Below are 57,671 nucleotides of genomic sequence, written 5' to 3' on the forward strand. Positions count from 1 at the left end.
AATTAATAGGAGTTTTTATCAATTATTTCTATCAATAATCAGACTTTGTTATAAATTATCACAAAGTATTTTAAATCAATAATTACTTTACCTTGTGATAATCTTCCACTCTTATTAAGAGTTAGTAAATCCAATAAATTTCCCGCTTTAAATTCATTTAATCCACATAATAGGTATATACATTATTTTATTTCTGTTTTTTCATCTCTTCCATTTCTTATTGCCATGTAGCACCAAAACCACCTGATGGCGTATTCCAACGGTCTTCTTGTCGTTTAATGCGTTATGAGACACTACTCTTCTTTTAAAATAGCGTAATAATATTCATCCCACCATTCATTCCCATGTGGTATACACTTTCTAAAATAGCCTTCTCTTCTCATTCCAATCTTCTCCATCACTCGATATGATGGGATATTTTGTGGCTGACATGTAGCTATAATCCTATGTAATTTCATTTCCTTAAAGCCATATTTTAATGTAGCTTGTGCTGCTTCAGAAGCATATCCTTTATTGAAGTATTTTGGATTGAACACCCAGCCAATCTCATAAGTATGCTCACCAAAATATTTATGAAAAACAATATGGCCAATCAGGATATCTTCATCTATTAATATCACAGGAAAGTTCTTAGCGTTATTACCAATGTTTTCATTCACAAAGTTTCTTGTATCTTCTTCAGTAAAAACCCCTTCAGGTATGTATTTCATAACATTGATATCTGATGTATACTCATGGACAGCTTGCCAATCTTTGAACTCAAATTTCCGTATTAATATTCTTTCTGCTTTTACAAACATGTACTTTTCCCCCTCAAAAAATTGTAATTATATTTTAAATCCATATATAACCCTTAAAACAAAAAGAACCTGTAGGAATCTCTACAAGTTCTTTTTAGTTTCAGATGAATATACGGGGCAAACAAACTATCTTACAGATTCATCATAGAAACTACAGGGGTAATGCTTTGACAAATACATTATATAACAAATATTAACATCCACAGATTTTAATTTTGAAAATTATGTGAATTAAGAACAATAGTTACTTTTTTCTTAACTATTATTAATTTCATTTACTACTAACTTCTTTTTACTTAAATAAACTGCTCGATCTGATATTTTTGCAACTTCTTGTGAATGCGTAACAACAATTACACATTTATTCTCTTGATGGGCGAGCTCCTGAAACAGCTCAATAATCTCTTTCGCTGTTTCTCCATCAAGGTTTCCTGTTGGTTCATCAGCGATTAGTAAATCGACATTACAAGATAGCGCTCGAGCAATTGCTACACGTTGTTGTTGCCCGCCACTTAATTGCAAGACATTTCGTTTCGCTTCTACTTCTGTGAGTCCTACCTTCTCTAATAATTCTAATGCTCTTGCTTTTTTATTTTGTACCTTCACACCTGTAATTTCCATTGCCGTTAATACATTCTGAAGAGCAGTCATATAGGTAATCAAATTATAAGATTGGAAAATTACAGATACATGTTGATTACGGTATCGATCCAAGCCAATTTTTCTAATATCCTTGCCGTTATACAGTACATAACCATTTTTAGGTATATCCAGCCCACAACCTAAGCTAAGAGTTGTAGTTTTACCAGATCCAGATGGCCCTAAAATCGTGTAGAAATGCCCTTTTTGAAAAGAAAAATTCACATTATCTAGTATCGTTACTTTTTTTCCGTTACTTTCATAATAATAATCTAAGTTTTTAAATTGTAAAATTGTCTCCATATCGAGCCTCCTTATTCATCTTTTAAAAGAATTTGTTTTGGATTTAAGCGTAGGATAGATAATGCCGGAAGAAGCGTTGCTAATATAGCAATAGTCAGTCCAATTCCCCCCATTTTCCCTAAATCCTCTCCTGTTACACTTACATCAATTTTATCAATTGGATCTTCATTTTGGTTTTGTGGAGTACCACCAGCCCCAACCATCATTACACTACCATTTTGTGAATTGTCTTTTTCTTCGCTTGCTGTAGCAATTTCACTCGAAAGTAAGTTATCCCCTACGAATTGAGAAACTTTAGCTCCTGTTGTTAGGGATAATCCAAATGCTAAAATAGCAATACATGCTACTTCTACTACGAACTGCGCCATCAGTTTCCATTTTTTCTCTCCAATAGATAATAAAATCCCCATTTCCTTACGACGTGCTTTAATCGATAACATAATGATTAATCCTAAAATAATCGCACCTGCAATAGATACCATATAGATAATCATTTGAGACGTAGAAGCGATATTTTCTATAGGGCCAATCATTTGCTTGTACAATGAATCATGTGCATCTAACTTAAAATAATTAAAATCAATATCAGATTTTTTTGCTTCTTTTTTAAATGCATCAATGTACTGTGGATCGTTCAATAAGTACACGACCTGAATACTACTCATACCTTCATCTGTTTCTAATTTCTTTAAAGTAGAGTGAGGCATATATAGTTTATTAGCTGGATTCATCATAGGAGGGGGATTTTGACCCATTGGTTGCTCATTCGTTTCATAAATACCAATAATTTCAACTTCAAGAGTTTCCTTCTTATCCCCTGATTGAATTTTAACCTTGTCTCCCACTTTCAAATTATTTTGTTCCGCTAATCGTTTTTCCATTAAAGTTACATTCTGATCTTGCATCTTTTCTGTAATTGGTTTCCCATCAATGATTTTACTTTTTCCATTTTTAAAACTTTCTTGTAATAAAGTCTTGCGAACTCCTTCTATCATAAGAGAAGTATTCATATCTATTTCTGAACCTGAACCTGATCCTCCAACCATTGCAACGCTACCTTTTCCTTTTCCTTCATCTTCTCCTTCTGAAGCTCCTACTAATTTAAATCCATCCGCAATTCCGAAATTATGGGTTATATAATTATAGTCTTTAACATATTTGGACTTCGCTAATTGATCTGTTTCTTTTGTATTGAGCTGCGGCGGATTAGGCGCTTCTCCAGTTTCCCTTGCTTGTTTTCCTAATTTATCAAAATCAAGACCTAAAGTAACATCAGCACCCAGTTTTTTTCTTGCTGAATCAGCAGCTTTTTTTGATGCATTCTGGATTGCAAATCCTGCCAGCACTAAGTTTGTAACAATCAGAAAGACCGCCATCAAAATTAATGATGTTCCTATTCTTTTTTTCATACTGAGAATTGCGCGTTTTATAAAATTCATTTTTCCTAACCTCCTTGATAGTTGTTATTCTAAATACACTATCTGGAGTTTATATGAAGATATTCAGTAGATTATCTAAAGATATTAGGGCTTATCTGGAGTGCATATGTAGTGATTCGTTAATATAGTCAAGAAAAACTGGAACACAAATTAAAATACGTAATCGATTTTGAAAATTGGTAGAGAGCCAGTTCATTAATGTGGAGTGAGGACGAATGGAATGATCGTACATATAAAACTAGTAAAATAGAAAAAGCCACCAAAAGGTGGCTTTTAAGTGGTACGTGTTTGTTCCATTAATTTCACGGTTTTTGTTAGTTTTTCACCATTTCGATAAATTGTTACTTTAATTGTATCCCCCAATTTTTTCTTTTCATATAAATATTTACGAAATTGAACGACATTTTCTGTTTTTTGTCCATCTAATGCAATCACAACATCGTATTGTTGTAATCCACCTTTTTCTGCTGGTGATTGGTTTGAGATATTCCCCAATACTGCACCATTCGATATCTCTTTTGGTAATTTTAATTGATTGCGTGCAGAATCTGTCATTTTCTCCACATCTAATAACTGTACACCCATCATCGGACGCTTAACTGTTCCATCTTTCTCAAGAGACTCTAGGATCGTTTGGGCTATATGAATCGGAATTGCAAATCCAATTCCTTCAACAGCTTGTTGTGCAATTTTACTCGAATTAATTCCAATGACTTCACCCCGTTCATTAAACAAAGCTCCTCCACTATTCCCAGGATTAATAGCTGCATCTGTTTGAATTACCTGTGCTTGCCAATCAACTTGTTGATTTCCGAGGGTACTAACAGGTATTTCTCGTTCCTTGCTACTAATAATCCCCTTTGTTACACTACCTTCTAGCCCCAATGGATTCCCAATGGCTATTACCGTTTCCCCTGTACGAATTTTTTCTGAGTCTCCAAGTGTTGCGACTCTTTTTACATCTGCCCCGTCAATTTCTAATACCGCTAAATCTAATAATGGATCTGTCCCTACTACTTTAGCGGGAACCTTTTTACCATTATTCAATTTCACTTCTACTTTATTCGCACCGTCTATCACATGATTATTTGTAACAATGAAAGCCTTATCGCCGTTTTTTTTATATATGACCCCCGATCCCGAACCAGCTTCTTCTGATTGATCTTGCGTATTAAATGAATCTGCATTTTGTTTATAGTTAATGACACCTACGACAACTTCTTTTGCAGATTCAATCATATTTTGAGGATTGCTCACATCTTCTGCTTTGTAAGAGATCGGCGTAGCCTGATTTACTTCGTTATGCTTAGGAGATTGACCTGCACTTCCTTTGATTTCATTTATATAAGGGGTGGTCAATCCAATGGTAATTGCACCAATCACTGCACCAATTATTCCTGTGAAAAAATACCCTGTTTTTTTATAGGCTTTATTCCTATTGCTTTCTGTTTGATTTGTATCATAGTGTCCCATTGTGAACATCCCTTTCTCCTTTAATTTACAATTGAATATTTTTATCTTGATATTTGAAATACGATGTATGAATGTAATATTTAAGAATCACCATTTCAAAAAAAGAAAATTTTACCTTTGGTCATGGTTTAAACATAAATCAACTGTTTTTTCGTAGAGGTAACATTATATTTGAAATTTCCTATGAATATATGTATGACGATATTCAAACCCACTTTGAGCTTATCTCTAAAAAAAGAGCCTATTCGGCTCTCAACAAATAGGGTATTCAATGTACAAAATAGCATGCGTGTTTATACAGGTGTTTTGCAAAAAGTGGAAACAAGGGACAATAAACATCCATTAGCTTATTTATTCTTTTGTTATAAACTTAGATCCTAGCATTCTCGTGAGAATGGATGGTAATAGGTTTGTGTGTAAATAAGAAGGAAGGGATAAAATTTGATAGATTGTGTAAATCGTCAACATCATGTATCATTCCTTTCTATTTGGTACATGTATCATACAAACTTAATCTGTATTCTATATGGAGTTAATCTAGAGTTATAGTAAAGATTTTCAGTATCTAGTTATTGAATACAAAAATAGGGAGAATCAATTTGATCCTCCCTATTTTTGTTCACTAGACTTATCTAGCTTTCTTTTATTTACACTTGTGTATTTATTTAAGCACGGTGCTGATTTCAATTTTTGTTTTTCCTCTTTGATGCGTCTATTATTCGAATGAGGGACCATCCACAGTTGTACATCTAATAAAGAAAGAATGATGTTTGCTTCCAGTGACATCTTAATTACCCCCCTCTTTCTTGTTATGTATATAACCTATCTCATGCATCTGGAGCTGATTTGAAATACATGTAGTTTTCTTGTGAAGTTTTTATAATGTTTCTAATACGTCTCCACATCAACTCCAGATTGGAAGGTTATAATGACTACAAGAGGTGATATTATGAAGAACTATCACATTCTGGTGGTAGAAGATGATCAAGAAATACAAGAATTAATCAAACAATTTTTAATGACACAACAGTATAAAGTTATAGTTGCATCAGATGGATTAGAGGGCATGAAACAATTTAATAAGCAATCCTTCGATTTAATTCTTCTAGATGTGATGATGCCAAACCTAAATGGATTTGAAGTTGCCAAAATGATTCGAAGTCAGTCAAATATACCAATTATTATGCTAACCGCACTAGAGGAAGAACACGATCAAATGAAAGGATTTGATCTTGGAATTGATGATTATATTACGAAACCTTTTTCTTTTCATGTCTTGATGAGACGAGTCGAAGCAGTGCTGAGAAGAAGCAATAATCAAAGTAAGGATAATCATTTCGTATTTAGAGAACTACATGTCGATGGCGATGCATATAAAGTATATGTAAATAGAGTTGAAGTTCCCTTAACGACAAAAGAATTTGAAATTCTGCAATTACTACTTCAAAATGAAAAAAAGGTACTTACAAGAGAAAATATCGTAGAAAAAATTTGGGGATATGAGTATGCCGGAGACACACGAATGATTGATACGCATATGAAAAACATACGAAAAAAATTAAATATACCCTATATTAAAACAGTAAAGGGCATTGGTTATAAAATCGATGAATAGGATTGTAAAAATTATGAAGATGAAGAGAATTACCTATAAACTCTTTATGACTACATCCCTCATTTTATTAGCCTTTGCAACCTTGATTTATGTAACTTTATACTTTTTTCTCCCTAAATTTTATGAGCAATACAAAACAGATCAGCTTCAAACGGGAATCGAAGAAATAATTGATAAATCTAAAGATCTTACGTTTCAAAATGCAATACCACTTGTTGATGAATACGCACAAAAAAATAATGCAGTGATCTATCTTCAAAATAATGAGGGAACACTTATTTATTCTCCTACTATTACTATTCTTCAAAGTACTATTCAAGGAAGTGCTATTCAAAGAGGTACTATTCAAAGAGATACTCAGGCAACAGGTTTTGTTAAAACAGTACCAGCAAGGAGTTTAGATAATCGTGGTAATTCATATGAGGTTAGCAAGCCAATACAATTCCAGGATGTTAACTTAACACTTGTGGTGTACGCAACTTTTCAACCAATCGATGAAGCTTCACAGGTCTTGGTACGTTTTCTACCCTATATTAGTATCATTGTACTGGTTATTGGTTTAGGAAGTGCTTATCTCTATTCAAGGTTTATTACTAAACCACTTATTTATATTAATGAAGGTGCACAAAAGATGGCAAACTTGGATTTCTCCGAAAAAATTGAGGTTCGTTCTATGGATGAATTAGGGGAATTGTCCAATAGCTTGAATGATATGTCCATCAATTTACAACAGGCAATTTTTGATTTACAAAAAGCGAATCATCAATTGAAAAGTGATATTGAAAAAGAAAGAGAAATAGAAGCAAAGCGAAGGGAATTCTTTGCTATTGTAGCTCATGAATTAAAAACTCCTCTTACTGTTATGAAAGGATACTTAGAAGGGATGATATATAATATTGGCCCTTATCAAAATCGTGACCAATATCTAAAGAGGAATTTCCAAATAATTGAAACTCTAGAACAACTGGTTCGCGAAATATTAAGCATGTCAAAATTAGAACAACATACCTTTAAACTTCAAGTGGAAGAAGTAAATCTTTCGAAATCAATAGATACAATCACAAAAAACCTCGAATTTTTTGCTTCTCAAAAAGGCATTCAAATAATAAAAGAAGTCGATTCTGACATTTTTGTTTATACGGATTATGTTCTTTTAGAAAAAGCTTGTAAAAACATCATTCATAATGCGATTATGTATTCACCTTATAATGAAAAAGTCTATATAAAGTTAACAAAGGATTCTAAACAAAACAACATCCAAATACGAGTTATCAATACAGGTGTCAAAATAAAAGAAGAAGATATACAACATATTTTCAAACCATTTTATCGAATCGAAAAGTCAAGAAATCGAAATACCGGAGGGAGTGGCTTAGGGTTATATATTGTAAAACAAATTTTCGAATCCCTTTTTATCACGTATTCTATGAGTAATACAAAACAAGGCGTACAATTTTTGATTACCATTCCATTATCCATAAAATAAATAACAAAAGATTCTCAATCTTATTTCACCTTATTGAAATAAGGTTGAAATTTTTTATATAGGATACCGTCACATCGATAAAAAGACGTTAATTTTTCCAATGATTTCTCAGAAAGAATAACGTCTTTTTTTATTTTAGAGGATATTTTGTATTGTTAGCCTGATAGCTATATTGCGTGACCCCTATTATTAGAATCCTGCATCAGAACATAACAAAAATATATACAAAAAAGAATTATTTAAAGTATAAGTTACATTCTAATATTTTATTGTTGATGACAGTATCATTTTACAGCTTATTTAGAAGGGGCATGTACATTTCGAAGAAGTTCTTCAATAAGTTTTGTTTTTTCATTTACCTTTGTGGCATATGTGAAATCACCATAACAATATGGATACCTAAAATTATTTTTATTTCCACCACAAGTGTACATCGCTGGATTTTGATCAACTTTCATCTTAGAAAACTTTTTGGCCGAATCTTCCGAGTGTTGTTTAACTTCTTGACTGGCGATAAAATCAATATACCCTGGTCCCATATTATAGCTTTGAATAATTGTCTCCATGCTAACATCTTTTTCCGTTCCATATTTGTACATTTTAGCAAAGTGTTTTACCCCTTGTTTAATGCTCAAGCTTGTCTCTTGAATTTCATTTGGCTTTAATCCCAGTGATTCAGAAGACTGCATAGGGTCGTTGCCCTCACCTCTACTCTCTTGGTACATAATTCCTAATAAAACTGCTGTTTTCTCTCCTAAATTATATTTTTCTAATTCTTTTTTCAAGGTGAGCTCATATTGCAAAACACGTTTTTCGGTTGCGAGCGCTTTATTTTGTTGAATATTGGTTTTATGATTAAGATATAGTATTCCAAGCATTGTTCCTAAACCTAAAATACTAATAAACAATAAGATAATAATTCGTATTTTACTCGTATTCTTCATATATTCCTCCTCGTATAGGAAATTCTATTTTTCAAAGGTAATTGGTTATTTATAAAATATGTAATAAACATCTATCTCCCGCTCCTTTTTAGACTTAAACATCAATACTTTAATATTTATAGTTTAATATAAAAATTTAAAGATAAGGTAAAGATAAGATAAAGATAAGATAAAGGGCATTTTTTATGTGTACATTAGTAACGTATTGATACAAACGGATATGTGGGAGAACTTGTTGTTATGAATGGGTTTAGTGATAATTGAGAGATTATCGTACAAGTTATTAATTTTGGAGGTATCATTCCAGAAGTAGATTTACCCTATCTTTTTAATATACTTTATATAGAAAAATAAGAGATAAAATATAATAAAAAACGGCTAACCCTCCACGTAAGAGAATCGGCCGTCACAAATAACTAATTATTTCATACTTATATTTTCTTTTGCTTTCGTTGGAAGCCCGTCTTTCTTCACTTCTTCCCAAGCTGTTACACCCTTTTTATCTGTGTGATATACAAGTAGGAATGCTTCTCTACGAAGATTCTTATGCGCAGTAAATTCTAACTCCTTTTCTTTATCTCCCTTATTAAAACTCGATAATGTATATTCATACTCCTTTCCCATAACCTCACCATCCATAGATTTTGAAACTCCCTCTTTTCCATCCATTTTAATTTAAACATAATATTCATCTTTACCCATACGATTGATAACACATCCAACTAAAATACTAAAAAGTATCATATATTTTTTCAAGTTGTTTACCTCTTGGATTTTTCATAACACTGTAATCTTAATCTGTTCTCTATTGAAAAGAAAAAAGCTCTGCACTATGCAGGCTTTCTTTATGATTTTACCGCTAAATTATTTATAAAACTTTCTATAGAATTCGCCTGGAATATACGGAAATAAGAAGATTGAACGTCGTAATGTTTGTCAGTAATGATAAGGATTGAAGGAAAGAATTTAGAAGTTTTTGGTTGCCAAGATTCATTATGCCATTCTTGGCTATGGAAGTATAACTCATATCTATTTATCTTATCTTGCATTATCTTTTTACTGTACACTGACTTTTGAACCTCAATAAAGAATGGCGATCTACGCCATATTGTAAAAGCATCCGGTTCCATATATTCTTTCCCATACTTTGGTTCAACTTCGAATAGCTTAGGATTTTCATAATGAACGAGTTGTTTGTATACGTCCACAATACCAAGGAAATGAGGAATTTTTTGACTCGTTTTTTTGATAGAACTGGGTTGTGGAAAATAAATGTATGGGTGCTGTAATACGTTAGCATCAACATACCCATCTCTTCTTAATCGTTTCATAACTGTATTACAACAAGTTATTGCATTCTTTAATCCTTGAAAATGTAAATAAATAATATCGTCACGAGACATACACCTAAATTGTTTCAGGTCATTCAAAATCCCTATATCTCTACTCTTCATCATCTAACACCCCAAATAAAGGCATTTCTTTTTGCAGAGGTTTTTTAGATTTTTTTTCCTCTTTAGGCATTCGATATGGCTCAATAATTTGTTTGGCTTTACATAGTGACAAGTAAGGTGCTTGCACTTTCTTTAATCCATTTCGTTTAAAAATCATTTGGCCAGATTGCTCTAAATACTCTGAACCAGGAGTACCCATGATATTACTATTAATCACACTATCACATTTAAAGCCAATTCTTACAGTCATATTAAGTTTTAACTTACCATCTAACACCTTGGCATCTGGTCGCTGCATACTAAGCATAAGAAAGACTCCAAGCGACCGCCCGACTGCTGAAATCTTTTCAATTGTAGCCATACACTCTTTTTCATCTTTAAGCATAGCCACCTCATCGATAGCAAGTAGAATATATGGTTTTTGATAATTAGGATTTATTTTGTTGTACGCATCAATATGATCCACTTCATATTCTTCCATAAGCTTTCTTCTTACTCTGATTTCCTTCCATAACTTTTGAAGCATTATTTTCATTTCGATTTCTTCCATACAAACTTCTTTTACATGCTTCACTCTACGCAAAAAATGAAATTCAGAGTTTTTTAAATCACCAAGGTACAACTGCAACTTTTCAGGAGACATAAATTGAATAAGGGTTGATAATACAACACGTACCATACTACTTTTCCCACTTCCCGTTTCCCCTGCAATTAATAAGTGTGGTGAATTGGAGTCAATCATATCGTACGCAATCATCTTTCCAAATTGGTCCCTACCGACAACAACAGGTAAACGGTAATCTTTTAATAGTGGTTTCCATTCTTTATAACAGTAATTGTACGATTTTAGCCCAGCGTTCGAACGGAAGACATGTAGGACAAATTTTTTCACATCACCTTCAATCGTAATATTTCGTCCTAATATTTGCTGGAAACAAAACCACTTCTTTTCAATCTTTTGTGGATCTAATCCGTTTGGTATGGTAAACACATATCTCACACTTTCTGCTGAGGAAGAAACAGTATGTACCTTTGGATAAATAGGTACTTTCCCCCCGCGTGTTTGATGTTCCGTATATAGACCTGCTTTTCCAAATACCTCTATAAGTTGATTCCTTAACCTTTGTGTAAGAAGCCACTTCTTAATCAGTTTCATATACTCCCCCCTAAAACATGATTACGATGCGAATAAATACATATCCAATCAAACAAACTCCACCAATTCGCATGCCGTAATAAATTCCTTCACTTACAAATTTGGCTGCGGATATATAGTCATGTCGTACCAAATATTTTTCTAACATGACCGCCCCGATTAAAACCGTTCCCATTACTCCTAATGCAATGTAAGTATTGAGTACCCGATCCGACATATGAAGGAACGCGAAAGGACTTAATGAATTGTATTTACGTATTTTCTTTTCTTTCTCTTCATTTGACCGATCCTTAAACTCACGAAAAGAAACTGTTTCCTTCCTACCACGCATTTATATTCCCCCCTTTATAAACAGAATTTAGAAGGTAGATATTACATAGCCTCATCTACTTAATACCATGGTAGTTTTACTTTGGTAGAAATCTTGATAAATACTTTGGCAATCATTCACACCTTACTTTGGTAACTTCGTAATCTTCTACATTTATAAATACCGTGTTAGCTACTTTGATACATCATATTGTAGACAGCTTGTACATTATGTAAAAAACTTTTTTCGTCTATGCGAATAGTTTTTTACATTTATGTCCACAATGTTGAAAATAGGTTCAGGAGGGATTTAAGTGTTTTGGAAATTCGGAGGTAAAAACCGAACGAAATTAGGTAATTTTTTAGATCGGAATGGCTTCACCCAAACTGATTTAGAAAAGACAGCAAAATTAAGCCGTCCTACAGTTTCAAAAGCTTGCAATGATAAAGAATACATACCTAGTCCAACTGTAATGAAAAAGATTTTAAAAGTTATCAGACAAATAAAACCCAATATTAAATCCACCGACTTTTGGGATATGTAAAAGCCTTATAACAGAACCCACATTCGCATACACCGAGAATACACGTCTTTTTTTAGGAGGTATACCGGTGTATGATTAGTCAATTTTCCAAGTCGAATTGTATTATGTTTAGACCTTCTTAGCCTTGATGCAAGCGTTTCCTGCATCAAGACGTGCTTAGATCTCTACATACTAAATTAGCTGTAATAGGAGATGTGAGTAAAAGTGACTCCATTGTTTTTGCTACAATATCAATTAATATCTTCTCACCTTTACTTACTTTGTATATTTAAAACGCTTAATCACAATCTGGGCTTCGTTGACTATCCATACCCACCACCTTCTACATAAATAGGAAGTAGTTTGTCTAACTCCTCCATATGGTAATTCTCATTGTAAATCTTTTTATTTAAATGTATAATTATATAAAAAGTTCTAAATATTTGAATCGAGTTGAAAATTATGAGAAGTTTTAGTTCATTATTGATCTCTACTATCTGTTCAATCATCCTTTTAGTTTGGAGTTCCCTTTCTTTCTATACTGGATTCACAACAGGACATACATACTACTGGGTTAACGGTATCATAGCCTTGGTTTTCCTTCTATTCTTTGTCTTAGATATGCGAGATATCATCAAGAAAAACTACAGAACATCAGGACAATAGGAGTTGATACATGTGTGGAAAAAAATTAAGAATTATAGATTAAGCTTAAAAGATTTAAAGTTCATGTTATGGTTATTCGGTATTACATGTTTTGTATACGGCTACAATTTCATTACAGGATTAGCTTTTGACCATAAATTCCAAGTCTATGATTTAGGTGGTGCTATAGCTACATTCGCCGCATTTATGGATACTAAAAATAGGATTCAAAATAAAATTTATAAGACAGCTTAAAAAGGAATCTATCGGGATTCCTTTTTTCTATGCAAAATAAAAAAGCATTCTTTTTAGATGCTCTTTGCTTATACCTTAATACAATTCTAGTGTTAAAATAGCCACACCAAATCCGATACATACCAATCTTATTAAAATGTACAATAAAAAAGCACCCCAATTTTCATGAGATGCATCTTGCTTATAAAGAATCTTGCTATCAATTAAAACAACGCGATAACAGTTCCTTCACGGTTATATCTTTGATTGGACTAACTCATAAAATGAATTCACTTTTGATGGAGTCGAAAAATTATCAAATACAATAAAATCATCACCGTAATTCATTGTTATTTTTTCGATAACAGGGATACTAGACATCTCTAAAACAATACCCTTTGTATGATTGAAGTGATTTACCTCAACGTATTCATATTCCCATTTAAGGCCTTTTCCGAACATATAGTCAGCACAAAACAATAACTTTTTATTTGTAGCAGCTAAAATTCCAGATCTACTAACATAACCAAGATTTATTGCACAATAAATTGTAAAAATTACTTCTTCATTGCTCTGTAAATATTCTTTTACTGTTTGCAAGTTCGCCTTCACTAGTAATCCTCCATATTTTTAGTATTAAATTATCAACAATATATATCTAGTTTATTATATATTCCATTTTAACACTAAAATGGAATCCTTCCAACAAAACCCCTTATATTCAAATCATCCCCAATGAAGTAGCAATCATTCGAATTGCATTTTTCTTCATATAGTAGAAATGATCATTCTTCATTGAGAGTTCTGTATAGATAAAACTATCCTTTAATTTCTCTCCATTCAATACTTGATCTAGATAATCTCCGCCTCATCATAATCTAAAACGTATTGTAAGGCCTTATAAATTTGTTTGAACTTGATATTGCTAACATGCCTTGTATTCCTTATCTCAGAAAACAGACTAATTCCCTCTTGCTGTAGCTCCACTTCATTCTCAAATCGTGCTTTTAAAGCGCGGTATTCCTTTAGAATTTTCGATTGATAAGCTTCTCAAAAGCCATTGTTCTGTTCCCTTGTCCCATTGTTATTCCTCACTTTCTATTAAAAGGATTATTTTATTAAGTTATTTTTCATTAACCAGAAAAAATTGTCCCATGCCTTTTACATCTTTCTCATGCACTGGCATTACATATATCTCTTCATTGATTAACAGCTGCAACTCTACACATTGTTTCTCTGTATTCCACCCGTAAGATGCCATAGGTACCATTTTGGGCTCTCTTTTTCCCTCCATTTCTCTCTACCCCTGAATAAAACTAAATATTCCGTCAATAATATAGATAGGCTGTTTAACAGCCGGAAATCTCTTATGTGTAACCGTACTAATTGAGACTTCCTTCAAGACTGAGCAGTTAGCTTTTGCTAGCTGCTCTTATTTTCTGAAATTGGTTACATTTCCCTGATGTTTTTAACTTAATATTACGTTACGATATAAAAGAGTAGAATATATTGAGCTGTTATACCATTACCCTAGGAAACTAGGGTTTTTATTTCTACAAAATGAAATTTTTATTGAATTGCTTATACTTTATTTCTCAACCATAACGGATGGAATTATAATGAAATGAATGATAATATATAGACATCTCAATTACGTTAGAGCTTGTTTCCTTGCAAGCTCTTTTTTATTAAAATAGCGTTTTTGTTCAAAATGATGACCTTACCCATTTGGACACATTTACCAGTATTTTTACCAAAAAATTCATGATATGGTTATTTAGTCGAGTACGTCATTACTTGACGATTGCCCTTAGAAGCCCCGCAGACAATCGGGGTTTCTTTTATTTAAAAAACGATTTTGTTCACTTTTATAGCTTACTATTCCTCATAGTTGTGTTTTTCTTCTAGGACTTTTATAAAGTTAAAGTGTCCATCGAGATAACAATCATTGATATAACCCCTAAAAATATATTTCATTAACTTCGCTTAAAGTAAAATTTTCATTTTTTCATTCAACCAAGTTCATAACATATTCTTTTCCTCTAGTAAAATAATGATTAGGTGCCCCATGCGCATTTTATCCACTGGAAATAACACCTTTTACGTACTTAACTATTAGAAACTTCATTTCTGCTACTTCTGCAATAGTAATTTTGTTCACTTTTTCGATACATTTATGAAACATTCATATGTTATCTTCAGTACGTTCTATTCTTTTTATAAAACCGTGTGAGATATACCAAAACAAGAAGCCCTAGAGCCCTAACTCTAGGGCTTCTTCATTTAAATACGGATTTTATACACTTTTATTATTTTCACAAACTTTTATATTTATTATACGTAATATATGAATTAGAATTATGATGTCTTTATGAAACATCACGTGTTTCAAATACAACATTTTTTGATGGCCTCTTATCTTTCCGTAAGGGGTCTTTTTTTATAACTATTTTGTTTGATTTCCTTACGCAACATCCTCAAATCAGGATATAATGAAGTATACAGTTACAACATTTTATTATTAGGAGGTATAATTATGTCATTCGCAGCATGGAGTATACTCTTACCAACTTTAATCGGTGCAATGTCTGGTGCGATTTTCGGTATAATTTCTTCTCGAAATAAGAGCAAGAATCCAAATTAAAAGCTTAGTAATAAGATTTAATAACTACTCTATTGGCAGCTGATTCATCCTTGAATTTTCAGCTGCCATTTTCTATTCAAATAACGCTTTGGTTAAAAATTTGTAAGTTCAGCTTGTTCAGTCGTATAACGTGTTCCTTATTAATCCCTCGTTTCTTTATAAAATTCAAATTTGATTTTACTTTACGCCCGTTGATCCGAACCCGCAAACGCCACGTTCACTAACCAATAGTTCGTCCACTTCTTCAAAATGAGCTGTTTCCACTGGCGCTATGACACCTTGAGCAATGCGAGTCCCTCTTTCAATTACATGAGCTTGCATACTTGTCTCTTTAGGGACTTCAATGTTATCAACTAGAACACCAACCTCCCCTCTAAAACGACTATCTACAGTTCCAAGAAACACGCGTAACTTTGTGTCACGCGTCATACCGCTACGTGGGCGCACCTGCACTTCGTATCCTGGTGGAATTTCGAAAGCCAATCCCGTTGGTACAACCTTTGTTTCTCCTGGCCAAATAATTGTGTCCTCTGCTGCCACCAGATCAAAACCAGCATCGAATTCCCGTGCATGCTTTGGTAAATCCACATCTTTCAATCGTTTAATTTTCACTCTTAGCTTCATTCTGTTCCGCTCCTTATAAATAGCTTTCCAATTTCCCTTTTCGATTCTTCAGCTCTTCCAAAGAATACTTTGTCTTCTGTCTTTCGCCATCCATCATGACTAGGTGGTATTCCAAATTACATATCTCATTTTCTACAGCTTTAATCTCACTTTGCACCTGCACCACCGTTTCTTTTTTCATTACTTTCCTCCCTTTGCTTTGCTAATTTACTTCGTAATCTTATATACACCGTTCTCCATTTTCATCATTCCGGTGTCTTTTTTATTAGACAAAACAATATAAATTACATTATAAATATAAAGGGATATAAGGAAGGTAAGTGAATATCATAATTAATTTTGAACCATTTAGCCCAACTATAAATGACTTAGCAATCAAGCTGGCTATGATACTGTTTATACCGTTATTTTTAGCGTTGATTGTCAAAGTGGTACTCATGAAATTTATGAAAGAATCGATTGCTGGCAGACTAGCATATCTATCTTGTTTATTTTTTATGTACTATGTATTTAAATTTGTTACAGAGTAGAAAGGCACTTTAGAGTGTTTTTTCTTTATGCTCAAAAGGACCTGCTCAATTCATGCATAAAAACATAAAGTATATTAAATCCGTTAAAATACATGCGTACACCCTTGTTTTCTCTTCTGATTAAAGGAGGATCTATTATGGGATTTGGTGGTAGTTGCGGTGAAGGCTGCGGTTTTGCTGGAGGATTTGCTTTACTCGTTGTACTCTTTATACTATTAATCATTATCGGTTGCAGTTGCTTCTGCTAAAAAACTATTGGAAAAGATACTCTCATATGGGTGTCTTTTCTTTATGCATTAAAAAACCCACCTATTTCCGTAGGCGGGTTATATGTGATTTTGCATTTGTACATTATTATATTATACCAAGAATTCTTAATCCTCAAGCTTCCCGATGGTTCAAGTCGAAGGTAGGCACCTTAGAGTGTCTTTTTTTATTTTCAAAAGGACCTGCTCAATTAATACCTAAAAACATAAGGTAAAGTGAATCCATTAAAATACATGAGTGACCTTAATTTTCCCCTCCTACTCAAAGGAGAGATTAAAATGGGCTTTGGTGGTAGTTGCGGTAGTTGTGGCGGAGGATTTGCTTTATTAGTTGTTTTATTTATTTTATTAATCATTGTTGGAGCTTCTTGCTTCTGCTAAAAAACTATCGGAAAAGGCACTCTTATATGGGTGTCTTTTCTTTATAAAATTTACATCAAATTAACTAAACTTTATAAAGAGATGTAGTAAAATATAAATTAGGTGGGAACCCAGATATATTTGTGTTGTAAGAAAAGTCTTATGTAGATTAAGTAGAGGAAGGCACCTTTGGGTGTCTTTTCTTTTGGTTATTGTTTTATTTATAAAGTGCTTGAATTCAAAAAAGACATATAATAGAACTTAATATAATAATCCTAATAAATCGATAATGTCAATGATCTTCTTATCTTCTACTCTACAATAAAGCTTTGTACCCTTGCGCTCGATAATTACCATATTACCTTTAGTTAGTTTGCGTAAATGTTGTAAAATCATAGGTTCCGAAATATGCGTCGCAGCGTTCAACTGGGAAACTGTCAAAGTCCCACTTATAATCAATTCACGTACGATTAATAAACGACTTAAACTGCCTAATAATTCTAAGATTTCAGCACCACTTTCATAATTACTAGAATTCATATTGAAATCGCCCAACATACTATTCATCTCCCTAATATTAATACAAATACTAGCTCAAATAGTTTAACATAAAAACAGGAAGTATCCTCCTAATAATTTCTATAAAAATGTAAAAATTTCAAGTTTTTGATGGTTCGAGTCGGAGGAAAGCACCATAGGTTGGCTTTTCTTTATGAATATAAGATACGGGGAAAAATAGGCCAAAGGACAGAAATGCATTCTGAAACTTCTAAACTATCTTTTTATTTACTTTCGGCATAATATAACAATATAAAGATATTTTCTATGTTATTTTATTACGTTGCAATCTTAAATTTTACATAATTGGAGGAACAAACGTGGGAAGAATCATTAAAAAAACATTGAATTACTGAAGAATTCTGTCCTCAACATTACATCAGATTTGCATCATATTTATTAATGGTGAATACATTTCACGTTCTTCTTTCAACTTTTCTATATAATTGTGAGCAGCATGAAAAACATCAAAAAATTGATTAAGAAAAAGCACTGCCAAAATCTTCAGCAATGCTTTTCTATTAAACATATCATGATAATGAAAATCTATTTTCTTTTATTTATAAGTATTGTCGGTTCATATATATTTACTTTAATTTCAAGATACGTTCTATTTCTTCCACACTCAACTTACTTGCTTTTGCAATAGTTTCAAGCGGTACACCAATTTCATACATCCCTCGAATCATCTGCATCTTACCTTGCTCAATGCCTTTTTCCATGCCCTCTTGTTCTGCATGGGCTAACTTAGCTTGTTCATCTAGAAGTAATTTCTCTCGAGCTTCATATGCTGTTCGGAAAGAAGAATCATGGCTCATATTTTCCCACTTATTTATTGCCTTTTGTAAAATTGGATCCTGATTCATCGCAATCTCCTCCAATGTTTGAGTTAAATGTTCATCTTCATGTGCTGGTAATAATAACATCCAACGAACAAATGTATTTTCCCACGGGTTTACTTTTTCTTCACGCCATTGTTTTACCAATTTTGGTATCTCTACAAAATGGATTTCAATGTCGTCACTTAATAGTTGCTGCATTTTAGGATTCCATAATTGTCCGATAGTATGAAATGCATCATCCTGAGAAAATAAAATAAAATCTAGTAAGTTAATTGTAATTGTTTTTCGAAGTGAACGATATGGCATTCCTTCTTGCATTTGGGATGTATAAAGTTTACTCCAGTAATATAAAGATCGCTTTACCATATCATGTGTATTTCGAAGCTGAATTTCAATATTTACTTGCGTTCCATTATCTAGCGTTGCTAATAGGTCTAAAATCGATAACTTATCATCTTCATAAGATTTATGGAGATGTGGATCATCTAATTGTAGTGAAGTAATAGGTGCATCTAAAGATTCCTCTAAAATTGCATTTAGGAAACCCATTAAAATTTCCTCATTTCCTTTTGTTCCAAATAACTGTTTAAAAGCAAAATCAATGCGTAAATTCACTAATTTAGTGGACATGGATTTCCTCTCCCTGTCTATATCATATCTTATTACTATTGTACATAAAAAAAGGTAGCACATGCAAACAGGCTCTTATGTTATCAGGTTGTCTAAACTTATAAAAACTTGTGATTCCGACAAAATGGTCTTTTTGATTCCACATGCGCCTCTATTTCTATATCTAATTCCTCATTTTTAACATCCTTATATAAATTCTTTAAATGCTCAATTTTTTCCAAGGCGCTTTGTTTTAAATATTCTTCGGCTCCTACTATTTTTAAATTAATATCCCCCTCATAAAACACTTTATCTTTATAACATTTCCTATAATATTACACTTTAAAGAGAAACTAAAAACTCATTTCATCATTTTTCTTTTCTGAATTCCTACTTAATATTACTAGTTTTAGTTGTTCATAGATTTTCTGTGTATCTGGTGTACTTTCAGCTTGTTTACGCTTACGTTTTACCGTCATACCATTTTCCACTATTACATCATCTTTAGTTTCTGCGACCATTTCCAGGTGTTTAAGTACCGCAATACGTTCTAATCCTTCCATTCCTTCTGACTCTTTAACTTCATCTGCATCATCAATTATTTCTCGCTTTTCTGTTTTTATAATTTTCTCTTTTTCTTTTTTTAGTTCAATTGCTGGTTTCTCTTGTGACCTGCTCTCTTTTTCTATGTTAACTTCAGAAGCTTCAATGACCTCTAAAGGTTTATTTTTAATATTTACTTTTTTATTTGCTTTTGATATAGCATTTTTCACTTTCATCGCTCTTGAAGAAGAGGATATTTGATTTAGTATTCTTCCTAACCCATAGAAACGAATTGCTTCAACTATGACACTCATTACAATTCCAAAAATCCATGAATTCAAAAAATATCCAACTAAGCCAAACGTTATAACTCCTGGTAAATATAAGCTGGCATAGGCTATTAAGTTAGGTATAGCTTTTTCTACTGCTAATTTGAAGCTATATTTAATTATTAAATATATAGTACTTAATCCCACTATTAAACCAGCCAGACTTATTAGCAAATTTTTAAAAGTTTCACCTATCATTATAATTTCCTCCCTTAATGCTTTAATTTTAATAACTCGTAGTGTTTTCACATTACAACTTAACAACTCATCGCACTCTCTTTATATAAAATCTCTAAATAATGGGACCAACTTAATTGTTTTTAAATATAAAAAAACCTTTCAGGTATATGAATATTTGCAAGCAGTTTTGCTCTACAAAATCATAGCCCCGAAAGGGTTATATTAGTAATTGATTATGAAAAGTAAGAAAAAAAGAAAGTCTTATCTATATAATATCTTTAGTTGTCTTAATTTTCAATATATAATAGTTAGTTCTCCTAATCGATAAAAACAATAAATCATAATAAAAGAAATGTTTTTATGATTTATAAACATATTTACTTTTTAACTACAACTACCAAGTTATTTTTTCTTCATATTATGTTTTTTTATTATAATATTATCAGGAAATTCTAGTATAGAAAGAAGTGTATTTGATGAAAGAAGTTGATTTTATTTTAGCTGGTGGTGGTAAAGGAGCCTATCACATAGATGTATGGAAAGCATTCAATGAATACGGTATTAGTGATAATATTTGTGCCGTTTCAGGTACATCTGTTGGAGCTTTAAATGCAGCACTTTTCTCCCAAGGTGATTACCGTATTGCAGAAACCATATGATCAAACATAGAACCCAGTCAAATTTTATCAATTGATACAAAACAATATATATCCAAAATGATAGGTAGTAACTACTTAGCAAATTCTATAATGACTCCGTTATTGAACTAGCCCCACTTTCACTTCGTTTAGAAATGAGGGATTCCTAAGTAAAGAGTTCTATCGAACTCTAATTGATTAGGCTAACCCCGCAGTCCTTGCGGTTAGAAGTCTTATCGCTTCATTCTTTAGATTGATACTTGCGTTAATATCCCTATCATGGTGTGTACAACAAGAAGGACAGTCCCATTCACGTAAGTTTAGATTTTTAACGTCTTTATTTTGATATCCACAACCAGAACATAATTGGCTGGAAGCAAATGTTTTCGATACGACAATGACTTGTTTGCCATACCATTTTGCTTTATATTCCAACATGGTTCGAAACTGTGACCAAGATACCTCACTAATTGCTTTTGCTAACTTATGATTCTTTAACATATTCGATACTTGCAAATCCTCTATACCGATAACATCGTGGTTTTTGATGATTTCAGTTGAGATTTTATCCAAGTAATCTTTTCTAGCATTTGATATATATTCATGAATTCTAGCTACCTTTACTCGTTGTTTATTCCAGCGAGAAGATCCTTTTATTCTTCTAGAAAGAACACGCTGCGCCTTCGCCAACTTCTCTTCTAATGATCGAAAAAACTTCGGATTTTTATAGGTTGTTCCATCTGACAAAATAGCGAAATCTTTTAGTCCTACATCTATTCCAATGTAAGAATGTGTTTTCGGAAGTTCTTGTACTTCTGTTTCAACTAACAATGACACAAAATATCTACCAGAAGGGTTCCGTCTAACTGTAGCATTTACAATACGCCCCTTTACTTCACGACTTTTGGCAAATCGAACAAGTCCTAGTTTTGGCAATTTAATTTTGTTTTCTATAACAGCAATGTTTTCATTTGTTTGTTTTGTGGTATAAGATTGTACGTTGTTTTTCTTTGATTTAAAGCGCGGGGCGCTGTTTTGTTTTTTGAAAAAGCGTGTATAAGCATCCGCAAGGTTGCGAACAGACGACTGAATCGCAATACTATCCACTTCTTTTAGCCAAACAAACTCTTTCTTCAAGGCAGGAAGTTTGGCAGAGCATGTACCATAGGTCAAGCCTTTTCCTGTCTCTTTGTATGCGTGATCCCATAAGGATAGGAAATGATTGAATACAAAGCGGGAACAACCAATCGTTTTGTTGATTAGAATTGCTTGTGCTTGATTTGGATAGATACGAAACTTATAGGCTTTATTGATCATCATTTCATTCACCTCCATTTCGGTATATAACCATTATACGCCAAACATATATTCGATATATAGTAAAGTAACACTTTCTGTATGTCGAACAATTAAGATGGCTTCCTACCATCCCTTGTTCGAAGCCAATTCATCTCCCACCTACTCACTGGGCTGTGCCCCTTTACGCTCCTTGAGGAAGGAGTCTTCTTGGCTAAAATGATAAAATTAGCAAAAAAAGTATCAAAAACAGGCGTTTTTTCTCGCAATGGTATGTCAGAAATTATTAATCAATATATACATATAATTTATATCTCAAAATCTATAAAAAATAAAATTAGATATATTTCAAACAAAAGTTGAGTTGTAAATATCAATTCAGCGTTAGAACAACAGAGAGCCGCTTCAGCGTATTTACCTGAAGCAGCTCTTGTTATCTCAAAAATGGTAATGATGCTTGCTGAATACTGCTTTGAGTTGAGACATAAAATGATTTTGCAAATCCCTCATTGTGAATACATTCATCTATTACAAGCATTATAGGAATCTTCCGTAAGTCTAACATTAGCTCCTTTCTAACATGTTCTGCTAAAGCGAGATTAGATATAGATAATATAAAAATTCCTGGTAAACTCTTCGTGTTTTCGAAATTCAATAAATTATTTGGTCCATTTTGAATTTGATCTTCCCAAATTTTCAATCGCGATTTTAAATGTTGTGCATATCGCTGACCTTGTTGTACCCTTTCAAATATGAAGTTTTGATTTCCAATTGTAGTTTTAATTTCTCCAACAGCAATTGGATTATACCCAGTACCAGTACCTTTTAGCTTTGGATACCAGCACCAGTTTTTTAATAACTGTTGACCTATTGCAAACTCATATTTTATTTGATTCATAGCGACAAATCTTTGTACCCCTGCTACTCCAAGTTTTAACCACTGTTCTGGCTTCAAAGAATAGTTTGTGTTGCGATTATGGTAAGCCCACATCATTAAATGACCAGCAGTATTTAAAGTGATTGGAGCAGAGGTTTTGGGCTGATCCGGAAATAACGCCGATTTTATCTCCCATCGACTAACAAATCCATACAGTACCAGTTTTTTCAACGATTCTGAAACCTGGGACCTACTAATTTTAGATTCCACAAAATTTTTAATTTGAGCTTCAGTAATCGCTAATGAATCCCAAATAAGCTTTAGTATTAAATTATCTTTTTCATTTATAAAACCTGAGTTAATCCTGTCATAAATACTACGTAAATCTGTGAGTGGTTTGAATTTATCTGGAAGAATTGGTCCCCCCTTCAAAGAGGGGTCATCCCAAAGTGATAATGATTCGTCCCTATTAAGCCAATATTGAACCGCCTTTCCATTCTCTTGTACGGAAATCTGCGGCGCACTCATTAGTTATATAAAAATGCCGTTGGATCGTTAACTTTTTTGCGTCCAAATGGAAACTTAAAGATAACCCCCGACCCTCTCTCTTTTTCCACATCCACACTTACAATTCTCATACTCACTACGTCATCCAATACTGGCTGTTCGATTGTTTTAGGGACAATTCCTTTAATTGTGCAGCCTTGGTCCAATTCAACAAAAACACCAAAACGCGGGTCAACATTTACAACCCTTCCTACAATTGTATCCCCTTCAGCTAATTCAGATAATAACTGATAAGGATTTTCCACGGCAGCTTTTCTAGAAACATGGATTAGTCGCTGTTCTGGGTTAAATTGTAGAACCTTAACTGGGATGCGTTCACCAATAGGTGCATAACGATCCACAGCGTTTTTATACACTCTTCCATAGTTTAGTTCATGTAATTTCATAAAGCATTCCGCACCATTGATGCGTAAGAATATGGTTGGAACCTGAGCATTCATGTTGTATCCTGTTACTTCTGCTTCGTAGGTTGGCTCTTGCAGTCTTTCATCTTGCTCCAATTCTATTAACTCACGAATTAACGCATCTGCAGATCTCCTGCTTGCTTCTTTTACTGAAACCTGAACTTTATTTACATCCAGTTCATCAGACATTTGAGTAATTACTACATTAAAAATATTACCTGTGAATTGAGTAATACTTCTAAAAGAGTAATCAGAGAAGTCCTCTTTTTTACAAATACCTATAACCTTTCCGTTTTCAAGGGCAAACTCAGCATATTCAGTATCTGAATCGTCTTTATCTTGTCTTTTAACCGTTCTCAATACAGCCTGAATTGGCTCCTTATATCTACGTAATGCTTGTAGCTTTTCATAAATTTTTGACTCCATAAAAATATCTCCTCTCCCTCATTCAATATTTAAAAATCCCAAAATAATACTTCTACTAGAATTATTGTTACTTTTAATTGAGAAACTAAGTTTTTTGGAAATATTCCCTAAGTTTTTTCATTGTTTTTATATTTGACCTTCCACTTATTTTATTTATAAGAATTAACGTTAAAATAGTTATATATTTAATCAATTAAATTCTTATCTAAAATTACTTCTATATGAAAAAAATCTTTTTGTTGTTTTGAATTTTTAATTGCGCGCAAAGAAATATACATATACTCCTTTACGAAAAAAGGGTATTAGAACAAAAATCAGAAGATGGTTCACTTTATTTAGTGTTTCCTATTGATATGTCCCACAAATATATGGGTTTTATTGGAAATAATTCGGACCGAAAGAGTTTCTTGAGGCTGTGATTCACATGCAATAAATACAACTTAATGCAACAAAAAAAGCACCTACACAGGTACTTTCCAAATATCTATCCATTAAATTTATTAGATAAATCTTCCTTCTCTTTTAATTGATCAATACATATATCAATTGTCTCTTGCATTATTCTCACCCTAGTTTTATCACTTTGACTCATAAGAGGTGCAATTATAGCCCCTATACTACAAAATAAAAACATAGCACCTAATCCATAATAGAATGTCTCAGAGAGCCCTTTTCCCATGTTTGGTAGAAGATTTTCTGTAATACCTTTAATTTTCCCTGTTACTAATATACTTGCAAAAGAAGATGATAATATTGACATAACAAAAGTTTGAAATACTACTACCATATTATCCTTTTCCACCACATTTAAATAAGCTTTATACCTTTTTAATTTATCCCTATCGTTATAAAAATATCGTTTTATTTTATTTTCTAATTCTTCCATGTTATAAGTAATATCTTTTGAAGACTTAGAATTCCCTATTATTCCTTGGAACTCTTTTTCTACGTCTTGTATCCCACCTGTCCATGTATATAACCCTATTTTTTTTCTTTTTGAAGATTTGTTACCCATCCACCTAAATATCTTCCCTATTACAATTGATAGTATTATATTTACAAAAAGACCTAAAAGAAAAAATAAAATCACCCTAATATAATCAGCTATATTACCTATGTGCTCTCTTACAATATCCATAAAAGCAGAGTATACTATAAATACCGTAAATAACAATAATGTTATTGTATAAAACTTTTTCATTATCTATATCCACCTCTAATACACCATTAAATATAATATCCTAATATAAGGTATCATAAATTGTAACGTTTAATCAATTATTCTTAGAAATATATTTCCCACAATTCCAACGGTATCCCTTGTTTTGATTGCGTTCTCCTTTTTCTTCACAAAAAAATAAAATCCTTAGATATTTAAGACCTTTGTGCACTTATCCTATGTATGTTCTCAAAGCCTTTTTCTCTATCCATGCCCCTAATCTATTTTTCCCAGAACCACTTGCTCCAACTATAATAAATGCGTTGTTTTCTAATTCTTCGATTCTAACCTGATTATTTTCTTCAGATAATTTGAATCTATAACTCATTCTTCCCACCCCTTAGAATTAATTTCATTTTTAAAATTAAAATAAATTACTAAAATCGTTTTAGTTTAAAGTTACTTATAATACAGTTTATCTTTCTCAATTTAAGACCAATAATTATTGAATAAAATATATCTCATATTTTTTTAAACTAATCTATTGTAAATTAAATAACATTGTATTTAATCATTACAAATAGGTCATAACAATGTTATTTATCATTCATATAAATTACTAAAAAGCAAAAAAATCCCTTATTTAAAATAACAAGGGGATTTTTTTCTATTACGCTACCATTTCGTGTACAGTTTCCCGTTTACGGCATACGATCTTTTAAATCTGCTAAAGGTATAAGTTTGTCGACAAGCCATAACTTCTTATTTCCATCATAGATAAGGTTTATTTGCATTAATGACATATTATCAGATGAAACACCATTAACTGTAATTTTACTTTTCACTTTTGCTAATACATTTGCTTTGGTGGTATCCAAAATTGCATAATATAACTCGCCACCTGTGTATTCAGATTGAAAGGAAACTTTCTTCTTTTCCTTCTCATCTCCAGCACCAAGGGCAGATTGAGTTGGTCCACCTGGTGGTGTTAATTCTTTCTTTGCATTTGGTGTTATATATGCATCGATATTAGCAAGGTATGATTCGCCTTTACCCGTATCATAAGTACGGAAAGCTTTAAGAAATCGTTCTGCAGCTTCCTTTACTTGTTGTTGATTATTACTCTTTAGAGCTGACAATTCCTTTTTCGTATCGTTGTATTGTGCCCCCACCTTTTCCACTTTTTTCGTTAATTTTATATTATCAGTTTTAAGTTTTTCATTATCAGATTGATATTTTATTAAAAACCCTACACTAGCTATTAATAAAATTGCTATTATAATGGTGATTTTCTTCATGATTTACCTCCTTTTCGCAGTTTCATAAGTTGCTAGATGTTACATCCATTATTATCTAACTACACGACCATATCCCGCAAAATGCTGTTGAAAATATGGTCTACCTAAATCAGCATAGCCAATCGGATCGCCAGCATGATACATTGTATTATTTCCTACATAAATGCCAACATGCGTAATGTAGTTACTTGTAGCATAAGTACTATGGAAAAACACTAAATCTCCTGGCTTAGGATCTGTTATACGTTGGGTTTTATCCCATTGGGTTTGTGCAGTACCAAATAAATTAATACCAACTCTTGAATACGTATACTCAATAATTCCACTACAGTCAAATGACGTATTTGATGTTCGCCCTCCAAACACATATGGCCATCCTTGATACTTTAGTGCTTCTGCCATAATTGCTTGGAATACATCATCACCTAAAACGCTACCACCAGCAATTCCACCAGGGGTTTGACCAGGTTGATAGTATCTCATAATATGTGGGACATAGTCTGGATCACCATAACACCAATTATTAGCTACTGCCTCCGCACTTCGCCATGATGCACATCTATAACCATTTTTAGCTGATTGTTCTGCAGAAAATGCTCTTGCATTCTCGTGTGTATATCCACCTTTCGATACTGCATAGTTAGCGTATCCGGTTCCATATAGTGATAGGTAAGGATTTGAAGTTATCTTCACCTTTTCCCCCACTTCACACCGTACGTGAGAGTTTCCCCTCATACGGCGTTCCATCTGATTCGATTGACTTAACTTTTATATTAAAGAGAAGATAGGTGCTCGATTCGCAAGTATTCTTAGCTTATCGAACCTTTTCTTCTTTTCTTCTTCTATTTCATAGTTGGCTAAGATGGATTTTGCCTTCTCTGAATCATCATGATGAATTGCGACATGTATATCTTCTAGCACAATTATCAGGTTTTCATAGTCGTCTTTCCCGCCAAATTCCAACGGAATTTTATGGTGGCAGTGCCAACTAATTAGACCCAATTCCTGTTTAGTAATTGCACATCTTCCATACTGTGCTACAAATTTTGAAATACGATTGTCGTTATATTCTACGGTTCGATGATTCATATAAAATCGTTGCACATGTCTAAGTGTTTCTTTATCAATAGCTTTCAAGGTATCGTGAATTTTCGCCCTACCTTCTTCGGTATAATTTGAAATAGATTGGGTAAAATTCCTTGCTGATTTATGCTTTTGTGCGTGAATCGGGATTAGTACAATATCTTGAATTTTATAGAGTTTCGGATTATAGTTCCGATACCTTTTTCTCAAAGTGGATGACATATCGTGCTTAGTGGCTCTTTTCCAATCTCGCCTCAGTCGGTTATAGAGTGTTCTTATGAGATGGCAACTCATTTGGTCTAAATCTTTATTAATATGGGTTGCAGCCGCATAATAATTTTGTATGCCCATCACAACTGTGTTGTAATGCCATACTGCCTCTGGCGTCTGCTTCTTACTTATTTTCTTGATGGATTCCTTCAATTTTCCGTAGGCATTTTCTCTGGCTTTCTGACACATCCTGCTATGAGCAACATGCCGATTTCTCTTTTTCCGTGCCTTAATAGTGAATCCCAAGAAGTCACTAGACTTCTTCTGCAAGTTAACAATTTGGGATTTCTCAGTGCTAATTTCAAGCTGTAGCCGCGTTTTGAGAAAATCTTTTGTCGCTTCAAACATCTTAAGAGCCGTGGAGTAGTTACGACATAATATTTTGAAATCATCTGCATATCTAATGAGAAAGCATTCCTTCAAATTACTTTTCTTTAATGCTCTATACTTATCTTGTCTCGCCACATATGAATGTTTAGTCTCTATGGTCTCCCATTGGTCACTAATCCACCAATCTAACTCGTTTAAAACCACGTTAGAAAGAAGAGGACTTAAAATGCCTCCTTGCGGAGTCCCCTTATTCGGGAAACCTTCATTAATGATCTCTGCTTTTAACAAACTTGAAATGATAGAAAGTAATTTTTTATCTCTTATACCCATGTTCCATAGCTGTTTCATGAGCTTTCCGTGATTTACATTGTCAAAGAATCCTTTGATATCTATGTCCACACAGTAGTGAAAACCTCTTCCTTGACTGTTCACCAAAGATTTCACTCTTGCTAATGCATGATGTGTACTTCGGTTTGGACGGAACCCATAACTATGAGCATGAAACTTTGCTTCACATATAGGTTCAAGGATTTGTAAGATACACTGTTGAAATAGTCTATCCCATATTGTTGGTATTCCAAGAGGTCTCTTTTTACCATTAGGTTTCGGTATAAAAACTCGCCTAACCGCTTGTGGTTTGTACCAAGAGAACATTGATTTAACCTGTTCTATCACTTCATCTGTTAAAAGCAATTTTATGTCGTTGATGGTCATTCCATCGACTCCAGCTGTTACACTCCCCATATTTCTTTTAATGTTTCGATATGCCAATTTGATATTTTCATCCATCGTCATAAGCTCTGTTAGCTTATAAAAGTTGTCTCCATTTCGACTTTGCTGATATAGGCCGTCCAGAATGGACTGCATATCATAGTATTCAGCGTGTCTAAGCTTCGCAGTTTTCTTTATAAGTTGGTGCTCCTTTCAGAGTTAACCTTTTTAGTCTCACAAGAACCTTATAATTCGACTGATTCACTTTATAAAATGGTTGGTCAATCTTCTATCAGACTAATGGCTATCCCTCCATGATGTTTCCATCATTTCATAGGTACTGTGCCATCACTCTTACCACCATAAATAAAGGTTATATGTACGCTAATCTCACGAACATTTTCCCTTTAAACATTTCACCAAAGATAAGTTCTCCATGTTGGTGGCTTTCCACGTTCCACTACTTCTATCTATTCATGACACTTTTAGGGCTCTCCTTTAAGCCTGTTGACTCGATGTCGCCTATAACGACATATGGGTTTTCATAACAACTATTCTTACTTACCCACATCAACGCCACGACCGTGGCACACACATTTCTATGTGTTATGCGTTCTAGACCCGTACATTCGGAGATTCGTCAGATTCTGCCTACCGATAGTTTTTATGAATCCATTCTACCCATGAGTGTTTTATAGACTCCCGACCTATAGGCTACATCATCCACCTCTGGACAACTTTCGTAGTACTTACGTACTTTACGATAGCTCTCAGCCGACTTTACCGAGCTTCATACACTTACAGTTCTTATCCACTGCATCATGCATGTCGGAGTATCAGAGGAAGCCCTTCCAGGCGTTACCCTTTCATTTGACTTCTCGAAATAGTAGTTCTCCTGATTTTGTATCAGTGCTTAACCTTTTCAGTTAAGAACGTGTCGCACAGTTATAACATTGTAATGTAGTATTTTGATTACCATTTGATTTTTTATGACAATCAGCAAAATGCATTAAACCATATTTTATACTTTCCTCTGGATCAGTAAAATACCCCGGAGGATACCCTTGTGATTCTGAACTTTGCATAACATCCAATTGTGTTCCAGAACTTTCTTGTTGAATAAGAGCTAATATTAATGGAGTCATTGCTTCTATGCCATGTTGCGCCGCATATTTCCTTACCAATGGCTCCCATCTCATTACTTCAGGACTGACACTTGCAGTACCCGGTGCAAAAGGACCACTAATTCCCCCAGGACTGACTTCATCTTCACTCATTGTGGCAGTTAATAAAAATATCACTATACCTAAGCCTAAAACAACAGCCATAATAACACCGGCAACTATTAATAACGGCTTTGCAACAGCAACTGTAGCTGCCTTCTGTGCTACTTTTACTGCTACTTTCTTCCCTACTTGTGCAACTGCTTTACCCGCTACTTTTGTTCCTTTACCAGCCATCTTCCCTAAAGAATGGCCTGCCTTTTTCAAGGCAGGCTTAACATTCCCTAGTTCAGCTTCAGGATGGTGTTCATTTTCAAAGTCGCGATTTGGTTCCGCACTCAATGTATAAACCCTCCCTCACGAGCTGAATTTTTTTGTTTTTTGGTTTCTTTTGCTTTTATATTTTTTAACGTATTCCCTGAAAGAATTCTCCTCCCTCAAGCGTGTGAAAGGCGTAGCCCAACGATAAGTGGGAGATGAAATTCGGTTTGGCATAGCCAAAAACTTTTGATAAACTAACCATATGAAGTTCTTTGATAACTTGATATAGAAGGTTGCGGGAAGAAAATAGAGTGCGAAAAACAAGCCATTCGGTTCCTGCGTAAAATATCAACCGTACCAAAAGAGCGTCCATACGTTGGACATCTAGGGGGGGAACACCCCGAAGTAACGCTCAGGGAAACGAAAGGTTACTTTCTTCGCGGAACTGAGAAGCTCCCACTTCAAGCTTTGCTAAGTGGCGCGTAGTTCACGGCTTCTTGTTGTGTTTGTACTTTCGATCAACTTTTTTAATTACTGCCCCTTCTTTTACATGTTGTTGATTATTCACTTTGGGAACATTTTTAGTTTGTTGTTGATTAACTGGTTTTACCTCTACTGGTTTTTGTGGTGTACTCACCTGGGAAGTAGTGACTGGCTTACTCTCTATTGGGTTCGCTGGTAATTGTGTTGTTCCTGACTGTGGTGCTGTAATTGGTTTGCTCTCCATCGGATTAGCTGGTACTGGTGTTGTTCCTGACTGTGGTGTTGTAATTGGTTTGCTCTCCATCGGATTAGCTGGTACTGGTGTTGTTCCTGACTGTGGTGTTGTAATTGATTTGCTCTCCATCGGATTAGCTGGTACTGGTGTCGTTCCTGACTGTGGTTTTATAATTGGTTTATCATCCGTTGACTTAGTTTGACCCGTTGGTGTTTTAATTGCCGCTACTGGTTTTACTTCCGCTTTTACATCTTCTTGCTTATTCTCGAGACCACCATTATTTTGAGTCGCTGCCGGTCTGATTTGGGCTTTTACATCTTCTTCTTTATCTTTTAATTCTGCTTGTTGTACTTCAGGATTATTATCTTGAGATTTCTCCCTTACTGCTAATTCTGTATTTTCTTTAGTTGCGGCTACTTCTTCCTGAATCCTTTCTTGCTCCTGTTTTCCTTTTCTATCGCGAACACCTAAGTTTTCTTCTTTTTTCATTTGATTAATATTTTTTTCTTTTTCTGCTTGCATTTGCTCTTTTTCCTTACGCTTACCATCTGCTACCTTTTCTTTTCTATCAGCATAGTTTTCTTTCAACTGTTTAAACTTACTATAACCTGATTTACCCATTTTCCCGGCCATTGCCGCACTTGCAACACCCGCGGCACCAGCTACTGCTACACCTCTTCCAACTGTCTTAGATCCACGTCTAACATCACGATATTTCTGCCTAATATTACTCATAGCATCTGATGCTCGGGCTGCTCCTGCACTTGCTGGTACTGTAGTAATAGCATCAAAAATTGTTTTACGGTACAACCAAACACCCAAGAATGAAAGTATTTGTAGTATAGCTACAACTAAGTATCCATACTTATCAGTTGCGCTAAACAAGATTGAAGAAACCCAAAACATTAAAGTGATAAGAAAGCCAATTGCAACTTTCATAAGTAGCGTTCGGAACAATTCAGATAAAAATCTCTTAGCTGTCCCAGTCCATGCAGGTACTAAAGCCATCAATAACATTACTGGTGACATCAGCGCTACGATGATAAACATTAATTGATAAAATAACATCGCCATACTACATAAGCCTAAGACAACCCATAAAGGTCCATTGATTAAGAAAAGTAGTAATACTAAAGCGCCACGCTCAAAAGTAGCATCTAAAGTTAATATCGTATTTTTCTTCTGCTCTACTTCCTCTTTTAATAGCTCCTGCCTTTCATCTGGTGCTGTTGTTGTTAACATTTTCTTAATTCTTTCATCACCGATTTTCTTCATATCTGTTGTACCAAACTGTAATAATGTATAAGGTTGTTTGATTAATAGGGTGTGTGTTAAATCAGTGATGGAATCGACACCGCTTGAATATCCTTCACTTGCTCCACTAATACTTTGTGTTGAATCAAGAACAGTTTTATTTACTTGTTCTGAAAAAGTGTTCAATCCTTTGATAATATAACTTGAATTTGCGAAAAAACCTAAAGTAAAAACTAAAATACCTAATGCTTTTAACAATCCTCCTAGCATATCTGACTGGCGTCGTTGTACAAAACCTACCCAGATAACCCAGCAAGCTAATAAAGCTAACATGAGTCCAATTAATTCACTATATATTCCATTACCCCAAGAACCATTGAACCCTGCTGCTTTAGATATTACATCACCTAATTTATCTCCTACATCAGCTACAATATTGAGACTCATAGATTGGCCGACCATACTTGTAACAAAAGTACTAATTCCAAGATTAATGGTCCATCCAATACTTATAAGACTAAATAATACAGCAACCATTTGTTCTTTAACTTTATCCCCCCATTTCCAGAACTTAAGGGATTCACCAAATCCACCTTCTGGTGTATAAATATCAATTCCATAACTACTTGGAGGGTGTTCTTCGAATTTTAATTTTTCTTTATTCTTAGGAATAATATCATCTAAAAGAGATGGTCTGGATTCCTCATCTGCATATACTGGTGCAGCTTTAAAAAGTAAATTAAATGCTAAAATCAAAGTACAAATTAATAACAATAGGGTAATAAACTTTTTCATTACATGTTACTCCCCCTTTTATGGGAAACCTATTAATTTTTCGAACTAAACTCATTTGTCGGTTTAGTATTTGCTACTTCATCGATTTCATTTCGATAAGGGGCAGCATAACTTCGAACTTTGAAACCATCTTCTGTACGAACTACTCTTACCCATTTCACTGCTTTATCGATATTTTTAGGGGGCTTCTTTGAAATAAAGTTATACATAATTGTATCCTTATCTACCACATACTCTTTTACTGTATAATCTTTGTAAGATAAATTATTTTGTGGTCCTTGATTCGGATCTAAAATTTTATTTTTATCTCCATCGACGATAAGTTTTCTAATTGTTTTATTATCATGTTGTAAGTCGGCCTTTACAAAATCCAACATCATTTCTCTAGGAGTGTGCCCCTGTTTATCTTTTTCTTCTCCTACATTTGTTTCGCTATTTCCACATGCTGCACTCAGGAAAAGAGTACCTACACATAGACTTGTTAGCATGATTTTTTTGAATTTAGTTTTTAACATATTAACTCACTCCTACATTTATTTTTTCTCCCCCTTCTTCGACAAAGGTTGCATTAACTTCCTGCCTTTCATCATCATTTGACTTTCTATAATTCTTTCTTGCATTTGGTCTTGTATCAAATGCATCGTATAAATCTTTAAACACTACATCCATTGTGACAACACCTGTTCTTCCTTGGATATCTTGGAATAAGCATTGTCCTGTTTCTAAATTAGTAACAATCGCATGATTTTCCTCATTATCAGGTAATCCAAAGAAATCTAAGATTGAAGAAATCTCTTTACTGTCTGTGTTACGGAATGAGAACTTCATACCGATATTATTCTTAAATGTCTCATCTCCAAGGTCACTTGCACTTTGAGTTGCAAAGTATACTGCAGAGTTTAAAGCACGACCTTCACGAACTAGTTTACGAGCTAACTCTCGCCCTTGAGAAGTTCCCATGATTGCCCATGCTTCATCTAATAGAACAATTTTGAATTTAGTAGGGTCCTTTTGAAAGAATTTTCTTGCAAAGGAAGATAGAGACATCAGCATACTAACTGATAAATTTTCCTGTAAGGTATAATCTTTTGGATCTTTTTGAATATCTGGCATGTCAAGATGTTGAATTTGTATGATATTTACTGCTGTATCAAGTTCAATATCTCTATTTGTTCCATCACCAAAGATTAAGTGTGCAAATGATAAATTCTCAAATGCTTGAATGTGTGCGGCTAATTGTTGATCCACTTTATCCTCACTATCTTCAAGATATTGAGATACAGCTGTTAAGCACGGCTCTTCCATTCCTGCTACAAATTCTACAGCTGAAGCCAAGCGCGGGAATTTTTCCGAGTTATCAGGTTTAATACCTGTAATGAAAGTAAGAATTGTCATTGCTAACTCAATTGCATCTTTCCGACTATGTTTATGAATGATAAATGGGTCTAGTTTCCCTTCATCTCGTCTATCAGTCCCTAGTGTAATTACGTTTACTTTACCTTCTAGACCGTGTAAATCTTCTGTCCAGTTTCCCCTCTCACCTTTTGGATCGACTATCAGTGTTTGAGCTCCTCCAAGTACGGCTAGGTAAACAATTAAGTTCGTTCCAAATGATTTACCGGAACCAGTACTTCCTGTTACTGCAACTGAAAGTGCGCTTGTTTTTTGATTTGCAACGGTATTTGTCGCTGCGAGAGAAGGTGTCATATAAACTGCTTTGTTTAAAATACCAGTTGTACCTATATAAAATCCGATATTATCACCTAAATCTTGTGTTGCACCAAACATACCGGCTGCTAGAACTCCAGGCTCCATAAAGTGTATATAATCATTTACATATCTTCTTGAACCAGGTATAAATTCATTAAACAGCAGGAACTGATCTCCATACGGCCTTACTAGTTCAATCATCATCTCTCTATAAATAGAAATAAGTGAATTTGTATTTCGACGCATTGTGTCTAGATCTTCAGCACATATACAGAAAGATACTGATGTCTTAACTAGTGGCATACGTGTCTTTTGTATAAGGGCTTGTAGCTCAGTAGCTTCCTGAACACCCTCATACACGTTTAGTCCAACAGTTTGTGCATTTTCTCTTGCATGTGCCTCTTGATCTTCTAAATCTTTTTTCTTTTTATTTAGTTTAGATAGAGCTTTGCGATGGTTAATATTTTCAGTGTGAACACTCAGTTCAATTGGAAAATCGATATTTTGAATCATATACATCCATTCTTGGTCTGGAAACTCCATCGTATATGGGATTTTAGAAGCCGATAAAAAGCTCATATATGCTGGATATTCTAACCCGTCGGTACCAATTTGAGACATTTCAATATGTCTTCCTTTAACATCAAATTCTGCCTCTGATAAACGTAATAAGCTTTCTTGATTTGGTATGATTGCAGAGTCGTCATTTTGTACGGGAGGTGTCCATCCAGCAGTTACTGGCGCCTCTAATGTGCGATAGAAGTTTCTTAATATAACCCATTGCGTTTCATTAGTTTCTAGAGCCCTTACAGCCAAATGTTTTCTTATTTTATTTTTAAAAGCGCTAGCTTCTCTTTTAAACATCTCCAAATCAGTTTTTAGTATTTTGGTATCACCAAGTAACCCAAACTGTTCTGCAGTGTTTTTAAAGGTATGAAATGCTGTATACAACATTTCTTTAAACCCTTCTTGTATGTGTCTTACCTTTAATTTCACGCCAATAAAATATCGGTACTCTACTGCATTTTTACCAAATTTTCGTTCTAGCTCATGTACCACATCATCTGTATGATCAATTGCAAGTTCTTTTAATTCACCGCTTACTGTTTCTTTGAATTCATCTGCTTTTTCTTGGAAGTTCTGATAAACAGGAATCATTAAGAGGTGCTTTTCTTCATCAAAATTCCAAAACAAGCCAAGTTGGCGCATGAATAAGGTATTTTTATCATCATCTCCTCGGAATTCATATGGTATTCCGTATGCCTCGTAATACGCCCAGCAAGAGCCATCTTGATTAAAAATCAAATTTTCGTGAAAGTATTTGACTGGAAATTCAACCTGATTCATTTTACCCTCCTTAGAGAAGAATATGAGACTAAAATAATTCTTCCGTATAGATTAATTAGCTACTTATTATTGATTGAATCATCCTTGAATCGTATTAAGGTTTTATATTGATAGTTTCCAATATTACCAGTTGTATCTTTATAGCGGCTAATCTTCTTACTTTCGAACATAAACACGAAAAATCGAAATAAAAATTTATGCGGGCTTTTTCCATCCAATTCTACATTGCCAAAGAAGTATGCTATTCCACCTGGTAATATTAAATATTTTAAAAACACATTATTTCCTAAAGGTAAAAACTGATCTAGAATTAAAATTAAAAGTAAAGATCCAACAAAGAAGCCCAACTGTCTATAAGGAACTGGGAAAGGGAGAGTTAAGTCCCTTATCCCGTATAAACTCTTAGGAATATCCCATATCGAGTTGTATGTCCTAACTTCTTTACGAGTCGGCTTTTGAGTCATTTCTACCAACCCCTTTAATATTTTTAGAGATTTTTAATTTATCACTTGAATACTAAATTATATAACTTTGTGCCAAGATCTTTGAAAACGTCTGGTGAGAATACAAAAACTGATAATAGTGCACAAACAATTATCCAACCAAGTAAACCAGCCATTTGTCGTTTAACTGCAAAGACGATTACTCCAATAAGTGCTACAACTAAAAAGATAGGACCCAATTGAGCTACTAACCAGTTTTTAATATTTACTCCAAAATTTATATTACCTAGAACAGCTGCATCTGTAATAGCAGGTAATTGGTGAGCAACCATACCTAATCCCAAAAGCTCCATAATTATTTACCCTCCACTTTCTCTAATGTGTTTTCAAATTTTTTCATAGAGCTAATTGAAAACTTATTATCTTTATTTACTAGATTTAAATCATATGTGTATGTGTACTCTAAGCTGCTATCGTTGTCTTTTAATTTGGCATCAACTAAGACTCTGTACCTTTTATCCTTATCTTCATAAATCCGCAAATTTTCTAATTTGCTAAATGTCATAATACCTTTTAGTCCATTTGTTATATTACTTTTTTCAAAGTAGTAAGCAATTTCTTCTGGTGTTCCTTCTGTATATACTTTAAATACAGATTGTAAAAATTGTTCTACTTTTTTTATTTCTGCATCTGTATTAATTTCTTGTCCTTCTGATTTAAATGTAGCCACTTTATACGATGCCTTTTCTCTCTCTCCATGAACGATTGTAGGATTGTCAGGAATCACCATCTTCCCTTTCTCCATTAAGATTGGAATAGAGAAGTACCTTGTCACTTCTTTAGGTTCTTTTGGTGTATCTGGGGCTTGAGTCGTTCCAGGAGCTGGATTATTTACAGGTTCTAGTTTTTGAATGATTTTCAATGTAACTTCTGCTTCATTTCCTTTTTGACGAACCTCTACAGCTTCTGACTTAACTAACGTACTAGAAGCATTTTTTAAAGTATCTCTATTTAATCCTCCTTGCTCATCGGATCCTTCAACTAAATATTTTTCTAATCGTTTTTTCCGTGTTTCAGCTACATTCATATCAACCTTCCAGTTAAAATAATCAGCGGCAAAACTATTGGCATATGCAATTAATTCTGCTTCCGACATCTTAACTTTTACGGCTTCCTCCTTCTTTTCTTGAACAGCTACTGCTCTAGGAGGACCGGCAAGTTGGATAAATGAAAGAGAGCTTCCTGCAAACACGAATCCCATTACACACCAAAATGTAACCTTACCTACTTTTCTTCCTGTTATAACTGGAACTTTCTCCCTTGTTTTACGTGTCTTCTTTTCTTTAAGTGCTTCTGAATTTTCTTGTTGCATATCTAATAGTTCAGTTGTTTTATTCTTTGCCTTTTTAAAGAATGTAAATTTCTTTTTTTCGGCGTTTTTCTGGGATTTCTTTTTTACCATGTCTTCACCTCTCTTTTTAAATGGTTAGGAGATTACAAGGTTCATTGTAATTTCCACTAATTAACTATCTACTTTAAGTATGATTTACTTTTTTCGGAAATCTAAGAGAAATAAAAAAAATTATGTTTTATATCAAATTTTTTTCAGGAAGATTAAACCTAAATATAATGTTTATTAAAGTACATAAAAAAACCAATTCCATTAAGAAATGAAATTGGTTTTACACAGGGTCTATTCTCTATAGTAAGTATTACACAATATAAAAACCTAATATAATATATATCTTTAATATATATAAAGAAAAAAGATAATACTTTTATACAGAGAAAAAATCGTCTTAAAACATTGCTGTGCTAAGGGTTCATCATTACTCTAGCCGTAAAAAATCATAAAAAGTAAATACTGGGAACGTACTTAATGAGCTGGATGATGATTAAAAACTACAAAATATCGTAAAGTAGGTATATAAAAACTACATATAATCATCGTTAATTTGATGCGAGTGAATGAATAAATAATAAATACAAATTTTGCTGATTTATGAACAAGCTTTCCACATTTCTTAAAAACTACACACAATTTATTAACAAATTGGTCAAAGTTAGGAACAGAATCCACTTTTTAAACATAACTAACAGAAGTTTTTCTGATTTTAAGTAGATTTAGAGCTAGAACATGATAAAAACAGTACTTAAGGCTTTATGTTATACACATCAAGTCAAAATTATTAAGATATCAACAGAATTATAAAAAATATTTATGCTTTTTTGTAGATGAAATGACACAAAAGGATTGAAAATTCAGATTTAATAACTCAGAAATTGTGAATATCTCATTTTGATTTACATGCAATGTATGTAATTGCATAAAAAATAGAGAGGCGTGATCATTAAAATTGAAAACTTTCTCTCTGTTTTGTTTGAAGTAATGCATTTCATAGGGTATCTTCAACACGAATAGCCCTCCACTTTTGTTTTTTCAAAAATAGAGAGCTGTATCTTTACATTGCTGGAAGCAGCTGATCAACTGAATGTGGTGTTTCACTTGTTGAACGGTAGTATGCTTCTAAGGACTGTAGAAACTGAATTAAATCAAAGTCTTCAGGGACCTCAATTACACGAATCTTTTCCTTCGACAATTTATCAACTTTTTCAATGAACAGTTCACGAATATCACTAGGCATGTTAGTTCCTTGATGCCCGCTAGACTTTAATAGTTCACGGATTTCAATTTCTAATGCTGTATATGCGTTAATATTTACTCCTTGCTCATAAGCATATTTTCTAAATAGTGATTCCTCTTGATACTGCATGTAATTACGATGGTAAGCATCTAAGGTTACAGGTACAGCATATTTCGCATGAAGCAGGTCATGCGCTTTACGGAATAGCTTTTGAACATTGCGTAAAGAGTATATAGCAAAATGAGTACCAAATTTAAAAATGGCCTCTTCTTGTTCATGTTTAGGTACATTGTGTGTAATTAAAGGATAAATACCAGTTTTAGCAGCTGTGTCTAATACACGATATTGAGAAGATTGCTTTAATAATTTACTTAGTGTATAAACAAGCTTTTTAGGATATCCTTCTTGTCGATCAATCATTTCTCGTAAGCCACGAACTACTTGGCGAATTTGACGATGACAAGAGTGTTTTAAAACGTTAATGAATTGGTTCATATCCTTTGCAAATTCAGCAATATTCATTTCCACTAACAGATTTTCAATGAATTTAACTTTACGCTTATATGTATCTCTTGGTGTAAAAGGATCACGGTATTCTGCTCCTTCTTCTTTTGCGCATAAGAAATCAGGATGTACAGATAAATGCAATGTTGTGTATTGCTTTTTATTCCTCTTCCCTTTTTCTAACTTGCAAATTTTAAATAAAGGAGATCCAGTAGCAGATAGCTTTGTTTCTAGTTCCTCAAGCACAGTACGAATCTGATGAGGGTATTTCTTATGTAAGTAACGATACATACCACCAAAGTGCGTTGAGTTTCCTTGTTCATCAACTTTGAATAAAGAACGTTTCAGGGTAGTTTCGCGTTTCTGCTGCATTGCTACATCCATGAATAGTTTCTTAGCTGCAATGGATAACTCAAAGAATTCTTTGGTAAATACTATCGGGCTAATAAATGTATATGCATTTGCTTTATTCGTTTCTTTATTCATGAAGTCAGTTAAGGTGATTTTATATTTACCACTGTACTCATTTTCAATTGTAATGATGTTATGGAAACTTAACTTCTTCAAAGCCACATAAAATTGCGAGTGGTGAATATGTGCAAATGCTTCTTTATAATTTTTATAATCTTCCCAAAGCATATGGATCGATACATGTGAAAGCTCACCATATGTATTACATTTTTTATGAAGAAATAGAAATACTTCTAGATCAGCATTTGTAATACCATATAGCTTATGTTTTCTGCCCTCATTTTTATCAAATCCACTTACTTTATCTACAAACTTTTTCATTTTCAGTGAAAAAGATGGCTTTGCTTGTTCAACAAATCCCTCTTCATCTGCAATTCGTTCCTCATAGGACATTGAATTCACAATGTCTTCTAGATAGGTATCTTTAAAACTGTAATACTTACCTTCCAAAGCTTCTACTAACTTTTGCCATGATTTAATTGTTACAATTACTGGTGTTGTTGTTTCACCATTCAAACTACGTTTGTTCTTTATAACGAAAGGTTTTGCCATCTTTTTCACCTCCTTTTATGTTAAGTTGCAGTTTTCCCCACAATTAGATATAGAATTTCATTTTTGATTATATCAAATCGAATACTGGTGAAATTTGTCCCTTTAAGAGGAAAAACCCAAAAATGAAACGTGCCTCAATCCCTTGTGCGACAAGGGGTTTGACGTTTCATGAAAAAAAGTTTGTTGCCACCATAGGGCTATGAAGTTTTTTAAATATGAAACGTAGTATGTAGTGAGATAAATCTTTCTAAACCATTGATTTTATAGGGTTTTATGCTAATTTTGTTTTAAAGTTGTAGCCATCATATAGCTATAACGTTTCATGTTTTTGATTGACTGAGAAATTTCTGTAGATTCCATATAAACACTGATATATATGGAGTTATAACTGTTTTTAAATGAAAAATTGTAGCCATCATACCGCTATAAACGTTTCATTTCGTTTCATGTTTCCTGCCGTCATATAGCTATAACGTTTCATGTTTTTAAAACAAGTTATATTTTATTGAAAGTTGCTGTAACCCTTGGTATATATAGATTTGTTTGAAGTTTTAAGGTGAAAGTTGTAGCCATCATATAGCTATAATGATTTTATTATGTTTTCTTTCATAATTAAAGAAATGGCTTTATATCAACGTTTATTAGTAAATTACATAGAATAAAAATTTTTTTAGTCGAATGATTTTCGGGATATTCTCGTTTCATTTTTTAAAAGTTGTAGCCATCATATAGCTATAACGTTTCATAAATTACGAAATTATAACCACAATATAGCTATTCATTATTATAAGTAAGAAGTAATAGCCATGATAAGGCTACATAGTTTCAAGTAAGAAGTAATAGCCACGATAAGGCTATGTAGTTTCAAGTAAGAGGTAACAGCCATGATAAAGCTATACAGTTTCAAATAAGAAGCAATAACCATGATGAAGCTATGTAGTTTCAAATAAGAAGTAATAGCCATGATAAGGCTATGTAGTTTCAAATAAGAGTTTATAGCCCCGATAAGGCTATGTAGTTTCAAATAAGAGCTTATGGCCCCGATAAAGCAATATAGTTTCAAATAAGGGTTTATAGGCCCGATAAAGCAATATAGTTTCAAGTAAGAAGTAATAGCCATGATAAGGGTACATAGTTTCAAGTAAGAAGTAACAGCCATGATAAGGGTACATAGTTTCAAGTAAGAAGTAATAGCCATGATAAGGGTACATAGTTTCAAGTAAGAAGTAATAGCCGTGATAAGGCTACATAGTTTCAAGTAAGAAGTAACAGCCATGATAAGGGTACATAGTTTCAAGTAAGAAGTAATAGCCATGATAAGGGTACATAGTTTCAAGTAAGAAGTAATAGCCGTGATAAGGCTATAGAGTTTCAAGTAAGAAGTAATAGCCGTGATAAGGCCATAGAGTTTCAAGTAAGAAGTAACAGCCATGATAAGGGTACATAGTTTCAAGTAAGAAGTAATAGTCGCGATAAGGCTATAATAGTGTCAAATAAGAGCTTATAGCCCTGATAAAGCTATATAATTTCAAATAAGAAGTAATAGCCGTGTTAAAGCTATGCAGTTTCAAGTAAGAAGTAATAGCCATGATAAGGCTACAAAGTTTCAAGTAAGAAGTAATAGCCATGATAAGGCTACAAAGTTTCAAGTAAGAAGTAACAGCCCTGATAAGGCTATATAATTTCAAATAAGAAGTAATAGCCATGATAAAGCAATATAGTTTCAAATAAGGGTTTATAGGCCCCGATAAAGCAATATAGTGTCAAATAAGAGTTTATAGCCCTGATAAGGCTATGTAGTTTCAAATAAGAGTTTATAGCCCCGATAAGGCTATGTAGTTTCAAATAAGAGTTTATAGCCCTGATAAGGCTATGTAGTTTTTCATCTAAATGGGAAAAATAAACGCATTTTGATTCAGTCATTCGTTTAAAGTGAAATTCCATCAGTGGGAGTCTTATAGCCTGTGAATTGTGGGATGAAAAATGGACTAAGAATTTAATCTTAGTCCATTTCTTATTTTAGATCCATTTTGTGTGGAATGTACCTTCTTTATCTACTCGTTTATACGTATGCGCTCCAAAATAATCGCGCTGCGCTTGTAACAAGTTTGCAGGTAGTTTGGCAGTACGATAGCTGTCATAATAAGAAATTGCTGCTGAAAATGCAGGTATCGGAATGCCCTGTTGTACCGCCATTGAGATAATTTGGCGTAATCCGCCTTGATATGACTCTACAATTTCTTTAAAGTATGGATCAAGTAAAAGGTTCGGTAGGTCAGTGTTTGTCTCATAAGCCTCTTTAATGTTCTGTAAAAAGGCAGCACGGATAATGCATCCGCCTCTCCAAAGCATAGAAATGCTGCCAAAATCAAGGTTCCAATCATATGCCTCAGAAGCTGCCTTCAATTGCGTGAATCCTTGTGCATAAGAACAAATTTTACTCATATATAAAGCTTGGCGCACTGCTTCAATTAATTCAGCTTTTTCAACTCCAATTGCTGCTTTATCTTTAGGGCCAGATAAAACTTTGCTTGCGTTCACACGCTCTTCTTTTAAAGCAGAAATGCAACGTGCAAATACAGATTCCGTGATAATAGGCAGAGAGATACCTAAATCAAGTGCGCTTTGGCTTGTCCATTTCCCTGTACCCTTTTGTCCTGCAGTATCAAGAATAACATCCACTAATGGCTTACCAGTTTCTTCATCTTTCTTCTTGAAGATATCGGCTGTAATCTCAATTAGATAGCTGTTCAGTTCATCTTTATTCCATTCAGCAAATATTTCATGGAACTCTTCTGCAGTCAAATCAAGTGTTTGTTTCAAGAAGAAATATGCTTCACAAATTAATTGCATATCTCCATACTCAATACCGTTGTGAACCATCTTTACATAGTGGCCTGCCCCATTAGGTCCGATATAAGAACAGCAAGGCTCGTTATTCACTTTTGCGGAGATGTTTTCAAGCATATCTTTTACTTTTTCGTATGCATCCTTCTGTCCGCCTGGCATAATAGATGGTCCCTTCAATGCACCCTCCTCGCCACCTGACACACCTGCCCCGATGAAATTGATTCCTTCTTCGGCAAGACGTTTGTTTCGGCGAATTGTATCGTTAAAGTATGTATTACCACCGTCAATTAAAATATCACCTTTATCGAGGTGAGGGACTAGAGAATCAATCGCCTTATCTGTAATTTCCCCTGCATTCACCATTAATAAAATCTTTCTAGGTGATTCAAGTGAGTTAACAAACTCTTCAACTATATGAGTACCAACTAAGTTTTTACCACGGTTTTCCTCAATGATTTCATCAACTTTTTCCTTTGAAATATCATATAGGGCAACAGAATACCCTTTGCTCTCAAAGTTAAGTGCGAGGCTTTTTCCCATAACGCCCACACCAACAACTCCAATTTGTAACTTTGCCATACTCCATCGTTCCTTTCCATGTATGTTACTCTGTATTATAGTATATATACCTAAAATAACACTTTAATCAAATAATCAATCTTTTTCATTTCAATAGGCTCCACCAGTATTCGTGCAAAAGGTTATAGGGACACGGCGCATCACTATCAAGTTAAAAAATAAAGAGAAATGTTCATCCTTATTAATCAATCATGAAAAATAACCGGTTAATTATTAAAAATCACATTAAACAGCTTCCGTATCCCTTTTATTGTTTAGAAAGATCTATACAAATAAACTTAATAATAAAGTAAATCCTAATCCGGCTACAGAAACGATAGTCTCAAGTAAAGTCCATGTTGCAAATGTTTCTTTCATGCTTAAACCAAAGTACTCTTTGAACATCCAGAAACCAGCATCGTTTACGTGTGAAGCAATTAAACTACCAGCCCCTGTTGCAAGGACAACTAAAGCAAGGTTAACATCAGATTGACCTAACATCGGAATCACTAAACCGACAGTTGTTAATGCAGCAACCGTAGCAGACCCCAATGAAATACGTAAGATGGCAGCGATAATCCATGCGAGCAAGATCGGTGATAATGAAGTTCCTTTGAATAATTCGGCTACATAGTTACCAACGCCGCCATCAATTAATACTTGTTTGAAAGCGCCGCCTCCACCAATAATTAAGAGCATCATCCCAATATTCGAGATCGCTGTTGTACAAGATTCCATCACGTTTTTGATTGGAATCTTTCTTGCCAATCCCATTGTATAGATCGCAACTAGTAAGGATATCAACATGGCAGTATCCGCATTCCCAATAAACTCAATCGTTGCTAGTAAACTATTATCTTTGAATCCCATTGTTTTTTGCAGCAAAGTAATAATTGTAGCAATTGCCATTAAAAGAACAGGCAGTAAAGCGGTAAAAACACTGATTCCAAAGCCAGGAGTTTCTTCAAGTTTAAATACTTTCTGCTCACCTAAAGATTTGATATTACCGGTTTTTGTGAACGCATCAGGTACTAGTTTTTTTGCAAGTTTAGTAAATACAGGTCCAGCTAACACAACCGTTGGAACCGCTATCATAAAACCGTAAAGTAATACTTCACCGATGTTTGCATGCAATTCACCAGCGATAGCAGTTGGTCCTGGGTGTGGCGGTAAAAATCCGTGTGTTACAGATAAAGCTGCTGTCATCGAAATACCGAGATATAAGATAGAAACTTTTAACTCTCTTGAAATCGCAAATACAATTGGAATTAATAATACTAATCCTACTTCAAAAAATAACGCAATTCCGATAATAAATGAGGCAGTCACAACAGCCCATTGAATGTTCTTTTTACCAAATTTTTTCACAAGGGTCATGGCAATGCGTTGTGCGCCCCCAGAATCTGAAAGCAACTTACCTAACATCGCACCAAGTCCAAAAACGAGTGCTAAATGACCAAGTGTTCCGCCTAATCCCGCTTCAATGGTTTTAAAGATTTTTTCTGGTGGCATTCCAAGTGCTAAAGCAACTCCGACCGATACAATGATTAATGAAATAAAGGTATTTAATTTAAAGCGCATAATCAGTAAAAGTAATGCTAAAATCCCAATTGCTACAATGACTAATGGCATCGTAGTTCCCCCCTAATCTTAGCTGTATTTTTATTTATCCCGTTATTCGTGGGCAGTAAGGCCCCCCACCTCGAGATTTAGATAGAAGCGAGGCGTGGGGGATTACTGATGAAAGTTTTACTTTATTAAATTTCTTTGATAATTTGCAATTTGTGTATAATCATCTTCTAGCGCCCTTGATAGGTTAATAAATATCGGCAGTAATTGTCTGTATTCTTTTGTTGCTTCTTCTTTTGGTGTATGTTTGTAGGTACTGCCAACCATTTCGGAAACGATTTCAAAAGAATCAATTTTTCCTGTGGCATAGAGACCTAATATACATGCACCTAGACAAGAGCTTTCATAGCTCTTTGGAACAACGACTTCAGATGCGAAAATATCGGACATCATCTGTCGCCAAACGTCAGACCTTGCGAAGCCGCCTGTTGCTTGAATACGGGTTACAGGACCATCCATGCATTCGGTTAACGCTAAGAATACAGTGTATAAATTATATATAACGCCTTCTAAAGCAGCACGAATCATATGTTCCTTCTTATGTGACATCGTTAAACCGAAGAAGGAGCCACGTACATCTGGATTCCATAATGGTGCACGTTCACCAGCGAGGTATGGATGGAATAATAATCCGTCTGCACCAGGTCTCACACGTTCAGCTATTTTAGTTAATACATCGTATGGATCAATTCCTAGTCTTTTCGCAGTTTCTACTTCTGATGAAGCAAGTTCATCACGAATCCAACGAAGGACCATTCCTCCATTGTTTACAGGTCCACCAATTACCCAATGCTTTTCAGTTAAGGCATAACAAAATATTCTTCCTTTTTTATCTGTTTGTGGCTTGTCAATGATGGTCCGAATAGCACCACTTGTTCCAATTGTGACAGCAATCTCACCTTTTCGAATTGCATTCACACCTAGATTAGAAAGCACCCCATCACTGGCACCAATGACAAACGGTGTTTGTGAATCGATACCAATCTTTTGGGCTAAATCTGGATTGCAGTTGCTGAATATTTGGGTGGTTGGTACGAGTTCAGATAATTGAGCTGATGTTATACCAGCAATTTTTAAAGCCTCCTCATCCCAATCTAGCGTTTTTAAGTTCATCATACCCATGCACGAGGCAATGGAATGATCAACAACATATTGATCAAAGAATTGTTTGAAGATATATTCTTTGATTCCAATATATTTTTTCGTTCTAATTGCAATTTCCGGATGGGCATTCACAATCCATGTAATTTTACTTAATGGTGACATTGGGTGAATAGGTGTTCCTGTTCGTCTATAAACTTCATGGCCATTCAGTTCATCTTTGATTTTATGTGCCCATGCCTCACTACGATTATCTGCCCAGGTGATACAAGGTGTCAGCGGCTGATCATTTTCATCCATAGCAATGACACTATGCATAGCACTGCTAAATGAAATAAACGATGGTTTTTTATCTAAATGCTGTTTCGTTATATTTGATATCGCTTGTAAAACAGCTTGGAAAATCTCTTCTGGATCTTGTTCCGCTGTGGATATATCCGGTGTGCGAAGTGGATAACCAATATTCTCGGTTTGGATGACTTCGCCTTTTTCAGTAAATAAAACTGCTTTCGTACTTGTTGTACCGATATCTATACCTAACATATAGCTACTCATGTCCTTGCTCTACTCCTTTAGATAACATTTGTTGTGACATCCAGAAATCTTCAACTTTCCCTTGAACATCATCAAAATTTTGATGTAAGGCCTTAATCATGAGGGATCGATCTTTTGATTCGATTGCTTTTATATAAAGCTCATGATTTTTTATAATCCGTTCAAAGTCTTCGTACTTTTCCTTGAAACGAGTACGCATTGATAAAAGGATTAAGCTTTCCATAACAGGCTTTAAATTATTCCAAATCATCAGGATGTAGGAATGCTCAATGGTTCGAATAATCGTTTCATGGAATAAGAGATCTTGATAAGAAAATTCATCAGAATCATGATATTTAATGGCGATTTTCATCATTTCCATTATTTTATTTAGTTCTCTTACTAAATCATTTGTGTCCATCTTTACAAGTCGCTCAAAGATAAACGTTTCTATAAGTAAACGAACATCATATATTTCTTCGATTTCTTTCTCGGTTAAACCAATGACAACTGCACCCATTCTTTCTAAGCGAATAATATTTTCAGAAGCTAGTACTTTTAATGCTTCACGGACGGGTGACCGACTTACAGAAAAATCGGCAGCTAATTTATTTTCCGACAGGATGGTACCGCTTTCAATTTCACCTGCAATAATGCGCATTCTCAGTTCGCTCGCAACACGATCACCTGTAGAAGCTTTTGAAAGCCATTTTTCAGGATAAAGAAATTCTATTGATTTCGCCATAAATTCACCTCGTGTTAATCAAGTATACTTGTATACAAGTATTATAACTCGGATTTTTAATTATGCAAGCGCTTTTATTGTTTGCTTTGGTTCTTTTAGAGGAAAGCTCCATAATTATTAAGCTAACAAATCGAGTCGCCCCAAAACTATTATTGTTGATGAAGAAGATTTAGGGAATGGAAAACTGAAGAATACGATATCCAAGGACTTACATCAACATATTTACCACCCGGGTTTACAACTTGTTGAATCAAAAATATAGATGGTGAACTACCCGCCACTTAACGTCCTAACGGACTGTTAGAAGTGGGGGCTTCTCGGTTAGTCGTTACTTTTGGTAGCTAACGAATTCGTCCTAAGACAGCCGAGCTAACTCCCTTGTTCCAAGGGTTATTTTATTGCTATCTATGCTAACGCCAATAGGCGTATTGCTTCATTTTTGATATAGATAGCTGCGTTATAATCTCTATCGAGATTTACACCGCATATACAAGAATAGACTCGCTCAGACAATGACATATTTTTCACATTTCCACAACTGCTACATGTTTTTGTGGAAGGAAACCATTTGTCTATTTTCACAAGCTGTTTGCCTTGTTCATTTAGTTTATAAGCTAAGAAAGAAGTGAACATACCCCAAGCATTATCAGCGACACTTTTTCCAAAATGAAGTGCTTGCGATATTCCCTTCATATTTAGATCTTCAATAGCTACAACATCAAAATGAGTAGCTAACTCTTTAGACTTATGGTGAAGGAAGTTCTTACGTTGGTTTGCTACTTTTTCATGCAGTTTAGCTACACGGATACGTTGTTTATTCCAACGCCCTGAACCTTTTGTACGTCTTGATAATACTCGTTGAGCCTTTGCTAATCGGTCTAACATTTCACGATAGAACTTAGGATAATTGGCTCTCTCATCCTCAGAACTGACGTATAATCCATCCATCGCAAAGTCTAATCCAACAACTGTTTCTACTTCTTTTTGTACGATCTCTTTTTCGTATTCAGTCAAAATGGACACATAGTATTTACCAGTAGGTGTCATAGAAATCGTACATGACTTGATTATATGGTCTTGTGGTATTTCTCTATGCTGTTTAATACGTACCATTTTCAGTTTCGGCAATTTGATATGACCGTTAAGCAACATAATATTTCCGTTCACTACATTCGTTGTATAAGACTTTCTGTCTTTTTTGCTTTTGAATGTTGGGAAGTCATTTTGACCACTAAAGAAATTTTTATAGGCAGTTTGCAAGTTTAGTTGAGCATTTGCCAAAGCTAATGAATCAACTTCTTTTAACCACTCAAATTCTGCTTTGTATTTCGCAGGAGTGGGAAGCTTTAGTTTCTTTAGTTGATCCTTATCATCTTTATGTTTTTCATACGCTTCTTTCCGTTCAGCTAACATTCTGTTATACACGAAACGTACACAACCGAAAGTTTTACGCATAAGATGTGCTTGGTCTTCTGTTGGATACAAACGGAATTTATATGCTTTATTCTGCTTTGTCATATCATTTCACCTCACTTTTCACTTTGATTTTCAATATATGTTTTTACTACGTCTATTGGCGAACCACCAGTAGTTAGCAAGCAAAAACTTCTTGACCAAAACATCTCTTTCCAAAGTTTCTTTTTCACTTGTGGAAAGTCTCTTTTAATAAGTCGAGAACTTGCACTTTTATAAGCATTGATGAATTTTGTCATTTCTGTATTAGGGTGTGCCTTGAACAAAATATGAACATGGTCTACATCATGATTCCATTCAACTAATGTGATGTTATAGTTTTCAGATAGTCGAACAAACATATCTTTTGCATAGTCTGACATACCATCATCAAACACATTTCTTCTGTATTTTACGACCAACACAAGATGATAATATAACAAGAATACTGAATGGTTATTACTATCTAATTTCATTTATATACCAGCCTTTATAATTTATAAGACTGATTATATCAGGGGCAAAATAAAAAGGAAAACCTTTTGGCTACGCCAAACCGAAATTCATCTCCCACCTACCGTTGGGCTACGCCCTTCACACGCTTGAGGAAGGAGAATTCTTTCGGGAAATTCGTTAAAACCTTTCAAAAATTGAAATTGTATTGTAAAGTAATGATTTTACAAATAGAAGCAGTTTTATATAATTAAAGACAAGTAAAGAGAATTTAAATGATTCACAGTAAAACGTGTAAAAAAAACAACGATTATGTAGATTATTCAGACAACATTTCAACTTAAAGGTTATATAGCCATCATATAGCTACGACGTTTCACATTTTTAAGATTCAAATTATATTTGTAATTAACATTGTTAGGAGGTATTTAAATATGGAGAAAGTGTTAGCATTGTTTAGTGATGCCCTCCTACTTGCTGCTCCAATTTATGAAGAAAACAAGCAGTTATGGGATAAATGGAATAAATATTATAAAGAAGTACAAGGGAATCACGATAAATTAGTAACATCAGCTAATATGTCCCCTTCCTTTTCGACACTTGTTTCTTGGTTAGGTCAGAAACAAGAGCAAGGAATATCGTTGTTAAACATTTATGCCAATCTGAATAAATATAAAATTGAAATTCAAAATGTACTAGATAAGATCATTGAACAAGAATTCGGAGAAAAAGTTGAAGCAGTTGAACCAACTCAAATTTCAATTTTTGAAGATAGTCAGGTAACAGAACATATAGAAGATATATCGGATGATTACTATCCTGTAACCAATGACGCAATGTACTATCAATTACGTGATGGAATAGCAAAAAATCATTTTGAGGAAGATGAAGCAGTAGCAAAACCGGTACTGCCATTAGAAACAAAAAATTCAAGCGGAGTTGCACAACTATCTTCACATAAGGATGAGGATTTGAGATTAGTGAATACAAACGAAGCAGAAAGATGGTCTATATTGGTTGATGGAGTAATTAGTAATATGGATGATCTTACAGCAGACTGTTTGGATACCATTACAATACAATGGTTAAATCAAGCTAAATCTCCAGATGAATTCATAGATTTTAGTTATGAAAATGTGTTGGAATTATGTAATATGCCAAAAGCATCAGCAAACGGTGTAGAGTATTATCGTGCAGAAGATAAGATAAAAGTAGCGCAACGTATTGCAGCGTTAGCAAGCATCTTTATTTATTTGAATGATGATAATGAAGTTGTAGTATTGAACGATCAAGCTGAAACTGGGGAAAAATTTGAAGTAAAACGTGAAGTAATCAAAAGGCTATTCGTACTGGACTCTGTAGTGTTATGGAGAGATAAGAATACTAATGAATATATGGGGATAGAATCCTGTAAGATTAAACCAGGTAGTTTTTTATCGGGCTATTTGTATGGATCTAATAGCACAACTGCTTTATTATCGAAAAAAGCATTAGAGTATAATAGCTATAGACACAAGTTTCATAAACGTTTAATACGTTATTTATCCTGGCAGTGGCGAATCCGTCAACAATACAGTACTTTAAAAAGACCATACTCCATTGGTGGAGAAAAAGGTTTACTATCTGTAATGGGTATTACAACTACAAAGGGGCGCCCAACTCGAATTCGTGAACAACTAGAAAATGTTTTAAATGATTTAGAAAAAGAAAATGTAATTTCACATTGGGCGTATGCAGAGGAATTGGATGAAACAAAGATAGGAGAACGTAATTGGTTTAAGAATTACTATTCAAAATTAGGAATCATTATCTTACCACCACAAGAATTGATGAATAATATAGATAGTATGGTGAAGAAAAAAACAATAGATACGCAAGAGAAGCAAGAGGAGCGTTATATTGTAGATACAGTAAAACAACCTACTGTAGGGTCAGAGGATATGATTCGAGAGAAAATTATGCATCAGCATATGCATCAAAATAAAACAATGCGTGAGATAGCAGATGAAATAGGTCTATCCCCTGCTACACTATCAAGATTCTGTAATAACAAAATGAAGCGTATTTCAAAAAGTGTTAATGAAAAACTAAACAAGTGGTATGAAAGACAAATGATTATAGAGTCAATGTAAAAAGAAGCAGATGCCTTTGAATGAAGAGGTACCTGCTTTTTTTTATTGTGCTAAGGCTCTTTAAAGTTGTTTAATTTCTATCCATTTAATCCTTATTGAACTAGAGCACCTGTTAGTTGAAGAACAACAAAATGAACTGACAAGCAACAGATATAGAAATTTGGTTGAAAAAGTTATCGATTGTATTTACTCGCTTGATTCGCAAACTGAATTGCTCCTAATTAGCCAGTCTTTGATTAGTTCTTGTACTATTTTACGTTTTTCTATTTGAAGCATATGACCAGCACCATCTAAAATGGAAAACGTAGCATTTGGAAATTTTTCTAGAAGAAAAAAGTGATCTTTATAGCCACAGATTGAATCTTGTTTCCCTAGAATGATGAGTACAGGTTGTGTAAGTGTACTTACATCATTAAGCGGTTCTTCAGAAAGAAAATACCCTTTCTCTCTCCAATTGGACATTAAAAAATTTTTATTAGCTAATAATCGTCCAGGTTGGATTTCGTTTAAAAAGTAATTAAGGTTCTCTTTATTTTGATAATTCATCAATGTTTCAAAAGCCATTCTTATATCAGAATCCAATTCTGTTAATAAATCTTCTTCTTTTGTAATAACTATTTTTTTAGGAAGATCCCTATTTTTCAAATGAAGTGAAGTAGCCAGAAAACAAATACTCTTTACATTTTTATGTCTATGGTGCAAAACACCTTGTGCCAAATATCCTCCAAATGAAAAACCAATAAGAGAAAATGCTTGGTTAGGAATTGTCATATCAATAAAGTTCAAAATATTTAAAAGCATATCATCTGAAGAGTTGAAATTTTCATCAATTAAACTTCGACCGTGAGCGGGTAAATCTATATATATCCTCTGAAAACCCTGAATCTTATCAAAAATTGGCTCTATCCAGGCTTTCATAGATTTATGGTCTGTACCCATTGAATGCATTATTAATATTGGAAAGCCATTCCCTACGATTTCATAATAAATACTACCTTTTGCAACTAAGCAATTCATTAGAATTTTTCTCCCTATTCATATCAATTTTATCCAACCTATTTTATGTCAACCTACTATGATATAGTTCTGTACTAAGTTGAAAATACCTTTTGACCCTTGATAGAAAGGTTTTTAAATAACTTTATTGTCATTCACAAGAGTGTAATGCTGACGAAAGTGTCAATTCAAGTTTCCGTAAGATAACGAAAAAAGGCGCTTTCCTGATAGAAAACGCTTTACTAAAGGTTATGTATTTACGTGTAAAAGAACTCCAAAACAAATGGAATGTCGGTCATATCCGCAAGTAGTCAATGGTGTTAATACTTCATTTGTTCGATAAGGTAATTTGATATATCTGTGTTGGTACCATCTCGTAAGAGGAATTCCACTAAATCTTGTTTTTGAAGAACAGGATTAATAACGGATACATCTAGATGATTTAGAATCTGAACAATGTCATGATGTGAAAAACTTTTGATTGCTTTAAAAAGTTCTGAATCACGTTTCTTTCGTTCGGCGGATTCTGTAGGATACCCAGTATTGAACGGTTCTTCAAATAGTTTCTCAAGCGTGAATCGAAGATTTAATTCACCCGACCAACCGAAGTTCAATCCAAGTGGCAGTGATGCACAGTTTCCGTTATTTATCCTACCGAATAGAAACGCATCTGTTGGAGTTGGCAGATAACCGCTAATGACATTTGGAAGTGCATTACAGGCAATCGACATACCAGCACCACTACTACATCCAGTGACGACAAAATCAACTGCTCCTGAATTTAGAAGTAGACCAACAGCTAATGACACTTGGATATAGCTTAACTCGGACTCTTCAGCTGTAACACCGAAATTGAACACTTCATATCCATGCTTTGCCACAGCCCTTTTTGTCTCTTCAAAAATTAATTTATTTTTGCTAGTTTGTGTACTTGCTTGTATCACCGCTATCTTCATTCTTCCACGACCTTTCGATTTAATTATCACACACACTGAAACTCAAAGGAAGATAAAAAAGACAGAAGTAATCTTGCCTTAATATTTGCTATTCTATGTGTTCGTCTGACTTTTCCAAAAAAAAGTTTAGATTGCCGTGATATAAACAATTCCAAAATTGTCTATTGTAGTCATCATCATTTATTAATATGTTAGTATCAAACTCCACTAATTTGTTCTTTAATTCATAAAAAGTGTTTATTAGATTATGACTTTTGTAGTGTTCTTGCCCTAATAGTTGAATCCAACACTTTTTAAAATAATTGAAGCAGCAGTACATTTTTTCTATAGAAGAATTGACAAAATATCTTTCTACTCTTTCCGTAATTTCATGTTCTAGCTCATATATTTCTCCTGTGGGCTGGTAGATAGTAATTAGATTACCTGAATCCATATTACTCCCAATAACAAGGTATGGTTTAAACTTCTCTAAACTCGCTAAAAACGCTTCTGTAAATTCTTTATCCAATATTGATAAAGAAAAATCATTTTGTTTTGTCCATTCTACTACATCTAAAAGAAAACCATTAGAATAGGTGTAAAAATCAACATTGAGACATTCGAATTCAGTTTCTTTAATTTGATGATTAAGTAAAAAATGCTTACTATCAATGGGCAAATTTAATTTGGCTATTTCCAATGTCCTTCCTCCCCCTGATTATCTAATCCATTCTCTGTTTCTTCACAAACTCAATTAAATTTTAGCATAAAGAAATGGCCTCCTTGGGGAAAGTTACATATGACATAATAAAAAGGTATGAGTTTACGACCCACACCTTTTTACCAGTAGAAATATTCGTTATATGCTTAGTGTATCAATCATGATCAATGTCACCTTCGATATATTGACTGAGTTTATCCTTAATTGCTGCACTTTCTGGAGTTACTTCTGCCACTTTTCGATTTTTAAGTCGAGAACCTTCTTCTGTTGTATCAGAAGATAAGGTGTTTTCATCATCTTGAGATACAGTTGCAGCCATTTGTTGTTGTAACCATTGCATTGTTAAGTTAGAGGTTGTGTTTTTACCATTGATTTCTGCAGTTCGTTGAATTTCCTGCTCCTGCTGATTATGCGTTACAGTCAATGTGTAAGCAGGCTCTCTATATTGTGGTGTATGCTTCGCCCTTGGCACTTCTATTGGAGTTTCAGTAATAACTGGTGCTTTGTTGTTAAGTTCAATAGGTTCTCTATGTTTACTTGTATCTGGTACATTTTCTTTTTGAATATTGATTACTTCACTAATTTTTGCGGGTTCTGTTGTATTAGAAGTGGCAATTGATGCTGTAGTGTCCACCTTTTCTAGCTTAGGAGCAGAATTTCTTGAGTAATCTTGCACAGACTGATTATTTGTTAACTCACCTTCATTGTCAGTATCATCTTCATTATTATAAAAATCGTAAGTATCAGGATTTAACGTTTGTAACCAACCTTCTATTGCAGTAGGCGCTGTTTTAGGTGTACTCAATTCCTCAATTACAGTTTCTTCACTATCAACATCTGTATCTGTAACATAATCATCATATTTAATTTCCGTATTCAATGACTCTTCACGTACTTTTAGCCAATAAGCAGCTGCTTCTGCATCAACTTGAATCTTAGCGGTTTTAAACTCAGTGGCAGGAACAAAGTTTGCACTTACTTGTATTCCTCCTTGAGGAGCATTATCTTTTACAATTTTAGCAGCACACTGGAATGCTTTTTGAATCAATATATCATTTTCAGAAAGAATGGGTACCTCTGTTTTCGAATAAGAGTAGGATGTTCTACGTGTACTTTGAGTTTTCGTTTCAGCTGTTACCATATCAATTTCTTGATCACCTTCACGTGCTTCATAAATTGTTTTCGTACCCATAAGCTTACTAAACAATTTAGCATCTTCATTAGTGACATCACCATAAACAAGTTTATTACGAAATGTACCTAACAGGATATCCATGAATCTTGGGCCATGTTCAATTGCTAATTGGCTAATTGTTTGCGCAATAACAATTAAAGGTGCTTTATATTTACGTGATTGTGCAGGAAAACTTTTAAAGGCTTTATAAATGTAATCCGCAAACTCATCCACTAAAACAGGATGGTAAGGAGATACGTTAGGCTTACGACGGAAAACAGCATTCTGCACGGCATATAAACATAATTTACCGAATACATCAGATAGATCAGAAAGTTCCCCTTTTGCTGTATTGATTAAAAGGATACCACCAAATTCCAGGTGCTTCTCAAAATCAAAATCCGATGGACCACATAAAACACGTCGGAGCAGAGGTTGAGCAGAAATATCATTTAATGTATTTCGTAAACCGCGAACAAAGGTTTCTTGTTTATCAATAATCTTTGGCTGCCCATAGTATTTCCCTTCAGTATGATAAACAACTTCCCCTCCCCCACGACCGCCAGAAATTTCAGGTACATAATTTAAATCAAACCATTCATCAACTTGCTTCATTATTCGCCAATGATTTCGTTCATCTCTATCAGGTATAGATTCAATATCATTTGGAAGTCGCTCTTTTAACTTGAGATGCATCTCAAAAACGAGATTAGCATCATTATACAAATCAATTAAATGTTCAAATCTAGCTTCAAATTTTGAATCATGGAGTTTTAACAAGTAAATATGTTGTTTAAGATGCGAACGCTCAGATTGAACAAAGAAAGGATTTCCTGCGCCATTATCAGAGAGCCCCGTTAATACTGAACATAACATCTCAGCAACTTTATCAACTGGACCACG

Annotated in this window: 49 protein-coding genes and 7 pseudogenes (1 of these 56 running past the window's edge); 12 read left to right on the plus strand and 44 right to left on the minus strand. The window is 33.9% G+C overall.

Annotation, left to right across the window (positions count from 1 at the left end):
- Nucleotides 1–293: 293 nt before the first annotated feature.
- The 5 genes from MHB70_RS27765 to MHB70_RS27785 all read right to left on the minus strand — a co-directional run bounded on the left by MHB70_RS27765 (nucleotide 294) and on the right by MHB70_RS27785 (nucleotide 5,440).
- A complete protein-coding gene (locus MHB70_RS27765) occupies nucleotides 294–800 on the minus strand; it encodes a GNAT family N-acetyltransferase (RefSeq protein WP_061530293.1) in 507 nt (168 codons plus the stop codon).
- Between the two features lie 255 nt (nucleotides 801–1,055).
- Nucleotides 1,056–1,742 carry an ABC transporter ATP-binding protein gene (locus MHB70_RS27770; RefSeq protein WP_000447838.1) on the minus strand — a complete coding sequence of 229 codons (687 nt, stop codon included), beginning with the start codon at nucleotides 1,740–1,742 and terminating at the stop codon, nucleotides 1,056–1,058.
- 11 nt (nucleotides 1,743–1,753) lie between these two features.
- Nucleotides 1,754–3,181 carry an ABC transporter permease gene (locus MHB70_RS27775; RefSeq protein ID WP_061530292.1) on the minus strand — a complete coding sequence of 476 codons (1,428 nt, stop codon included), beginning with the start codon at nucleotides 3,179–3,181 and terminating at the stop codon, nucleotides 1,754–1,756.
- Nucleotides 3,182–3,454: 273 nt separating this feature from the next.
- Entirely contained in the window at nucleotides 3,455–4,663 is a 1,209-nt protein-coding gene (locus tag MHB70_RS27780; protein WP_061530291.1) for a S1C family serine protease, read from the minus strand.
- Nucleotides 4,664–5,263: 600 nt separating this feature from the next.
- A complete protein-coding gene (locus tag MHB70_RS27785) occupies nucleotides 5,264–5,440 on the minus strand; it encodes a hypothetical protein (protein ID WP_176545283.1) in 177 nt (58 codons plus the stop codon).
- A 163-nt stretch (nucleotides 5,441–5,603) separates the two neighbouring features.
- Here MHB70_RS27785 and MHB70_RS27790 point away from each other — a divergent pair, with 163 nt between their 5' ends.
- Nucleotides 5,604–6,269 carry a response regulator transcription factor gene (locus MHB70_RS27790; RefSeq protein ID WP_061530290.1) on the plus strand — a complete coding sequence of 222 codons (666 nt, stop codon included), beginning with the start codon at nucleotides 5,604–5,606 and terminating at the stop codon, nucleotides 6,267–6,269.
- Between the two features lie 13 nt (nucleotides 6,270–6,282).
- Complete coding sequence (locus MHB70_RS27795) at nucleotides 6,283–7,755, plus strand: sensor histidine kinase (RefSeq protein WP_061530451.1); 1,473 nt, start codon at nucleotides 6,283–6,285, stop codon at nucleotides 7,753–7,755.
- A 296-nt stretch (nucleotides 7,756–8,051) separates the two neighbouring features.
- Here the strand turns inward: MHB70_RS27795 and MHB70_RS27800 are convergent, their stop codons facing one another.
- The 5 genes from MHB70_RS27800 to MHB70_RS27820 form a co-directional block, all read right to left on the minus strand.
- Nucleotides 8,052–8,699: a lysozyme family protein gene (locus MHB70_RS27800; protein WP_061530289.1), complete on the minus strand. Its 648-nt coding sequence runs from the start codon at nucleotides 8,697–8,699 to the stop codon at nucleotides 8,052–8,054.
- 420 nt (nucleotides 8,700–9,119) lie between these two features.
- Nucleotides 9,120–9,368, minus strand: a complete 249-nt coding sequence (locus MHB70_RS27805) for a YxeA family protein (protein ID WP_230306529.1) — start codon at nucleotides 9,366–9,368, stop codon at nucleotides 9,120–9,122.
- A 176-nt stretch (nucleotides 9,369–9,544) separates the two neighbouring features.
- Nucleotides 9,545–10,102, minus strand: a complete 558-nt coding sequence (locus MHB70_RS27810) for a replication-relaxation family protein (protein WP_014990779.1) — start codon at nucleotides 10,100–10,102, stop codon at nucleotides 9,545–9,547.
- A gap of 40 nt (nucleotides 10,103–10,142) precedes the next feature.
- Nucleotides 10,143–11,309 carry an FtsK/SpoIIIE domain-containing protein gene (locus tag MHB70_RS27815; protein WP_061530288.1) on the minus strand — a complete coding sequence of 389 codons (1,167 nt, stop codon included), beginning with the start codon at nucleotides 11,307–11,309 and terminating at the stop codon, nucleotides 10,143–10,145.
- Between the two features lie 10 nt (nucleotides 11,310–11,319).
- Nucleotides 11,320–11,640: a hypothetical protein gene (locus MHB70_RS27820; RefSeq protein WP_061530287.1), complete on the minus strand. Its 321-nt coding sequence runs from the start codon at nucleotides 11,638–11,640 to the stop codon at nucleotides 11,320–11,322.
- Between the two features lie 292 nt (nucleotides 11,641–11,932).
- Here MHB70_RS27820 and MHB70_RS27825 point away from each other — a divergent pair, with 292 nt between their 5' ends.
- The 4 genes and pseudogenes from MHB70_RS27825 (at nucleotide 11,933) to MHB70_RS27835 (ending at nucleotide 13,042) form a co-directional block, all read left to right on the plus strand.
- Nucleotides 11,933–12,163 carry a helix-turn-helix domain-containing protein gene (locus tag MHB70_RS27825; protein WP_061530286.1) on the plus strand — a complete coding sequence of 77 codons (231 nt, stop codon included), beginning with the start codon at nucleotides 11,933–11,935 and terminating at the stop codon, nucleotides 12,161–12,163.
- Between the two features lie 96 nt (nucleotides 12,164–12,259).
- Nucleotides 12,260–12,387, plus strand: a pseudogene (locus tag MHB70_RS31220) (DNA repair protein); the annotation flags it as partial.
- A 217-nt stretch (nucleotides 12,388–12,604) separates the two neighbouring features.
- Nucleotides 12,605–12,808 (plus strand): hypothetical protein, encoded by a 204-nt coding sequence (locus MHB70_RS27830; RefSeq protein ID WP_079995236.1) that lies wholly within the window; start codon nucleotides 12,605–12,607, stop codon nucleotides 12,806–12,808.
- Between the two features lie 12 nt (nucleotides 12,809–12,820).
- Nucleotides 12,821–13,042 (plus strand): hypothetical protein, encoded by a 222-nt coding sequence (locus MHB70_RS27835; RefSeq protein ID WP_061530284.1) that lies wholly within the window; start codon nucleotides 12,821–12,823, stop codon nucleotides 13,040–13,042.
- A 234-nt stretch (nucleotides 13,043–13,276) separates the two neighbouring features.
- On the opposite strand, the gene MHB70_RS27840 is transcribed toward MHB70_RS27835, so the two are convergent.
- From MHB70_RS27840 to MHB70_RS27860, 5 genes and pseudogenes are all read right to left on the minus strand, one after another.
- Nucleotides 13,277–13,633 carry a PH domain-containing protein gene (locus MHB70_RS27840; RefSeq protein WP_061530283.1) on the minus strand — a complete coding sequence of 119 codons (357 nt, stop codon included), beginning with the start codon at nucleotides 13,631–13,633 and terminating at the stop codon, nucleotides 13,277–13,279.
- A gap of 109 nt (nucleotides 13,634–13,742) precedes the next feature.
- Nucleotides 13,743–14,056 (minus strand): annotated as a pseudogene (locus MHB70_RS27845) (ArpU family transcriptional regulator); the annotation flags it as partial.
- Between the two features lie 75 nt (nucleotides 14,057–14,131).
- Nucleotides 14,132–14,315 (minus strand): annotated as a pseudogene (locus MHB70_RS27850) (hypothetical protein).
- 1,527 nt (nucleotides 14,316–15,842) lie between these two features.
- Nucleotides 15,843–16,289, minus strand: coding sequence for a dUTP diphosphatase (gene dut / locus MHB70_RS27855; protein WP_061530282.1), 447 nt, complete (start codon nucleotides 16,287–16,289; stop codon nucleotides 15,843–15,845).
- Nucleotides 16,290–16,302: 13 nt separating this feature from the next.
- Nucleotides 16,303–16,470 carry a hypothetical protein gene (locus MHB70_RS27860; protein WP_179862844.1) on the minus strand — a complete coding sequence of 56 codons (168 nt, stop codon included), beginning with the start codon at nucleotides 16,468–16,470 and terminating at the stop codon, nucleotides 16,303–16,305.
- Nucleotides 16,471–16,609: 139 nt separating this feature from the next.
- On the opposite strand from MHB70_RS27860, the gene MHB70_RS27865 reads away from it, so the two are divergent.
- The 3 genes from MHB70_RS27865 (at nucleotide 16,610) to MHB70_RS27875 (ending at nucleotide 17,466) form a co-directional block, all read left to right on the plus strand.
- Complete coding sequence (locus MHB70_RS27865) at nucleotides 16,610–16,819, plus strand: hypothetical protein (protein ID WP_061530281.1); 210 nt, start codon at nucleotides 16,610–16,612, stop codon at nucleotides 16,817–16,819.
- A gap of 137 nt (nucleotides 16,820–16,956) precedes the next feature.
- Nucleotides 16,957–17,067, plus strand: a complete 111-nt coding sequence (locus MHB70_RS27870) for a YjcZ family sporulation protein (protein ID WP_080451888.1) — start codon at nucleotides 16,957–16,959, stop codon at nucleotides 17,065–17,067.
- A gap of 297 nt (nucleotides 17,068–17,364) precedes the next feature.
- Nucleotides 17,365–17,466: a YjcZ family sporulation protein gene (locus MHB70_RS27875; RefSeq protein ID WP_079995239.1), complete on the plus strand. Its 102-nt coding sequence runs from the start codon at nucleotides 17,365–17,367 to the stop codon at nucleotides 17,464–17,466.
- Between the two features lie 240 nt (nucleotides 17,467–17,706).
- Here the strand turns inward: MHB70_RS27875 and MHB70_RS27880 are convergent, their stop codons facing one another.
- From MHB70_RS27880 to MHB70_RS27890, 3 genes are all read right to left on the minus strand, one after another.
- On the minus strand, nucleotides 17,707–18,003 hold the full coding sequence (locus MHB70_RS27880; protein ID WP_061530280.1) for an ArsR/SmtB family transcription factor: 297 nt from the start codon (nucleotides 18,001–18,003) through the stop codon (nucleotides 17,707–17,709).
- 587 nt (nucleotides 18,004–18,590) lie between these two features.
- The gene (locus MHB70_RS27885; protein ID WP_061530279.1) at nucleotides 18,591–19,475 is read right to left on the minus strand and encodes an Rpn family recombination-promoting nuclease/putative transposase; all 885 of its coding nucleotides are present in this window, start codon (nucleotides 19,473–19,475) and stop codon (nucleotides 18,591–18,593) included.
- A gap of 332 nt (nucleotides 19,476–19,807) precedes the next feature.
- Nucleotides 19,808–20,524 carry a hypothetical protein gene (locus MHB70_RS27890; RefSeq protein ID WP_061530277.1) on the minus strand — a complete coding sequence of 239 codons (717 nt, stop codon included), beginning with the start codon at nucleotides 20,522–20,524 and terminating at the stop codon, nucleotides 19,808–19,810.
- A gap of 458 nt (nucleotides 20,525–20,982) precedes the next feature.
- Between MHB70_RS27890 and MHB70_RS27895 the strand changes: the two genes are divergently transcribed.
- Nucleotides 20,983–21,165 carry a patatin-like phospholipase family protein gene (locus MHB70_RS27895; protein WP_061530276.1) on the plus strand — a complete coding sequence of 61 codons (183 nt, stop codon included), beginning with the start codon at nucleotides 20,983–20,985 and terminating at the stop codon, nucleotides 21,163–21,165.
- Nucleotides 21,166–21,342: 177 nt separating this feature from the next.
- Here the strand turns inward: MHB70_RS27895 and tnpB are convergent, their stop codons facing one another.
- From tnpB to tnpA, 22 genes and pseudogenes are all read right to left on the minus strand, one after another.
- Nucleotides 21,343–22,464, minus strand: a complete 1,122-nt coding sequence (tnpB, locus tag MHB70_RS27900) for an IS200/IS605 family element RNA-guided endonuclease TnpB (protein ID WP_061530275.1) — start codon at nucleotides 22,462–22,464, stop codon at nucleotides 21,343–21,345.
- 409 nt (nucleotides 22,465–22,873) lie between these two features.
- Entirely contained in the window at nucleotides 22,874–23,845 is a 972-nt protein-coding gene (locus MHB70_RS27905) for a hypothetical protein (RefSeq protein WP_061530274.1), read from the minus strand.
- Nucleotides 23,845–24,714 carry a hypothetical protein gene (locus MHB70_RS27910; RefSeq protein WP_061530273.1) on the minus strand — a complete coding sequence of 290 codons (870 nt, stop codon included), beginning with the start codon at nucleotides 24,712–24,714 and terminating at the stop codon, nucleotides 23,845–23,847. The genes MHB70_RS27905 and MHB70_RS27910 overlap by 1 nt, the downstream gene beginning before the upstream one ends.
- A 484-nt stretch (nucleotides 24,715–25,198) precedes the next feature.
- On the minus strand, nucleotides 25,199–25,915 hold the full coding sequence (locus MHB70_RS27915) for a hypothetical protein (RefSeq protein WP_061530272.1): 717 nt from the start codon (nucleotides 25,913–25,915) through the stop codon (nucleotides 25,199–25,201).
- A gap of 190 nt (nucleotides 25,916–26,105) precedes the next feature.
- On the minus strand, nucleotides 26,106–26,261 hold the full coding sequence (locus MHB70_RS27920) for a hypothetical protein (RefSeq protein ID WP_154698710.1): 156 nt from the start codon (nucleotides 26,259–26,261) through the stop codon (nucleotides 26,106–26,108).
- Between the two features lie 313 nt (nucleotides 26,262–26,574).
- Nucleotides 26,575–27,171 (minus strand): hypothetical protein, encoded by a 597-nt coding sequence (locus MHB70_RS27925; protein ID WP_061530271.1) that lies wholly within the window; start codon nucleotides 27,169–27,171, stop codon nucleotides 26,575–26,577.
- Between the two features lie 51 nt (nucleotides 27,172–27,222).
- A pseudogene (locus MHB70_RS27930) lies at nucleotides 27,223–27,831 on the minus strand (C40 family peptidase); the annotation flags it as partial.
- A 108-nt stretch (nucleotides 27,832–27,939) separates the two neighbouring features.
- Nucleotides 27,940–29,721 carry a group II intron reverse transcriptase/maturase gene (gene ltrA, locus MHB70_RS27935; RefSeq protein WP_061530269.1) on the minus strand — a complete coding sequence of 594 codons (1,782 nt, stop codon included), beginning with the start codon at nucleotides 29,719–29,721 and terminating at the stop codon, nucleotides 27,940–27,942.
- Between the two features lie 779 nt (nucleotides 29,722–30,500).
- Nucleotides 30,501–31,130: pseudogene (locus tag MHB70_RS27940) on the minus strand (lysozyme family protein); the annotation flags it as partial.
- A 380-nt stretch (nucleotides 31,131–31,510) separates the two neighbouring features.
- Nucleotides 31,511–33,816: pseudogene (locus MHB70_RS27945) on the minus strand (CD3337/EF1877 family mobilome membrane protein).
- Between the two features lie 32 nt (nucleotides 33,817–33,848).
- Entirely contained in the window at nucleotides 33,849–34,331 is a 483-nt protein-coding gene (locus MHB70_RS27950) for a hypothetical protein (protein WP_061530268.1), read from the minus strand.
- Between the two features lies 1 nt (nucleotide 34,332).
- Entirely contained in the window at nucleotides 34,333–36,873 is a 2,541-nt protein-coding gene (locus MHB70_RS27955; RefSeq protein ID WP_061530267.1) for an ATP-binding protein, read from the minus strand.
- A 59-nt stretch (nucleotides 36,874–36,932) separates the two neighbouring features.
- Nucleotides 36,933–37,337: a TcpE family conjugal transfer membrane protein gene (locus MHB70_RS27960; protein ID WP_000192365.1), complete on the minus strand. Its 405-nt coding sequence runs from the start codon at nucleotides 37,335–37,337 to the stop codon at nucleotides 36,933–36,935.
- A 41-nt stretch (nucleotides 37,338–37,378) separates the two neighbouring features.
- Nucleotides 37,379–37,669, minus strand: coding sequence for a hypothetical protein (locus MHB70_RS27965; RefSeq protein ID WP_061530266.1), 291 nt, complete (start codon nucleotides 37,667–37,669; stop codon nucleotides 37,379–37,381).
- Nucleotides 37,670–37,671: 2 nt separating this feature from the next.
- On the minus strand, nucleotides 37,672–38,778 hold the full coding sequence (locus tag MHB70_RS27970) for a conjugal transfer protein (RefSeq protein ID WP_061530265.1): 1,107 nt from the start codon (nucleotides 38,776–38,778) through the stop codon (nucleotides 37,672–37,674).
- Nucleotides 38,779–39,778: 1,000 nt separating this feature from the next.
- A complete protein-coding gene (locus MHB70_RS27975; protein WP_061530264.1) occupies nucleotides 39,779–41,488 on the minus strand; it encodes a hypothetical protein in 1,710 nt (569 codons plus the stop codon).
- A gap of 2,019 nt (nucleotides 41,489–43,507) precedes the next feature.
- On the minus strand, nucleotides 43,508–44,917 hold the full coding sequence (gene gndA, locus MHB70_RS27980) for an NADP-dependent phosphogluconate dehydrogenase (protein WP_061530263.1): 1,410 nt from the start codon (nucleotides 44,915–44,917) through the stop codon (nucleotides 43,508–43,510).
- A gap of 264 nt (nucleotides 44,918–45,181) precedes the next feature.
- A complete protein-coding gene (gene gntP / locus MHB70_RS27985; RefSeq protein ID WP_061530262.1) occupies nucleotides 45,182–46,528 on the minus strand; it encodes a gluconate permease GntP in 1,347 nt (448 codons plus the stop codon).
- 117 nt (nucleotides 46,529–46,645) lie between these two features.
- The gene (gntK, locus tag MHB70_RS27990) at nucleotides 46,646–48,181 is read right to left on the minus strand and encodes a gluconokinase (protein WP_061530261.1); all 1,536 of its coding nucleotides are present in this window, start codon (nucleotides 48,179–48,181) and stop codon (nucleotides 46,646–46,648) included.
- Nucleotides 48,174–48,905, minus strand: coding sequence for a gluconate operon transcriptional repressor GntR (gene gntR, locus MHB70_RS27995; protein WP_001129837.1), 732 nt, complete (start codon nucleotides 48,903–48,905; stop codon nucleotides 48,174–48,176). Before gntR ends, gntK begins: the two co-directional genes overlap by 8 nt.
- Nucleotides 48,906–49,310: 405 nt before the next feature.
- A complete protein-coding gene (locus tag MHB70_RS28000; protein WP_097927648.1) occupies nucleotides 49,311–50,423 on the minus strand; it encodes an RNA-guided endonuclease TnpB family protein in 1,113 nt (370 codons plus the stop codon).
- A gap of 11 nt (nucleotides 50,424–50,434) precedes the next feature.
- Nucleotides 50,435–50,833, minus strand: a complete 399-nt coding sequence (gene tnpA / locus MHB70_RS28005; RefSeq protein ID WP_061530017.1) for an IS200/IS605 family transposase — start codon at nucleotides 50,831–50,833, stop codon at nucleotides 50,435–50,437.
- Between the two features lie 411 nt (nucleotides 50,834–51,244).
- Between tnpA and MHB70_RS28010 the strand changes: the two genes are divergently transcribed.
- On the plus strand, nucleotides 51,245–52,942 hold the full coding sequence (locus tag MHB70_RS28010; RefSeq protein ID WP_061530018.1) for a helix-turn-helix domain-containing protein: 1,698 nt from the start codon (nucleotides 51,245–51,247) through the stop codon (nucleotides 52,940–52,942).
- 186 nt (nucleotides 52,943–53,128) lie between these two features.
- Here the strand turns inward: MHB70_RS28010 and MHB70_RS28015 are convergent, their stop codons facing one another.
- Nucleotides 53,129–53,959, minus strand: coding sequence for an alpha/beta fold hydrolase (locus MHB70_RS28015; protein WP_061530019.1), 831 nt, complete (start codon nucleotides 53,957–53,959; stop codon nucleotides 53,129–53,131).
- A gap of 146 nt (nucleotides 53,960–54,105) precedes the next feature.
- On the opposite strand from MHB70_RS28015, the pseudogene MHB70_RS31225 reads away from it, so the two are divergent.
- Nucleotides 54,106–54,246 (plus strand): annotated as a pseudogene (locus MHB70_RS31225) (IS256 family transposase); the annotation flags it as partial.
- A 12-nt stretch (nucleotides 54,247–54,258) separates the two neighbouring features.
- Here MHB70_RS31225 and MHB70_RS28020 read toward each other — a convergent pair.
- The 3 genes from MHB70_RS28020 to MHB70_RS28030 form a co-directional block, all read right to left on the minus strand.
- Nucleotides 54,259–54,894: an RpiB/LacA/LacB family sugar-phosphate isomerase gene (locus MHB70_RS28020; protein WP_061530020.1), complete on the minus strand. Its 636-nt coding sequence runs from the start codon at nucleotides 54,892–54,894 to the stop codon at nucleotides 54,259–54,261.
- Between the two features lie 88 nt (nucleotides 54,895–54,982).
- On the minus strand, nucleotides 54,983–55,573 hold the full coding sequence (locus MHB70_RS28025; protein ID WP_061530021.1) for a hypothetical protein: 591 nt from the start codon (nucleotides 55,571–55,573) through the stop codon (nucleotides 54,983–54,985).
- Nucleotides 55,574–55,748: 175 nt separating this feature from the next.
- Nucleotides 55,749–57,671: the 3' portion of a type IV secretory system conjugative DNA transfer family protein gene (locus tag MHB70_RS28030; RefSeq protein WP_061530022.1), read on the minus strand. It continues 1,155 nt past the right edge of the window; 1,923 of the gene's 3,078 nt are visible here — the last part of the coding sequence; the start codon falls outside the window, past its right edge; the stop codon is at nucleotides 55,749–55,751.

Source organism: Bacillus sp. FSL M7-1020 (assembly GCF_038050415.1).
GTDB classification, from domain to species: Bacteria; Bacillota; Bacilli; order Bacillales; family Bacillaceae_G; genus Bacillus_A; species Bacillus_A toyonensis.

What these genes read in the sequence shown, in the direction of transcription:
- MHB70_RS27910 (WP_061530273.1), bottom strand. Translation starts at nt 24,714, where the DNA reads ATGGAGTCAAAAATTTATGAAAAGCTACAAGCATTACGTAGATATAAG.
- MHB70_RS27970 (WP_061530265.1), bottom strand. Translation starts at nt 38,778, where the DNA reads ATGGTAAAAAAGAAATCCCAGAAAAACGCCGAAAAAAAGAAATTTACA.
- MHB70_RS27895 (WP_061530276.1), top strand. Translation starts at nt 20,983, where the DNA reads ATGAAAGAAGTTGATTTTATTTTAGCTGGTGGTGGTAAAGGAGCCTAT.
- MHB70_RS28020 (WP_061530020.1), bottom strand. Translation starts at nt 54,894, where the DNA reads ATGAAGATAGCGGTGATACAAGCAAGTACACAAACTAGCAAAAATAAA.
- MHB70_RS27975 (WP_061530264.1), bottom strand. Translation starts at nt 41,488, where the DNA reads ATGGCAAAACCTTTCGTTATAAAGAACAAACGTAGTTTGAATGGTGAA.
- MHB70_RS27880 (WP_061530280.1), bottom strand. Translation starts at nt 18,003, where the DNA reads ATGTTGGGCGATTTCAATATGAATTCTAGTAATTATGAAAGTGGTGCT.
- MHB70_RS27805 (WP_230306529.1), bottom strand. Translation starts at nt 9,368, where the DNA reads ATGGATGGAAAAGAGGGAGTTTCAAAATCTATGGATGGTGAGGTTATG.
- MHB70_RS27785 (WP_176545283.1), bottom strand. Translation starts at nt 5,440, where the DNA reads ATGTCACTGGAAGCAAACATCATTCTTTCTTTATTAGATGTACAACTG.
- MHB70_RS27860 (WP_179862844.1), bottom strand. Translation starts at nt 16,470, where the DNA reads ATGAAAAAAGAAACGGTGGTGCAGGTGCAAAGTGAGATTAAAGCTGTA.
- MHB70_RS27790 (WP_061530290.1), top strand. Translation starts at nt 5,604, where the DNA reads ATGAAGAACTATCACATTCTGGTGGTAGAAGATGATCAAGAAATACAA.
- MHB70_RS27810 (WP_014990779.1), bottom strand. Translation starts at nt 10,102, where the DNA reads ATGTCTCGTGACGATATTATTTATTTACATTTTCAAGGATTAAAGAAT.
- MHB70_RS27965 (WP_061530266.1), bottom strand. Translation starts at nt 37,669, where the DNA reads ATGGAGCTTTTGGGATTAGGTATGGTTGCTCACCAATTACCTGCTATT.
- MHB70_RS27960 (WP_000192365.1), bottom strand. Translation starts at nt 37,337, where the DNA reads ATGACTCAAAAGCCGACTCGTAAAGAAGTTAGGACATACAACTCGATA.
- tnpA (WP_061530017.1), bottom strand. Translation starts at nt 50,833, where the DNA reads ATGAAATTAGATAGTAATAACCATTCAGTATTCTTGTTATATTATCAT.
- MHB70_RS27885 (WP_061530279.1), bottom strand. Translation starts at nt 19,475, where the DNA reads ATGTCCACTAAATTAGTGAATTTACGCATTGATTTTGCTTTTAAACAG.
- MHB70_RS27770 (WP_000447838.1), bottom strand. Translation starts at nt 1,742, where the DNA reads ATGGAGACAATTTTACAATTTAAAAACTTAGATTATTATTATGAAAGT.
- MHB70_RS27870 (WP_080451888.1), top strand. Translation starts at nt 16,957, where the DNA reads ATGGGATTTGGTGGTAGTTGCGGTGAAGGCTGCGGTTTTGCTGGAGGA.
- MHB70_RS27915 (WP_061530272.1), bottom strand. Translation starts at nt 25,915, where the DNA reads ATGAAAAAGTTTTATACAATAACATTATTGTTATTTACGGTATTTATA.
- gntR (WP_001129837.1), bottom strand. Translation starts at nt 48,905, where the DNA reads ATGGCGAAATCAATAGAATTTCTTTATCCTGAAAAATGGCTTTCAAAA.
- MHB70_RS27905 (WP_061530274.1), bottom strand. Translation starts at nt 23,845, where the DNA reads ATGAGTGCGCCGCAGATTTCCGTACAAGAGAATGGAAAGGCGGTTCAA.
- MHB70_RS28015 (WP_061530019.1), bottom strand. Translation starts at nt 53,959, where the DNA reads ATGAATTGCTTAGTTGCAAAAGGTAGTATTTATTATGAAATCGTAGGG.
- MHB70_RS27875 (WP_079995239.1), top strand. Translation starts at nt 17,365, where the DNA reads ATGGGCTTTGGTGGTAGTTGCGGTAGTTGTGGCGGAGGATTTGCTTTA.
- gntP (WP_061530262.1), bottom strand. Translation starts at nt 46,528, where the DNA reads ATGCCATTAGTCATTGTAGCAATTGGGATTTTAGCATTACTTTTACTG.
- MHB70_RS27815 (WP_061530288.1), bottom strand. Translation starts at nt 11,309, where the DNA reads ATGAAACTGATTAAGAAGTGGCTTCTTACACAAAGGTTAAGGAATCAA.
- MHB70_RS27800 (WP_061530289.1), bottom strand. Translation starts at nt 8,699, where the DNA reads ATGAAGAATACGAGTAAAATACGAATTATTATCTTATTGTTTATTAGT.
- MHB70_RS27920 (WP_154698710.1), bottom strand. Translation starts at nt 26,261, where the DNA reads ATGAGTTATAGATTCAAATTATCTGAAGAAAATAATCAGGTTAGAATC.
- MHB70_RS27795 (WP_061530451.1), top strand. Translation starts at nt 6,283, where the DNA reads ATGAAGATGAAGAGAATTACCTATAAACTCTTTATGACTACATCCCTC.
- MHB70_RS27765 (WP_061530293.1), bottom strand. Translation starts at nt 800, where the DNA reads ATGTTTGTAAAAGCAGAAAGAATATTAATACGGAAATTTGAGTTCAAA.
- MHB70_RS27830 (WP_079995236.1), top strand. Translation starts at nt 12,605, where the DNA reads ATGAGAAGTTTTAGTTCATTATTGATCTCTACTATCTGTTCAATCATC.
- MHB70_RS28000 (WP_097927648.1), bottom strand. Translation starts at nt 50,423, where the DNA reads ATGACAAAGCAGAATAAAGCATATAAATTCCGTTTGTATCCAACAGAA.
- gntK (WP_061530261.1), bottom strand. Translation starts at nt 48,181, where the DNA reads ATGAGTAGCTATATGTTAGGTATAGATATCGGTACAACAAGTACGAAA.
- ltrA (WP_061530269.1), bottom strand. Translation starts at nt 29,721, where the DNA reads ATGCAGTCCATTCTGGACGGCCTATATCAGCAAAGTCGAAATGGAGAC.
- tnpB (WP_061530275.1), bottom strand. Translation starts at nt 22,464, where the DNA reads ATGATGATCAATAAAGCCTATAAGTTTCGTATCTATCCAAATCAAGCA.
- MHB70_RS27820 (WP_061530287.1), bottom strand. Translation starts at nt 11,640, where the DNA reads ATGCGTGGTAGGAAGGAAACAGTTTCTTTTCGTGAGTTTAAGGATCGG.
- MHB70_RS27925 (WP_061530271.1), bottom strand. Translation starts at nt 27,171, where the DNA reads ATGAAGAAAATCACCATTATAATAGCAATTTTATTAATAGCTAGTGTA.
- MHB70_RS27775 (WP_061530292.1), bottom strand. Translation starts at nt 3,181, where the DNA reads ATGAATTTTATAAAACGCGCAATTCTCAGTATGAAAAAAAGAATAGGA.
- dut (WP_061530282.1), bottom strand. Translation starts at nt 16,289, where the DNA reads ATGAAGCTAAGAGTGAAAATTAAACGATTGAAAGATGTGGATTTACCA.
- MHB70_RS28010 (WP_061530018.1), top strand. Translation starts at nt 51,245, where the DNA reads ATGGAGAAAGTGTTAGCATTGTTTAGTGATGCCCTCCTACTTGCTGCT.
- MHB70_RS27890 (WP_061530277.1), bottom strand. Translation starts at nt 20,524, where the DNA reads ATGATAGGTGAAACTTTTAAAAATTTGCTAATAAGTCTGGCTGGTTTA.
- MHB70_RS27955 (WP_061530267.1), bottom strand. Translation starts at nt 36,873, where the DNA reads ATGAATCAGGTTGAATTTCCAGTCAAATACTTTCACGAAAATTTGATT.
- MHB70_RS27780 (WP_061530291.1), bottom strand. Translation starts at nt 4,663, where the DNA reads ATGTTCACAATGGGACACTATGATACAAATCAAACAGAAAGCAATAGG.
- MHB70_RS27950 (WP_061530268.1), bottom strand. Translation starts at nt 34,331, where the DNA reads ATGTTAAAAACTAAATTCAAAAAAATCATGCTAACAAGTCTATGTGTA.
- gndA (WP_061530263.1), bottom strand. Translation starts at nt 44,917, where the DNA reads ATGGCAAAGTTACAAATTGGAGTTGTTGGTGTGGGCGTTATGGGAAAA.